The sequence below is a fragment of the Mesorhizobium sp. WSM4841 genome (assembly GCF_055811515.1).
Window position 1 is genome coordinate 57,672 of sequence record NZ_JBVVQC010000006.1, and the last position, 57,671, is coordinate 115,342.

At 61.1% G+C, this 57,671-nt stretch carries 43 protein-coding genes and 1 pseudogene (2 of these 44 cut by a window edge); 9 read left to right on the top strand and 35 right to left on the bottom strand.

The genetic code is table 11. The features are described 5' to 3' along the window. Window positions 1-1,037, bottom strand: partial view of a CgeB family protein gene (locus AC0L14_RS09295; RefSeq protein WP_473749251.1) — the 5' portion only. It extends 73 nt beyond the left edge of the window; 1,037 of the gene's 1,110 nt are visible here — the first part of the coding sequence; its start codon is at window positions 1,035-1,037; its stop codon lies beyond the left edge, outside the window. Beyond that, the gene (locus tag AC0L14_RS09300) at window positions 1,034-1,312 is read right to left on the bottom strand and encodes an NAD-dependent epimerase/dehydratase family protein (protein ID WP_473749252.1); all 279 of its coding nucleotides are present in this window, start codon (window positions 1,310-1,312) and stop codon (window positions 1,034-1,036) included. Before AC0L14_RS09300 ends, AC0L14_RS09295 begins: the two co-directional genes overlap by 4 nt. Before the next feature lie 290 nt (window positions 1,313-1,602). On the opposite strand from AC0L14_RS09300, the pseudogene AC0L14_RS09305 reads away from it, so the two are divergent. Beyond that, a pseudogene (locus AC0L14_RS09305) lies at window positions 1,603-1,912 on the top strand (hypothetical protein). Between the two features lie 164 nt (window positions 1,913-2,076). Here the strand turns inward: AC0L14_RS09305 and AC0L14_RS09310 are convergent. Both AC0L14_RS09310 and AC0L14_RS09315 read right to left on the bottom strand, forming a co-directional pair. Continuing rightward, on the bottom strand, window positions 2,077-2,673 hold the full coding sequence (locus tag AC0L14_RS09310) for a response regulator (RefSeq protein ID WP_473749254.1): 597 nt from the start codon (window positions 2,671-2,673) through the stop codon (window positions 2,077-2,079). Window position 2,674: 1 nt separating this feature from the next. After that, window positions 2,675-2,872, bottom strand: a complete 198-nt coding sequence (locus tag AC0L14_RS09315) for a hypothetical protein (RefSeq protein WP_473749256.1) — start codon at window positions 2,870-2,872, stop codon at window positions 2,675-2,677. A gap of 167 nt (window positions 2,873-3,039) precedes the next feature. On the opposite strand from AC0L14_RS09315, the gene AC0L14_RS09320 reads away from it, so the two are divergent. From AC0L14_RS09320 to AC0L14_RS09330, 3 genes are all read left to right on the top strand, one after another. Then, window positions 3,040-6,129 (top strand): CheR family methyltransferase, encoded by a 3,090-nt coding sequence (locus tag AC0L14_RS09320; protein ID WP_473749257.1) that lies wholly within the window; start codon window positions 3,040-3,042, stop codon window positions 6,127-6,129. Continuing rightward, on the top strand, window positions 6,126-6,485 hold the full coding sequence (locus tag AC0L14_RS09325; RefSeq protein WP_473485031.1) for a response regulator: 360 nt from the start codon (window positions 6,126-6,128) through the stop codon (window positions 6,483-6,485). Before AC0L14_RS09320 ends, AC0L14_RS09325 begins: the two co-directional genes overlap by 4 nt. 1,520 nt (window positions 6,486-8,005) lie before the next feature. Continuing rightward, a complete protein-coding gene (locus AC0L14_RS09330) occupies window positions 8,006-10,525 on the top strand; it encodes a caspase family protein (RefSeq protein ID WP_473749258.1) in 2,520 nt (839 codons plus the stop codon). Between the two features lie 395 nt (window positions 10,526-10,920). On the opposite strand, the gene AC0L14_RS09335 is transcribed toward AC0L14_RS09330, so the two are convergent. Next, complete coding sequence (locus tag AC0L14_RS09335) at window positions 10,921-11,559, bottom strand: DUF6931 family protein (RefSeq protein WP_473749259.1); 639 nt, start codon at window positions 11,557-11,559, stop codon at window positions 10,921-10,923. 132 nt (window positions 11,560-11,691) lie between these two features. Between AC0L14_RS09335 and AC0L14_RS09340 the strand changes: the two genes are divergently transcribed. Beyond that, window positions 11,692-12,222 carry an OmpA family protein gene (locus AC0L14_RS09340; RefSeq protein WP_473485039.1) on the top strand — a complete coding sequence of 177 codons (531 nt, stop codon included), beginning with the start codon at window positions 11,692-11,694 and terminating at the stop codon, window positions 12,220-12,222. A gap of 110 nt (window positions 12,223-12,332) precedes the next feature. Here the strand turns inward: AC0L14_RS09340 and AC0L14_RS09345 are convergent, their stop codons facing one another. From AC0L14_RS09345 to tagH (AC0L14_RS09375), 7 genes are all read right to left on the bottom strand, one after another. Then, window positions 12,333-14,666, bottom strand: coding sequence for a M23 family metallopeptidase (locus AC0L14_RS09345; protein WP_473749261.1), 2,334 nt, complete (start codon window positions 14,664-14,666; stop codon window positions 12,333-12,335). Then, entirely contained in the window at window positions 14,663-15,169 is a 507-nt protein-coding gene (locus tag AC0L14_RS09350; RefSeq protein ID WP_473749263.1) for a DUF1036 domain-containing protein, read from the bottom strand. The genes AC0L14_RS09345 and AC0L14_RS09350 overlap by 4 nt, the downstream gene beginning before the upstream one ends. An 11-nt stretch (window positions 15,170-15,180) precedes the next feature. Beyond that, complete coding sequence (locus tag AC0L14_RS09355) at window positions 15,181-17,760, bottom strand: serine/threonine-protein kinase (protein WP_473749264.1); 2,580 nt, start codon at window positions 17,758-17,760, stop codon at window positions 15,181-15,183. Beyond that, a complete protein-coding gene (locus AC0L14_RS09360; protein ID WP_473749265.1) occupies window positions 17,760-18,533 on the bottom strand; it encodes a PP2C family protein-serine/threonine phosphatase in 774 nt (257 codons plus the stop codon). Before AC0L14_RS09360 ends, AC0L14_RS09355 begins: the two co-directional genes overlap by 1 nt. Before the next feature lie 159 nt (window positions 18,534-18,692). Beyond that, on the bottom strand, window positions 18,693-22,256 hold the full coding sequence (gene tssM, locus AC0L14_RS09365) for a type VI secretion system membrane subunit TssM (RefSeq protein ID WP_473749266.1): 3,564 nt from the start codon (window positions 22,254-22,256) through the stop codon (window positions 18,693-18,695). A gap of 22 nt (window positions 22,257-22,278) precedes the next feature. Then, window positions 22,279-23,793: a type VI secretion system protein TssL, long form gene (gene tssL / locus AC0L14_RS09370; protein ID WP_473749372.1), complete on the bottom strand. Its 1,515-nt coding sequence runs from the start codon at window positions 23,791-23,793 to the stop codon at window positions 22,279-22,281. A 410-nt stretch (window positions 23,794-24,203) separates the two neighbouring features. After that, complete coding sequence (tagH, locus tag AC0L14_RS09375; protein WP_473526275.1) at window positions 24,204-25,262, bottom strand: type VI secretion system-associated FHA domain protein TagH; 1,059 nt, start codon at window positions 25,260-25,262, stop codon at window positions 24,204-24,206. Between the two features lie 198 nt (window positions 25,263-25,460). Between tagH (AC0L14_RS09375) and AC0L14_RS09380 the strand changes: the two genes are divergently transcribed. After that, window positions 25,461-27,788 (top strand): type VI secretion system Vgr family protein, encoded by a 2,328-nt coding sequence (locus AC0L14_RS09380; RefSeq protein WP_473749267.1) that lies wholly within the window; start codon window positions 25,461-25,463, stop codon window positions 27,786-27,788. A gap of 62 nt (window positions 27,789-27,850) precedes the next feature. Continuing rightward, window positions 27,851-28,909, top strand: coding sequence for a HEAT repeat domain-containing protein (locus tag AC0L14_RS09385; RefSeq protein ID WP_473526273.1), 1,059 nt, complete (start codon window positions 27,851-27,853; stop codon window positions 28,907-28,909). Between the two features lie 49 nt (window positions 28,910-28,958). On the opposite strand, the gene AC0L14_RS09390 is transcribed toward AC0L14_RS09385, so the two are convergent. From AC0L14_RS09390 to tssA, 21 genes are all read right to left on the bottom strand, one after another. Further along, window positions 28,959-30,191 (bottom strand): TIGR02270 family protein, encoded by a 1,233-nt coding sequence (locus AC0L14_RS09390; protein ID WP_473526272.1) that lies wholly within the window; start codon window positions 30,189-30,191, stop codon window positions 28,959-28,961. 8 nt (window positions 30,192-30,199) lie between these two features. Further along, window positions 30,200-30,652: a DUF6484 domain-containing protein gene (locus AC0L14_RS09395; RefSeq protein WP_287355561.1), complete on the bottom strand. Its 453-nt coding sequence runs from the start codon at window positions 30,650-30,652 to the stop codon at window positions 30,200-30,202. A 74-nt stretch (window positions 30,653-30,726) separates the two neighbouring features. Further along, the gene (locus tag AC0L14_RS09400) at window positions 30,727-31,659 is read right to left on the bottom strand and encodes a hypothetical protein (RefSeq protein ID WP_473749269.1); all 933 of its coding nucleotides are present in this window, start codon (window positions 31,657-31,659) and stop codon (window positions 30,727-30,729) included. 61 nt (window positions 31,660-31,720) lie between these two features. Next, window positions 31,721-32,155 (bottom strand): hypothetical protein, encoded by a 435-nt coding sequence (locus tag AC0L14_RS09405; RefSeq protein ID WP_473749271.1) that lies wholly within the window; start codon window positions 32,153-32,155, stop codon window positions 31,721-31,723. Between the two features lie 29 nt (window positions 32,156-32,184). Beyond that, complete coding sequence (locus AC0L14_RS09410) at window positions 32,185-32,697, bottom strand: hypothetical protein (RefSeq protein WP_473526269.1); 513 nt, start codon at window positions 32,695-32,697, stop codon at window positions 32,185-32,187. Next, a complete protein-coding gene (locus tag AC0L14_RS09415) occupies window positions 32,687-33,076 on the bottom strand; it encodes a PAAR-like domain-containing protein (RefSeq protein ID WP_065006582.1) in 390 nt (129 codons plus the stop codon). Before AC0L14_RS09415 ends, AC0L14_RS09410 begins: the two co-directional genes overlap by 11 nt. Beyond that, a complete protein-coding gene (locus AC0L14_RS09420; protein WP_473526268.1) occupies window positions 33,076-34,176 on the bottom strand; it encodes a beta-ketoacyl synthase N-terminal-like domain-containing protein in 1,101 nt (366 codons plus the stop codon). Before AC0L14_RS09420 ends, AC0L14_RS09415 begins: the two co-directional genes overlap by 1 nt. 10 nt (window positions 34,177-34,186) lie before the next feature. Then, window positions 34,187-35,206, bottom strand: coding sequence for a DUF2169 family type VI secretion system accessory protein (locus tag AC0L14_RS09425; protein ID WP_473526267.1), 1,020 nt, complete (start codon window positions 35,204-35,206; stop codon window positions 34,187-34,189). Window positions 35,207-35,312: 106 nt separating this feature from the next. Next, the gene (gene tagF / locus AC0L14_RS09430; protein ID WP_473749273.1) at window positions 35,313-35,846 is read right to left on the bottom strand and encodes a type VI secretion system-associated protein TagF; all 534 of its coding nucleotides are present in this window, start codon (window positions 35,844-35,846) and stop codon (window positions 35,313-35,315) included. After that, entirely contained in the window at window positions 35,843-39,379 is a 3,537-nt protein-coding gene (gene tssM, locus AC0L14_RS09435; protein WP_473526265.1) for a type VI secretion system membrane subunit TssM, read from the bottom strand. Before tssM (AC0L14_RS09435) ends, tagF begins: the two co-directional genes overlap by 4 nt. Window position 39,380: 1 nt before the next feature. After that, window positions 39,381-40,703 carry a type IVB secretion system protein IcmH/DotU gene (icmH, locus tag AC0L14_RS09440; protein ID WP_473526264.1) on the bottom strand — a complete coding sequence of 441 codons (1,323 nt, stop codon included), beginning with the start codon at window positions 40,701-40,703 and terminating at the stop codon, window positions 39,381-39,383. Window positions 40,704-40,707: 4 nt separating this feature from the next. Further along, on the bottom strand, window positions 40,708-42,042 hold the full coding sequence (tssK, locus tag AC0L14_RS09445) for a type VI secretion system baseplate subunit TssK (protein ID WP_023801305.1): 1,335 nt from the start codon (window positions 42,040-42,042) through the stop codon (window positions 40,708-40,710). A 39-nt stretch (window positions 42,043-42,081) separates the two neighbouring features. After that, window positions 42,082-42,534, bottom strand: a complete 453-nt coding sequence (gene tssJ, locus AC0L14_RS09450) for a type VI secretion system lipoprotein TssJ (protein ID WP_473526263.1) — start codon at window positions 42,532-42,534, stop codon at window positions 42,082-42,084. Between the two features lie 3 nt (window positions 42,535-42,537). After that, window positions 42,538-44,025: a type VI secretion system-associated FHA domain protein TagH gene (tagH, locus tag AC0L14_RS09455; protein WP_473526262.1), complete on the bottom strand. Its 1,488-nt coding sequence runs from the start codon at window positions 44,023-44,025 to the stop codon at window positions 42,538-42,540. Further along, complete coding sequence (tssG, locus tag AC0L14_RS09460) at window positions 44,022-45,089, bottom strand: type VI secretion system baseplate subunit TssG (RefSeq protein ID WP_473526261.1); 1,068 nt, start codon at window positions 45,087-45,089, stop codon at window positions 44,022-44,024. The genes tagH (AC0L14_RS09455) and tssG overlap by 4 nt, the downstream gene beginning before the upstream one ends. After that, on the bottom strand, window positions 45,053-46,927 hold the full coding sequence (tssF, locus tag AC0L14_RS09465; RefSeq protein ID WP_473526260.1) for a type VI secretion system baseplate subunit TssF: 1,875 nt from the start codon (window positions 46,925-46,927) through the stop codon (window positions 45,053-45,055). The genes tssG and tssF overlap by 37 nt, the downstream gene beginning before the upstream one ends. Window position 46,928: 1 nt before the next feature. Next, on the bottom strand, window positions 46,929-47,678 hold the full coding sequence (gene tssE / locus AC0L14_RS09470; protein ID WP_473526499.1) for a type VI secretion system baseplate subunit TssE: 750 nt from the start codon (window positions 47,676-47,678) through the stop codon (window positions 46,929-46,931). Beyond that, on the bottom strand, window positions 47,665-48,120 hold the full coding sequence (locus AC0L14_RS09475) for an Hcp family type VI secretion system effector (RefSeq protein WP_023801311.1): 456 nt from the start codon (window positions 48,118-48,120) through the stop codon (window positions 47,665-47,667). The genes tssE and AC0L14_RS09475 overlap by 14 nt, the downstream gene beginning before the upstream one ends. Window positions 48,121-48,168: 48 nt before the next feature. Continuing rightward, the gene (tssC, locus tag AC0L14_RS09480; protein ID WP_123149511.1) at window positions 48,169-49,674 is read right to left on the bottom strand and encodes a type VI secretion system contractile sheath large subunit; all 1,506 of its coding nucleotides are present in this window, start codon (window positions 49,672-49,674) and stop codon (window positions 48,169-48,171) included. A gap of 3 nt (window positions 49,675-49,677) precedes the next feature. Next, the gene (tssB, locus tag AC0L14_RS09485) at window positions 49,678-50,217 is read right to left on the bottom strand and encodes a type VI secretion system contractile sheath small subunit (protein ID WP_123149512.1); all 540 of its coding nucleotides are present in this window, start codon (window positions 50,215-50,217) and stop codon (window positions 49,678-49,680) included. Between the two features lie 6 nt (window positions 50,218-50,223). After that, entirely contained in the window at window positions 50,224-51,390 is a 1,167-nt protein-coding gene (gene tssA, locus AC0L14_RS09490) for a type VI secretion system protein TssA (protein ID WP_473526259.1), read from the bottom strand. Between the two features lie 333 nt (window positions 51,391-51,723). Between tssA and tssH the strand changes: the two genes are divergently transcribed. Next, entirely contained in the window at window positions 51,724-54,474 is a 2,751-nt protein-coding gene (gene tssH, locus AC0L14_RS09495; protein ID WP_473526258.1) for a type VI secretion system ATPase TssH, read from the top strand. 353 nt (window positions 54,475-54,827) lie between these two features. Here tssH and AC0L14_RS09500 read toward each other — a convergent pair whose 3' ends face one another. Then, window positions 54,828-56,273: a lipopolysaccharide biosynthesis protein gene (locus tag AC0L14_RS09500; protein WP_473749276.1), complete on the bottom strand. Its 1,446-nt coding sequence runs from the start codon at window positions 56,271-56,273 to the stop codon at window positions 54,828-54,830. 626 nt (window positions 56,274-56,899) lie between these two features. Next, window positions 56,900-57,109: a hypothetical protein gene (locus AC0L14_RS09505; protein ID WP_473526256.1), complete on the bottom strand. Its 210-nt coding sequence runs from the start codon at window positions 57,107-57,109 to the stop codon at window positions 56,900-56,902. A gap of 177 nt (window positions 57,110-57,286) precedes the next feature. Here AC0L14_RS09505 and AC0L14_RS09510 point away from each other — a divergent pair, with 177 nt between their 5' ends. Then, window positions 57,287-57,671: the beginning of a PIG-L deacetylase family protein gene (locus tag AC0L14_RS09510; protein WP_473749278.1), read on the top strand. Its footprint extends 440 nt past the window's final position; 385 of the gene's 825 nt are visible here — the first part of the coding sequence; the start codon lies at window positions 57,287-57,289; its stop codon lies off the right edge, out of view.

The window sequence follows — 57,671 nt, forward strand, 5'->3', positions numbered from 1 at the left end:
TCGCGGGCTCTCGCGGCGCTCGTATGTGCCGCCAGGATCGTTTCGCGCGCTCGCTTGGACATAGCCAGCCTGACGCGGTCGGATTGGCTGGACAGGATATCGATCACGACTTCGGCTTGGCCGGCCGTGTTGATCGTGGCTGTCGGAAAGAAGCTGTCCAGACCGGTCCAGCGATCGCTGATGATCGCCGTGCCACAGGCGGCCGCCTCGAAGAGGCGTACGCTGGGAGACCATCCAGCCGCTATCATGGAGTTGCGTGTGACGTTCAATGTGTAGCGCTGCCGGCTGTAGAAGGCGGCGTGGTCCGCTGGCGGCAAGTGCTCGATGCGATCGACATTGCCTGGCCAGACGGTCTCAGACGGGAATTGCGAGCCGGTCACGACGAAGCGACGGTCCGGCATGCGTCTTGCCGGTTCGAGCAGGAGAGCATCCAGTGTCGCCTGCCGGTCCGAGCTGTAGGTTCCGAGGTAGCCAAGATCCCAGCAGATCGGATCGGCCGTTCGGCGATGCCGCTCCGGGTCGACGGAACAGTAGAGCGGCTCGGCGCGCCGTGCACCGAAGTCCGCCGCCAAACGGGCGAGCGTCGGCCCGCCGGTGAACGAGAAATAGACGTCGAAATACGGAATCTGTCGTTGGCATATGTAGTCGCAATCATTCGCGGCGAGCTTTGCCAGCGTGACCGGCGTGTCGATGTCGTAGAAGCAGAACTGGCCAGTGCACAGGGACGCGACAATGTCGATGACGGCGCGCCCTTCCGGAACGAAGGACCCAACCACCACGACATCGGCCTGCTGCAGGCAGCCGGCATATGTCCGACGAAGATCGTTCGTCGTTTCGTAGTAGCGCAACGTGCAGAAATCCGGGTCGCGCAGATCGCGATGGTTTGCATACCACGGCACGTCGCGCTCGAGGAAGGTGACGCGATGGCCGAGTTCGTGCAGGCCCTTCAGCAGCCCGCGAAAGGTGGTGGCGTGGCCGTTTCCCCACGAAGAGGACAAAGACAGGCCAAGAAAGACGATATCCAGCCGCTTGGTCATTCCGCTGCCTCCACGGTGGGGCGCTCGAAATGACGCCTGAAGACAGCGTCGGCCACGGCTGCCCGCAATGCATAAGTGTGCTCCGCGAGAACACGCCGAAGCGCAGATGCGCCTTTGATCAGTTCGGCTCCTGCCGGCAGGCTGATCGCCTGGCTGCCGTGCACCTGTTCCAGCAGCGCATCGAGAATGCAGACAGCATAACCGTGTTCAACGAGTTCCTGGACGACGTGGCGGCCGATGAAACCGCACCCTTCTGTAACCAGTATGCGTTTCACGACAACTCCTTACGCAGATGGCCCGGCGCCCCGAACTGTTTGGCAAAAGGTTTGTTCCCTCTGCTTCAACAAAGATGGTTTTGGGGAGGCTGCAACCTGAGGTGAACGCATAGCGAACGAGCCTTGGGCCATGCGCTGGGACATTGCAGCTTCTTTGGGGTTAGGGCGCTCATCCGGCCCGTGGGCGGAAGGAGTGGATGGCAGCTGTGATCGAAGCGGTATCGCGTAGCAAGCCAGACCTGATCATGAGGCTCACACGCCTGCAAAGCCTGGATCAAAAGGAGGTTTCAATGTCTGAATCGAAGACAACCACCAATCATGACGAGATCCGCCAATGGGCCGAAGATCGTGGTGGCCGGCCTGCGGCTGTACGAACCAAGGGCGAGGGCGGCATCTTACGGATCGATTTTGGCGAGCCCGAGGAGAAGCTCGAACCCATTGAATGGGATAAGTTCTTCCGGATTTTCGACGAGAACGATCTGACTTTCCTTTACCAGGACGAAATAGGGGGCGGGGAAAAACAGCCGATTCAACAAAATCATCGACCGCAAACAGAGCGGCTGGAGGGGGGCTATGTCAGCGGTGTCGGCTGGCTCTTAAGGCGCGCCTCGCATTCTGACAGAGAACTTCACTCTAGCTCGCTGTTCTTGCTCGCTTTTTTGGAGGCATGCAATTGGAGATAAACCGGTTTTTCCAAACATTCCAGACTTGATGGAACAAATCGCCGGCTAGACGCTTCGGCGGGTCGCCGATCGGTCACAGCCTCAGTGCAACAGGCTGGTTCCGCCCGATCTGGCAATGTTTCGCATGATGCCGTTCAGCCAGTCTTCGGTCGATACGCCCGCCCGCCTCCTGTCGATTTCGCTGATGGCTCGCTCCAGCGTTCGCTCGACCAGCCGGTCGGAAGCACCCACGTCGCCCAAAAGCAGACGCGCCGCGAGCCTGAGCTTGGGCAGAAGTGAAAAGACATTGTCGGACAAGTTCACCGCACAGCCACCCGCCAAGGCCGGTCTTTCCGGAGGGAACAAGGCATCGAAGACGGCATAGCTATCCGACGATTTTCGAAGATTGCTGGCGTGGCGCAGACGTTCGGGAATGACGATGTCCTCGTCACCGCTGAAAAAGACGAAGGGCACGCCGCGGCGCATCAGTTCGTCTGCGATCGGAAACACCCGCCGGCCGTTGAGATTGACGTCGAGGATCGCGGCCTCAGCCGCCTCGGTATGCATAGACGCGTGTTCGACTGTCGCCGCAGGGCCGAGGATCACGGCGCCCATGTTGCCGAAATATCTTGCAAGATCGCCGGCCAATACCCAATCGTCTTCGACGATCAGGATGTGCACCCCTCGGAGATCGCGCACCTCACCGTCCTTCCTTCGAGCGAGATTTCCAATTATCCCGACGGGCTTGTTCAGAATGTTGCTGCAAGGCTGTCTGCAATCGTTTCGCCAAAACGAGCATGCGGGGCGGAATGGATTCGTTTCCCGCTAAACCCAGCAAATCCGAAGACTGCAACAACGCTTGTTTTGTCAGCTTCAGGTCAGGTGTGCGTTTTGACATTGGAGTTTCCGCAAGGATTTCAACGCTAACGCTGTCTGCACTGACTTGTTCCGGCCCTCTTGCGCGTTGTATGATGGCGTCGCGTTCAGCCCGGTCGTGGGTTTTGGGTCGATTGGCGGCCTTGTCGTCTAGGCTGTTCAACCGAAGGGCTTGCGGTGACATCCCAGATGAAGAGATTTCCCATTGTGGGTGTGGGCGCATCGGCAGGCGGCATTCCGGCTATGGAAGGTCTGTTCAAAGGCATCACCGGCCAGCCCGGCATGGCGTTTGTCATCGTCACCCATCTCAGTCCCGGGCGCGAAAGCCTGCTTCACGAGGTTGTCGGACGTTATACGCAGATGCCGGTTGTCGTCGCCGAGGACGGCACCACCGTCCTAGCCGACCACGTCTATGTGATGCCGCAGAACGTCGTTATCACCATTGAGAAAGGGGTGCTGCGCCTGCGGCAATCCAGCGTGCTCAGCCGTGAGCGCAAACCCATCGATATTTTCCTTAGCGCGCTGGCCGAGGATCAGGGCGAATATGCGGTAGGGGTGATTTTGTCGGGCGGCGATTCCGACGGCACGCTGGGCGCAAAGGCAATCAAGGAGCGTGGCGGACTGACGGTCGCCCAGGCCCCCGATGGCTACGGTCCGCGCAATCCGGACATGCCGAAAAGTGCGATCTCCAGCGGGCTGATCGATATTGCGGCTCCGGCGGAGGACATCGGTGCGAAGCTCGAGGGGTTCGCCCGCAGCTTCGGTATGCTGAACGGGGCTGCCGGAGACGGCGAGACGGCAGAGATGGGTCGGCTCCGCGACGAGATCTATGGAATTCTAAAGGGCCAATCCGGCCACGATTTCTCCGGCTACAAGACCAAGACATTCCTGCGTCGCGTAAAGCGGCGCATGCAGATCGCACAGCTCCAGTCGATTGCTGCCTATGTCGAATGGCTGAAGAAAGACCCTCGCGAGGTGATGGACCTCTTCCGCGATCTGCTGATCAACGTCACCGATTTCTTCCGTGATCCCGATGCGTTCAAGGTGCTCGAGGAGAAGATCGTACCGCAGCTGTTCGAGGGCAAGACCGCCAGCGACGCCGTCAGGATCTGGGTGCCTGCCTGCGCCACCGGCGAGGAGGTGTTCTCCATCGGCATGCTGTTGCGCGAACACATGGAGACGCTTTCGGTCATACCACGCGTCCAGATATTTGCGACTGACATCGATGAGCCGGCGCTTGCGGTGGCGCGCGCGGCGCGTTACCCGGCGGCATTGCTGCAGGGGGTTTCGCCCGAACGCAAGCAGCGTTTTTTCAGCAGCGACGGCGAGAGCTACGTGCTCACCAACGAGGTACGGGAGCTGTGCGTCTTTTCTCCTCACAGCGTCGACCGCGACCCGCCCTTTTCGCGCATGGACATGATTTCATGCCGCAACCTGCTGATCTATTTCGGCTCGAACATTCAGAACCGGGTCATTCCGATCTTCCATTATGCGCTGAAGCCGGGCGGTTATCTTTTCCTCGGCACGTCCGAAAGCATCGGCCAGCACGACAACCTCTTCGCCACCGTCGACAAGAAACAGCGCGTTTTTCAGGCGCGGGAACATGCCTCGCCACATATAAGGCTGCCTATGCCGATCGGCGACGGCGGTTCGGGTGCCTCCCTGCCCGAAGGCTCTGGTTCGAAGGGAGCCGCCAGCTACCCGCTTCGGCAGGCGGTCGAGGCACAGGTGCTGGAGCGCTTCGCGCCGCCGCATGTCGTTGTCAACGGCGATGGCGACGTCGTTTACTATTCGGCCCGGACCGGCAGATATCTGGAAGCGCCGCAAGGCATTCCGAGCCGGCAGGTGCTGACCTTGGCCCGCCGCGGGCTGAGGCTCGACCTGCGTGCAGCGTTGCGGGAAGCTGCCGCGACGCGCCGCAGCGTCGTGCGGGAAAATGTCGTTGTCGACGAGGACGACGAACAGGTCCAGCTGATCAAACTCACTGTCGAACCCTTGGCGGAACGCGGCAAGGGCGAACGGCTCTATCTTGTCCTGTTCGAACCATCGGGGCCGGTGCAGGCACGGTCGGATGGGCGTCGCGAAAACCGTGATGGCGAAGGCGCTGCCGACCTCGAACGAGAGCTGCGCGACACCCGCGAGAGGCTGCAATCGACGATTGAGGAGTACGAAACCGCGCTGGAAGAAGTGAAATCGTCAAACGAGGAACTCGTCTCCGTCAATGAGGAGGCGCAGTCGACCAACGAGGAGCTTGAGGCCTCGAAGGAGGAGATGCAGTCGCTCAACGAGGAGCTCAACACCATCAACTCGGAACTAACCAGCAAGATAGAAGAGCTCGATCACGCCAACAGTGATTTGCGCAATCTGTTCGAGAGCACCCAGATCGCTACCATTTTCCTCGACCGCAATCTGGTGGTGCGGACCTTTACCCCGGCGGCCTCGTCTTTCTTCAGCCTGCGTCCGTCTGACGTCGGCCGGCCACTGACCGAGCTTTCGAGCCAACTCGACTATCCCGAGCTGAAACAGCACATCGATGCGGTGTTCGAAACCGGAGAGACCCTGAACCATCATCTGGCGCGCGACGACCAGGGCCGGTTTTATATGGTTCGCATCAATCCGTATCGCGACAAGGACAACAGGATCCAGGGCGTCGTGGTCACACTGGTCGACGTCACCACCTTGGCCGAGGCGGAAGAGCAAAACCAGGTGCTCATTTCGGAACTGAACCACCGCGTCAAGAACATGCTGGCGGTCGTCGCCAGCATCGCCAACCGCACCCGTGAAAGATCGGAATCGAAGGAAGAGTTCGCCGAAGCGCTGATCGGCCGCCTACACGCCATGTCGCGGGCTTACGGTCTGCTGTCGAAGGAACGCTGGAAAGAAGCTTCGATCAACGAACTGCTGCATCAGGAACTCGAACCGTTCAGCATTGACCGGTTCGAACTTGACGGCGCTGAAGTGAAGCTTAACCCGCAACAGGGCCTTTCCCTTAGCATGGCCATTCATGAACTGGCGACCAACGCCGCCAAATATGGCGCGCTGTCGAAGCCGCAAGGCAGGGTGGCGCTGAAGTGGTCGGCAGATGGCGACGTTTTCAGGCTTGCCTGGCGCGAGAGAGGTGGGCCGCCAGTCAGAAAGCCCGAAATCAACGGCTTCGGGCTTTCCCTGTTGCAGGGCGAGATCGGCTACCGGCTTGGTGGAAACGTCGAGACCGCCTTCAATCGTGAAGGTCTTGAGGTCCAGGTCACATTTCCGATGATGCGCAAGGAGACGCCGTGAGCGACCCGCTGCGCGTTCTGGTGGTTGAGGATGAATGGCTCATCGCCGAGGACATCGCTGCTTGTCTGCGCGCTTCGGGACATCAGGTGATCGGCCCCGCCCCTTCGGTGGCGGCGGCCCTTGGCCTTATCGGCGAAAATCATGTCGACGTGGCGCTGCTGGATGTTCAACTGCATGGCGAAACGAGCCTGGCGATCGCAGAGGAATTACACACCCGCCACATTCCTTTTGCGTACCTGACCGGATTTGGGCCGCGCGATGTTCCACCCGCCTTCGCCAATTTCAAATTTGTTCGCAAGCCCGCAGATCAGGCTGCAATTGAGAATGCCTTGGACGAACTGGTCGGGGCGTCCTAGCTCGTTTCATCAGCCTCGTCATGGCGCGGCGCCTCGGCTTGTTCCGTCATTCGCCCAAAAGGCGTGCGGTCCAGGACGATGTGCTACCTCAATCTCGGTGGGACCGTTTCATCGGAAACGAACGCTGGCACTCATTGATCGCCGGCCGACACCTCGCCTGCGGCGGGTATCAAGAAGAATCCCAAAGAGAATACCGAGATGCCGGATCAGCAATACCAGCGATCCTTCGGGCAGAAATACAAACCGGGGAGCGCATCGGCGACGAGTTGGATAGCCTCATCCAACGCCGGGAACCAATCGCTGCTTCGGTTTTGCTGGTGATGTCGGACTTACGTTGGCTGCTGATCCCTGCCTGCCAACGCAGCGGCCTCTTCGTCCGTCACTGAAATCTCCCCTGCGGGTATAAGCCATTTCTGACATTTGCGTATGGAAACCACGCCATGCTCAGGCTCCAGGGAGGATAACCGGCCGATCCAATTGCTCCTCACCGATGCATCTTGATTGGCTCTCGCTGCGAGCCACTCCGCCCGCTCCCGCGGCAAGCCGATAAGGCAAGTGCCAGCGAAGTCCGCAGGCACATCCACGGTGGTATCGAACACGGCCCATGTGTTGGTCGGTTCCTGAACGGGCAAAAACCTCATAACAGCACCTGCTAATATATAGCACGAAGTTACGGACGGAGCATTGTTCCGACATCAACCAAACGAAGGAGAATTTTTCGTTTGCCACGCTGCGGGGCGCTGAGCCTCGCGAATTGATCCACACCTTCTGCATCGCGGCTGCGACGTCGCCGAAATAGGGTGGCAGATCTCGACGAGCGAACGCATCCAGGAGCCCGCCAAGCGGCGGCGCTTTTGCGTGTCAGCTATCCGCCTTCAGTGCTCCATCTCGCGGACAGTGTGGCCTCGGCGTATCCCTGAAGGAACTGTCAACCGGCCTTGGGAGCGCTGCTCGGAACAAGGAACCCACCCTTTAGCAACTCCAGGGCGTCGAGTGCCTCGTCATCCAGCAAATTTGTCAGAGCCACCCCGTCTGCGAAGACAACCCTATCGTCGTCTATGTCGTAGACCTCCCAAAGTCCTTCCTTGATTCTTCGAATGGCGTGCCGATGCTCCATAAGAAGACGCTAATTGAGTCTCGGAAATGGTGGGTAGGGAAAATCAGGGGTACACCGATATTAGTAGTGGAAAACCTGAGGCGCCCTGACGCGTGATGCGTGTGCGCAAGTCAAGGGTATGCCGGCCGCGCGTGGCCCGAGGGGACCGTATCGACCACGGGTCCAAATAGCCAGGTTGAGAAACCGTTCGACATCATTGCGGACACTCGGCCTCTGATGTAATTTAGGGTTTGATCAAGTGAGGAATATGCCGCTGTCGCGACGGCTTTTCTCTCTTTTCTGTCTCGGCAGATAGCATGCTCTCTAACGGACCTTGATACCGCAGCTGTGTTCTTGTGGTCGCTAGGTAACAGCGGTTAAGGGATTTGCCATGCTCCGACGTTGCGGATTCGTTGCAGCCTTGATGCTCGCAAGCTTCACGATTTTCGAGGCTTCTGCCGTCGAGCGAAGGGTTGCCTTTGTAATCGGCAACTCCGATTACCGGGAAATCTCGGCCCTCAAGAACCCGGCCAAAGATGTGGTGGACGTGTCCAACACGTTTCGAGCGGCTGGTTTTGATGTTTTTGTCGCGAGCAATCTTACAAAGCTGCAGTTTGAAGACCAGTTCCGCAACTATCTTGCCGCCGTGGACGGGGCGGATGTAGCTGTCGTCTACTATTCCGGTCACGGCTTTCAGATCGGCGGCGAAAATTTCCTGATCCCTGTCGATGCCTCGTTGAAAGATGCGGCGGACGTCGAGGTCCAGGCAATCAAGCTGAACGATGTGCTGCAGCAGATGCGTTCGAAATCGAAGATCCAGGTGATCATCCTCGACGCCTGCCGCAACAATCCATTCCCTCGCAAGGACTATTGGCTCAGGGACCAGCTTCTTACCGCCAGCGGCACCGGCCTTGCGCAAGTAAGAAGCTCGCTGAACACACTGATTGCTTTCGCCACCGAACCCGGCGCGGTTGCCTATGACGGCGCCGGCGACCTCAGCCCATTTTCATTCGCATTTTCTCGTCGGGCCTTGGCTCCGAACCAGGAGATTCGCACGGTCATGGCGGCCGTGCGCCGGGATGTAGTTGAGGCTACTAAGGGCCTGCAGGTTCCCTGGGAGAACTCTTCGCTGATCGACGAAGTCGTTCTGATGCGTCGCAGCAGCCGCCCCTCTCTACCGCCCGTGTTGGAGAAAGTCGTGTTGTCGGGGGTCGGGCCTGTCGATCTGAACCTCCCGGAACCGGTCGAGGTCGACGGCGGGACAATCACCGTCAGCATCGATAGACCGCCCGCCTTGGGACGCCTTATGCTGGACGGCAAGGTCGTCGAGCCGGGAGAACTGATCCAGGGCAAGGACCTGCCGCGTTTGCAGATGGATGTCCCCAAGGGAGTTGGCGAGCCAGAAGAGATGGATATGCTGGCCTACGCCGCACGCGACAGTTGGGGCGGCGAAGCCAAGGGCATGCTGGTGTTCCGGGTCAAGAGCGGCGAAGGAGCCCAGGGCGAGCAGGTGATGGCCTCACTCGAAGCCGAGCAGAAGCAGCAGGTGCTGCAGCGCGGCATTCATGTCACCGGTGCCGCCGAGGCGATCGAGAGCCGCGAGATCGACGTTCCGGTCGGCATCGGCGCGGTTGCTCTGAACCTGGATCTCCCGACAGACGATTCGGCGGTCAGCCTGAAAGTTGCGAACTATCCGGCAACGGGAACGCTCTCCCTGCCGGATCGAGCCCTGACGCCCGAATCGAGCTTGACGGTCGGTGAAGTCGAGGTGCTGCGCTATGAACCCCAGATCGGAGCCAGCACCCCGGTCGAGGTCGCCTTCGAAATTCGGGCGGACAGCGCAGTATCCAAACCCGCCAAAATGAAACTGTCGCCAAGCGTCGATCCATGCGACTTGGCTGCCGGCGAACCTCTCGACCTTCAAGGCGTCGTCCCCGGCCTGCTGCCAAATGAAATCGGCGCCGACGCGGTGAAGCTCTGCGAGGCTGCGGTGAAGGCGTATCCCGATGTCGCCCGCTTCCGCTATGAACTGGGTCGCGCGTTGCTTGCAGCCGGCAAGGTCGACCAGGCCAGGAAAGCCATCCAGCAGGCCGCCGACAGGGGACACGTGCGCGCTGTGTTCGAACTCGGCTACCTCTACGCGACCGGAACGGGCCTGGCTGTCGACCGCAAGCAGGCCAACACCTTCTACGCGGCTGCAGCCGACAAGGGTGATCCCTACGGGATGACGTCGTGGGGCCGTGCCTTGTTCAATGGCTACGGCGTCGAGCGCGACACCGGCAAGGGACTGGACCTGCTGCTCAAGGCGGCGGCGATGGGGCACACCTATGCCATGAACGATCTCGGCGCGATCTTCACCGAGGGCCGCAACGGCGTGCCCGCCGATCAGGCCCGCGCCGTTGCCTTCCTGGAGGCAGGCGTCCAGAGGCAGGACATGTATTCGATGAACCTGCTTGGTCGCAATTATCTCAGCGGCCGCGGCGTCGAGAAGGATCCGAAGGCTGCGCTGGCGCTGTTTCAGAAGGCCATTGACCTCGGCCAGCCTTATGCGCCGGGCAGTCTTGCGCGCATGTACCGTGATGGTGTTGGCGTGGAGCAGAACCTTGATGAAGCCCAACGTCTGTTCGAACTGGCAACCTCGCGCGGTGACCAGTCCGGCGCCTATGATCGCGCGGCTCTCGAGATGCAAAAGGGCGACAAGGCCGACCAGGCCGTCGCCGTGCGTTTCCTGGCATTCACAGTTGCGCTCGATCTTCGCAACGAACTGCCTGACGCCCGGGCGACGTTGGCGAAATTCGGGGCCAAGGCGAAAGCGGCGGCGTTGAAGCAACTGCGTGGGGAACTCAAGTCGAAGATTCCGTTGAGCGGTTCTGTCGACAAGCAACTGGTCAATGTGGCTAGGGCGGTCTGGGAACAAGCCAATCCGCGTCGAGATTTGTTCTGATCAACAAGGAGGCAATGGTGGGCAGAAATCTGAAGCAGGCAACAATCGGGATAACCCTGTCCGTCGCCTTGGCGGGGGTCATGGGCTGCACATCCTGGCCACCCCTTCAACCGACGCCGCTGGTGGCGACGCCCACGCCGGCGCCGAAGGTCGTTCGCAGAGCCGCGGCGCCGCGGAAGGTCGTCAACCCCGCTCCCAAACCGGTGGCCTCCAAGAAAGTCGTTAAACCGGTCGCGGACGAGCCTGCTGCCGCACCTCCCGTAATCATTCCTTCTTCGGGAGGCGGGACTGGCGGGAGTGGCGGGAGCAGCGGAGGAGGCGGCTGGGGCGGTTGACCGACGAACATTGAGCGGCAGCCGGAAAGTAGTGCAAGCAATCAGAATCCAGACCGCAGTCTAGTATGCATCCACTGATTGGCGCAGCGCCTCGATCTCCGCCATCTGAATGCCCATTTCGACAAACGCGGAAAGAACTGAAAAGCGGTCCTCCAGTGCAACGCGTGCCAATCCGGCCAGAACCCCCGCACTCACAGCGCGGGCGGCAGGCACTGGTTGCAAGGCCGATACCGCTGACGCCTCCATAGCCGAACCGTTGCCATGCCATCCTGCAGCCAGGGCAATCCAGGCGGCCGGCGTTGTTGGCGGCATTGCCTCAGCCTTGCTCACTTCTGGGCCAAAGTGAGGGCTATCCGGTTCGCTGACCCAGTCACGAACAAGCGCAAGCAACTCCTGATCCCTGCGGTCGAGCAGAACGGTGAGGTGGCCCAGGCATTCATGCGCCCACCACACTGCAGCCCGCTCGGGAAGCAGATAGGCACAGAACGTAATCGCCTCCTCGGGCACCCGCCCGGCAAGCAGGGCACGGCAAAATTCGATTGAAGGCTGTTCGGTCGGAAGCGCCACCATGTCCCTGGAAACAGCGGGGCAGGCCATGAAAAGATCCCGTGCCGTTTTGAATCGAAGCTCATTGGCCATGGCCGCCACGCTTTCCCAGGGAACAATCGACACTGAAGCCTTGGACAGGGCGCGGGTCAAGTCTCCAGTCCCTGGCAGATGCAACTGCCCTTCACCACCCGTATGCTTGACGTTTATTGACAGACAATCGATTCGGAATTTGGTATTGTCCGCAGTCGATGAAATCGGATGCTCAAGACAGGAGTAACCGTCATGCAGTTGGGCAGTTTAGCCTTCGTGTTTACGGTCGCGCTTTTTTCGACCCACGCTTTTGCTGATCCGCTTCAGAAATCAGAGGACATCGTGAAGTTTTTTGACGCGGCGAGCGAGTTCGGCCCGTCGCGTGGAATTTGCGTCGGCACCGAGGAAGAGTGCAACAGCAAGAACAAGCAAGCGCCTGCCGAAAAAACCAGCCTCGACATGCTGATCAATTTCGGCCTGGATTCTGCGGAGCTCGATGCGACTGCCCGCGCTGAACTGGACGAGTTCGCCAAGGCACTGAAGGACAGCCGACTGAGCACTCTGAACTTCGTTGTTGAGGGTCACACCGATGCAAGCGGCTCGGCTGATTACAACGAGGGACTGTCGGAACGAAGAGCGAGATCGGTAACAACCTTCCTGACATCTAACGGCATCGATCCTGCCCGCATCAAAGCGACAGGTTTGGGCGAAGCGAATCCGCGCAACCCCAATCCGTTCGATCCGGTAAACCGCCGGGTGGAAATGCGGATAAGGACCGAGTAGCTGGAGCGGGTACGCTGGACTAAGACCAGACCCGCGCGTCCTTTTCGACGCGAACCGAAGGTCAGCGCAGCAAACCAAACCGATTCCGATTTCCGGGGCCATGCGCTGGCTCAAAGCGCATTCTGAACGGAACTCACCATAGCCGTGATCGCCTGCTTGTATTTTTCGAACTCGGGCGATGTCTGCCGGACTTCCGTCGTTGTCGTTGTCCGTTGGCTCGCTTCAACCATCGCCGGGCTTAGCTTCCGACCCATTTTCCTTTCGGCCCAGCTTACGACATAGCTAGCGGACTTGCCGGTGAGAAACGGGTTGGCTTGAATGACGGCCGACCCGAGCACGGCGCTCAATTGCGCCGAACCCGGCGACGTCAACACTTGATGGGCGCCTTCCATTCCCAGGAAATGACAGAGATAAAGCCGGCCGGCTGTGATCTGGTGGCCGCGCGCCCGAAGATAGGCTTCGCCTTCGCGCGCCAGATTGCTGACCATCTCGCGCGAGATGGTGGCGTCATAACGCAGAGCAAGCAGGTCGGCGGTTGACAGCGTCCGCGCAAGTTCGGGGCGGTAGGTGTTCATCATCCTGATCCAGGTCTTCGTTATGAACTGACCGGCGCCGGTCGCCGAAGAAAGCGGGTTCTTGGCGCGGGCGCTGCCGCCACTTTCGACTTGAACGATACGGGAGGTCAGCGTTTCGACAGCGGAAGCGTCCGTTGCGATTGCCGTAACCGTACCCAGCGGATCGACCGCCTCGCCATTGCGATAGAGTTCAAAATGCAGGTGCGGCCCAGTCGAAAGACCGGTAGTGCCGATGTAACCAATAATATCGCCTGCCATCACCTTCGCGCCGACACCGCCGTTGGCCGCGAATTTCTGCATATGCGCATAGCGCGTTTCGCGCCCGTTTCCGTGCGAAATCTTCACCAGATTGCCGTAACCCCCTCCATCGCCTTGAAAAACGACTTCGCCGTCGAAGGCGGCTGCAATCGGCGTACCCAAAGGCGCCGCCCAATCCACACCCTTGTGAATGCGAACAGTCCCGAGGATTGGGTGCTTGCGTGGGCCGAAGGTGGACGTCATGACCCCGCTGACCGGGGTAACCATGCCGTTGGTGACTGTCAGCGAGCGAACCTGATCGTCGCCGCTAACGCATGCAAACTGGCCGTCGGTCTGCTGGAAGACGAAACAGTCGAGGCCTTTTTCGCTACCCTGGACGCCAACATACAGCACCCGTCCGGCCGTCTCTTCCTTGCCGCGTGGCCTTTGCGAATAGATCAGCACCAGACGCTGGTCTTCGCTGGCGAAGGCATCCAGATCCTGTCCTCGCGAAAGATACATGATCGCTTCTCCGATCACGCCGGTCGGGACTTTGTTGCGCGCTGCTGTCGAGTAGATTGCGTCGAGCAGCCGGTATTGCCTTTTGTGCGTGCCTTGCGGCTGTGCACCCGAATAGTTGAAAAGGTCTTCGCGGACCCAGGGGTCCACACCAGACACAAACACACCAGCGGCATTGCGCGTCAGCGTGCCGACAAATACGTTCTTGGCATAGATCGATACCTGCATGAGGGACATGGTTGTCGTCTCGCGCGTCGGCCTGAAGCCGCGCATGGCGACGACATAACCCGGCTCAAGGCTTTCCCGATTGAAAAGCGCCTTCAGGGCTTCGCCTGCCAGCTTGGCATCCTCGGCGGAGAAACGCGCATCCAGCACAACGCTGTCCAAGCTGCGGTCGTTGAGAATCTTTACGAACGTGTCCTCGGTAGCCTCGTATCGTTGATATTCGCTGGTGACATTTGCAACGCTGGTGTTGTTTTCGATCTGGGTTTTCCGGAATGCGGGAAGGGCTGCCTCGCCTGCATCGATTGTTTCGCCCCAACCTGCTTCGGCATCATCGGTGTCCACCAGCGGGTCCGAAGCAACCGGAGCCTCGTCTAGAACGGGCGGTGGCTGAACATCGTTTTGCAGATCATTGGAGGGCGCCGGCGCGGCCTGTCGCTGTGCCTGGAAGAATGCAAAATCTTCTTGCGTGGACGGTATCGTTGTCATGAATTTTTCGCTGGCGCTAAGCATCACGTCAGACAGAATTTCGATCTGGGGAGAAACTCCAGCCTGATCGAGTTCTGCAGGGCGCGGGATCACTTGGCTTTTTGTCGCTGCGCCGGTGTCGGGCGCAAGGGTGATCCACATCGGGTCGCCTGCGAGATCGATGATGGCAGGCACATAGACCGATGCATCGGCTGGCACATCGTCGGTTCCCTCGACGGCGTGCAACTCCTCATCTTCGTCGCCAAACGACCAATAGTCCGCGGTGAGATAGAAGCCGGCAGCGATGGACAACAGGACAACCACAGCAAGACCGGCAAGGAGTCTGCGCCAGAGCCTGCGTCTGCGCAGGGCGGCGCGCGCCTGCTTTTTCAACCTGAAGCTTGTGTCGATACTGTGCGTCACGGATTGCTTCCGGTCAGGAAAAAGGTCCACCGCGCCTGTTCAAGCGTATCGACTTCGAGAAATCGTGCGGCGATATGGCCGCGCTGCCAGCATTCATCGATGCCGCGTATCGAAAATCGGCGCCGGTCGATGCACATTTCGGTCGACCCGGTCAGGGTTGCATGGCCAAAAACGTCCGTCGCATAGATGTAAATATAGCGGTTGGTGAGTTCCTCGCGGATCACGTTCACGCACTGATTTGCGCCGATGGTCCACCAGCCATCGGTCTGATCCGCATTGTCGACCTTTTGGCCGACAGCGAGATTGACGACGTCGAGCGTCTGATTGCAGACGGTGAATTCGGCGCGCGCTTCGTGGGACGACAGGAGAGCCAGCAACATCGCGCCCGACGTGACCGTAAGTCTGATACGGCCTCTCAGGGTAAGCAGGCCGCGAAGCCAGTCACGCTGATTTTTGGGCGGGACAGCGGTCGGGAAGGAAAAACGCGAGCGGCGGCGGTCCATCGGCGTCCATGCTACCCGCCGAGCCGGAAGTACTTTGCAGTCGCGGAGAACTCAGATCGGGTGGTCGCGATCTCTTCGAGAATCCTGGGCAACAGCAGCGCGGCTGGTGTCGGCGCGGAGAACGCCGCAGCCTGAATATCCTGTGGACCCGTGATCACCATTATGATCTGCGGCACGACCTTGCCGGCCGCCTTGTCGGCTGCGCCGAGATCGATCGGAAAGTTGAACGTGGCCTTGCCGGCTTGCGCCAAGATACGACCGTCGAGGTTGAATGCCATGCCCCTGTGGTCGATCAGCAGCACGCTGGAAATCAGGCCGCCACGCGTCACCAGCGTGCCTCCGATCGGCGAACCGCTCGGCACCGTCGTTCGATCGAGAACAAGCTGCGGCTTGTCAGTCGCCGTCTGGTCCACAAAGCGCAGAAAGTTGGTGACTTCGCATTGAGCCGGTTCAATCAGGCGGACGCTGATGTCCGGTTCGACATGGAATCTTGCCTGGAAATCGGACAACATTCGTTCGAAAGGCTGGACCTCTGTGCCCAATCCTTCGATTGCGACGGCGGTCTCGGTTGCCGACGTCAACGTCGCATAAAAACAGTCGCCGCCGTTGAAGTCGCGCACCCAGAAGACCCGTTGCGCAGCCTTGTCGAGGGCAATTGCCGGCGGCAGCTCTAGTTCCGGTTTCGGCACGTTCAAGGTGATGGCGGGTCCGTCCGGCTGTTTGCCTGCCGCCGGTTCGTCCTGTTGCCCCTTTGCGCTCGCGTCGTCCGCCTGGCCTGCAGCGGGGTCGGGCACCTGGGTGGTGGCCTGCTGGCTGGCCGGCTGCTCGGGCTTCTCCATCACGTCGGGCTGGACCGCCGGGGGCGGTGAGACTTTGTCGGCCGGCGCCACCGGCGCGACCTGGACGCGCGGCGGAACAGCTTGCTGGCCGTCGCTGGTCACGCTATCCGGCTGAATTGCCGGCGGTGGTTGTGCCTGGGCTGCCGCCGGCTCCGAGGTTTCTTCGGATGCCGCTGGCTCCGGGGTTTCTTCGGATGCCGCTGGCTCCGGGGTTTCTTCGGATGCCGCTGGCTCCGACGCTTCCTCGGTTGGTGAGAGGACTTCGGCGGGCCGTGCCGGCTCCAACTTTTGCGCCTCGGCATCTACCTGATCTTCAGCTGGAGACAGCGCCTCGGCTGGCGCCGGCTCCGGGGTTTCCTCGCTTGGTGAGAGGACTTCGGCGGGCCGTGTCGGCTCCAGCTTTTGATCCGCTGCGGCAGCTGCCTGCTTTTCAGCTGAAGGCGCAGCGGCCTCTGTTTGTGACCGCTCAGGCGGAACTGCCTTTGCCGGCTCATCGCTCGGCGAATTTGCAACACTGTCCGTCGGGGCCGGCTTTGATGCTTCCGGTGCCGAGAGCTTTGTCTCACTGCCGGTCGGCGTGGAAGGCGTCATCAAGCCGCTCAGATAAATGCCTGCACCTGACGCGACAGCTAAGGTCGCCAAGGCAGCGATCGCGATCGAGCGGCTCTTGGCGGGCTTTCCAGGGACCTTTGGCAAAACCGCTCGAGGACCGGCAACTGGCGAAGGCCTTGGTTCGGACAGAAGCGCCGGCCGGACATGCGGAACGAAGCGCTGTTCACCGGGAGCCGCCGGAGGCTGACTTGGGAGCTTGGGGCCAGGCGCGGTCCCCCCCGCTCGCGGCAAACCCGTCCGGTCGCGCGGCGTGATCGACGTTGGCGGCTTTGTCTCCTCATCCGTATCGTCACGTGTCACCCTGGCGATGTCCGCCATGCTGATCGGCCGGTCTTGTGGATCCGGCTGCAGCATGGCTTCAACAATTCCACGAAAATCGGCGTCGATGTCGGATAGATCCGGAACGGTTCGGCGTTTTTCCACGATCTCGAACTGGGAGCCGCCCATGTCGATCGGCTTCCCGCGCAGAGCAGCGGCCAGCACCAACCCCAGGCTGTAGATGTCGGATTGCTCGCTGACCTCGCCGCTGTACAGCCCGAGCTGTTCGGGAGAAACGTAGTTGTACTTCCCCGCGAATTTTCCGCCGATCAGCGTCTCTCCGCCGACGGTCGCCGACCGCGCGATGCCAAAATCGATGATCTTTGCGCGTTCGACCCGGCCTCCCGGCAGGATGATGTTATCCGGAGAGAGGTCGCGGTGTATTGCCCCCGCCTGGTGCACGGCGCTCAGGCCGGAAGCCAGGCGATGGCAGAGCTTGCGCACGTCTTCCGTCGGCATCGGGCCACGTCGCATGATATCGAACAGCGACTGGCCGTCGACGAATTCCATGGCAAGATAGGGGCGACCGATGCCGGGGTCGATCGTGAAGACGTGATAACGCACGACGGCGTCGTGCGACAGGTGATTGAGGATCGACGCTTCCTTGCGGAACAGCGACAGGATCGTCTGATCGCGGGCGAACTCGGGCAAGACGATCTTGATCGCGACATGGTCGCCGGTCTGGATGTTGTGGCCCCGGTAGACTTCGCCCATGCCACCGAATGCAATCCGCTCGTCCAGTTCATAGATGCCACTGAGTTGCGTGCCTACGGCTGTGTTGGCCACGTTAGGCGATATTCGCGTCTTGTCGTCGGCGCTCATCAGCCCAAACCTTCCGCTCTGGAAGGATCAAGACGGGCCCCATTGCGCCCGTCTCCGATCTTCACGACCACGATCGTGACATTGTCTGTTCCCCCGCGCGCCAGCACCGTTTGTAGCAGGTTTTCGCATGCCGCCTGAGGCGTCGCCGACACCGCCGCCGCCTCGATCTCGGCATCTGTGACATGCGCTGTCAGCCCGTCGGTGCTCAACACAAATATGTCGCCCGGCATGATTTCGCCTTGCTGGAAGTCAATGACGATCTCGTCGCTGACACCGACCGCATGCGTGATAACGTTGCGGCGCGGCCAGGTGAGCGCTTCGGCTGCGCTGATCATGCCCTTGTCGAGAAGTTCCTGAACTTCGGTATGGTCCTTCGAAATCTGGGAGATCGAGGCGTTGCGGATCAGATAGACGCGACTGTCGCCCGCCCACAGGCAGGCAAACCGCCCATCCATCGCCAGCAGGGCGGCGACAGTGGAGCCAATGGTTACTCCGCGTGATTCCGATATCCTGCGGATTTCGGCATTGGCTCGGCTCAGCCGGTCCTCGAAGCGCGCGCGAAGATCCGGTGCAGAGCTTGCAATGCCGATCGTTGCCAGATGATCGACAATACTGGCCGAAGCGACTTCCCCGGCATCATGTCCACCCATTCCGTCGGCCACCACCCACAGGCCAGTTTCCGGCTCGACCAGGTAGCTGTCTTCATTGAGCTCACGGACACAGCCTCTGTGGCTAACGCCGAAGCTTTCAAAGGGAAGGGCGACATTGTTCACTTTGCCACCAAGCGCTTCTCAAGCGTCCTCTGCGCCGCACTGTCAGGCGCTCGCGCGCGCCAGTTTGCCACAGGCTCGAATATTAAAGTATCGAAATCAACGTCCGCGCATCTGTTGCCGATGGACAGCCTCACCGTATTGGAACATGCAAAGGTCATCTTAAAACGCCTTTGGACAGCTGAACCCGGAAAGCGCAGGAAGGAAGAGAGGGTTGGGGTCCGAATTGGTCTGGACCGTATAGGCGACATCGCGTCCGCCGATCACGAAGCGGGCTTCCGTGTTGCCGCCGGTGCTGGTGATATCAGCCTTGTCCAGCAGGCGCTTCAGTGCCCACGGACCGTCGAACTTGATCGCGGACTCACGGCCCGGCATTTCCGGAATGAGGCTCAGGCTCGCGGACGCGGAAGCCATGCCGCTCGGCCAGGTCACCGTGCTTGGCGCGTTGCCCGCCTGGCTGCTTTGGACAATCTGGCCATCGACGTCGAGTTCCGCCGTATCGGCATCGCCATGCAGTGAAAACGGCGTAAAGGTGACACTGACCGACGGCACCGAACCACCTGAAGGAAAGAAGGCGTTGCGGATTTCCGCGGCCAGCTGGAAGTTTTTCAAAGTCGACTTCGACAGGTCGCGCCCGAAACGCGCATCCTGTTTCCAGTTCCAGTCCTGGCCGGTCATGTCGATCAGCGATGCGAGATTCTGAGCGAAGAACCGGTCCATCAGTCCGCCTGGAGCGAACAGTTTCGCGAAATCCGCCATCGCAATATCCTCCGAGCCGTCGCTGGCGAAAGGATAACGGCCCTCGACCATCTCCTCGCAGGCGCGTGTGACCGTCTGGTCGAGCATCTGGTTCAAATTCGTTAGCGAGGTTTCCGCGACGTTGCCGTCAAGCTCGTCGGCGGTCGCGGTGACCATTCGGGCGAGTTGCTTGGGCAGACGCGAGACATTGGCGCGAAGGGTGGATATCTGCAGCTGCAGATTCATGTTGACGCGTTCCGTTTGCGAAGGGACATCGGCCGCCAATTGCAGGCTTTGGTAGATGTCGCGGAAATTCTGTGTCAACGCATCGATTGGGCGGCGTCCGGCGGGACCGTTCACCAAAGCCTGGAATGATCTGAATTGCGCTTCGACGTTCGCCCCCGGATTCTGGTTTTGCGCGCCAGCGAACCCTGTACCGGCCCGGCTTTGCGATTTGCCGCCGGCGGCTTGAAGGCCGATGCGGGCCAATCCCCTGGCGACATCTGCAGCGTTCTGCTGCTGGTTTTGAAGCATGTCGGCTTCGGCCTCGGAGCCGAAGTCCTTGCCGGAACCAGCTTCTCGCGTCAGAGCTGTTTCATCGGCGATCGCCGTAAAAAGCTGGTCGATTGGCGAGGTTGGTGACGCGGCAGCGGACAGCGCGATATAATACGGCTTGTCCTTCAGCATCGCCTTGAACTTCAACTTGTCGAGAACGCCGTTCCACGCCGCGGCGAACTCCCTCCCATAGCGATCGACAAGTTCGGGACCGAGTTTAAGCAGTTCCTGGTCGATGCCACCTTGCTCGCCGCCGCCGCCGAGAACCCACTGGTCATCGACAAGCATCTGCGCAATGCGCGAGAGTTGTCCGAGATAGAAGTTGTTGAAGCCGCTATAGGTGTAGATACCGGGTACGCGAAGGCCTGACAGATCGCCACCATCGACACGCTCGAACAACAGCTGCGCTTCCGGGCCGCCTTTCACGGCGACGGAAAAATTGTCCAGCGCTGCCGCGTATACCGCCGACTTGACCAAGGCGGAGGCACGATCGGCAAGGCTCATTCGTCCGAGCGAGCGTTGAGCGGCTTCGACAAGTGGCTGGTTGAGTTCGAAAACCGGATCGTAGGCGTCGTCCAACGCAAGCATCGCCCGCAGATGTTTTTCGAGTTGCGCCCGTCCCTCGCGGTTGTTTTCGCCCGGATACCGGTTCTGCTCCCAATCCTGCCTCATCCAGGACACGATCAGATCGTCGTCGACCTTCGGCGCCTTGCCACCAAGCATCAGGTAGATCTTCAGCGGTTCGTAAAGCGCGGCGGGATCAGCCATCTTGGCCTGGATCGTCCGTTCGGCCTGAAGCAGCAGGCGCGAACGGAACAAGCGCTCCAGCGCTTGCCGGTAAGCTGTTTTTGATGCCGAAAGAAGTCTTTCCCGCTGACTGAGCCCGAACGTCGCCTCGATCGGGGTCGGCAAGTCACTGGTGTCGAACCCGGCCGGCAGCTCGCGCAACTGGTCGAGCGGGCCAATGACGTTTTCGAGGTCGACATCGGCGACCGTCGGGGTTTTGAGGAGCGGGTCCGCCGTCTCGCGATAGCGGCTTACAGCTTGCGTCGTAGAAGCGATCAGCGACTTGTTGGCCGTAAAGCTCAGGGCCAAGGTGCCCAGAGCCGCGGCAGCGATCAATGTGATCAAGCCAAGGCCGCCATATCTGGCGATCGCTGCACGTCTTTCAGCCGATTTGTCGTATGAAACCCAGCCGGATTCCGCGAAAATGACGCCGGTCAGAAGATCGTGCAAGAAGAAGCTTTTGCCAGTGCCGGAAAGATGGGCGCGAGAAGCGCTGCCGAAACTGCGACCGATTGCGCCCAGCACCTGGTCGATCGGCGTGCCCTCCTGCGTGCCCGATGAAAAATAGAGTCCACGCAGGCTGACGTTCACCTGGCTGCGGGCCGGATCGAATACGCTTGCGATGAAACTGGCAATACGGCCCTTCAGCGCGCCAAACTGTGCTGGAAAGCCAAAGATGGATATACGAGCGACCGGATCGGTCTCTTCCTGCAGGCGGTCGGCCATCTCCTCCGCCAGGCGTTTTTCCAATGCGTCGAATTCGGCCGGTGCCTCACCGACCATGTTCTTGTTGCGATCGGCAGTCTGGAATGTCGCGCCCCATACTTTGCGGCGGCGCTGCTCGTCGAAACCGCCAAAATAATCCATGAAACCGGCGACAAGGTCGGCCTTGGTGAAGAGCAGGTACACCGGGAACTGGATTTTCAGCGTTTCGTGGATTTCGCGCAGACGGCTGCGTATTTCAATGACATGGACGTCAAGCTGCCGATCATCGAGGCTGATGAGATCGGCAAGGCTGATGGCCAGGATAACCCCGTTTATCGGTTGCCTGGTGCGGTATCTCTTAAGCAGCGACAAGAAGGCGAGCCAGCTCTTCTTGTCGCTCTGCGCGTTGGAATCCTGCGTCGTGTAGCGTCCGGCGGTGTCGATCAGCACCGCCTGGTCGGTGAACCACCAGTCGCAGGATCGTGTGCCGCCAATGCCGGCGACCGGCTGGGCGTCCCCTGAACCAGCAAGCGGAAAATTCAGACCGGAATTGACCAACGCCGTTGTTTTGCCGGCACCAGGCGGGCCGATGACGACGTACCAGGGCACGTCGTAGAGGAAATTGCGCCTGCCGCTCGACCGCTTGAGCGCAGCGATGGCCTCACTCATACGAGCCTCGAGCACCTGCGAGTCGTCATCTTTGTCGCCATTATGGGCGACTATCGCCTCGAGCGCCTTTTGTGCCTTTCGCTTTCGCCAGAGGCGCAATCCATAGAACAGCGTCACGATCGCAACGATCATGCCGATGATCGCCACGCGGAGCCAGACGGGTGCCAGCGGGCGGGTATCGGCAAAGCGGATCAATGGTCCGGCAAACCAGACGGCTGCCGCGAAACCGGCCAACGCGATCGCGCTGAATATCCGCAGCAGCCAACGCGTCATAGGCGCTTCCAAATGGCCGTGCTCACAGCGTTTCCTCCTTGGGGATCATCAGGTCGACACGGCGATTCTGGGCGCGGCCTTCCGGCGTCGCATTGTCGGCGATCGGTTCGTCTTCGCCCTTGCCGTCGACCGTGATCCGGGAAGGCTTGCTGAACCGCGGCGCCATCATCGCTTCGACAGCCTTCGCCCGGGCGATGGAAAGGTCGAAATTGGATTTGAACGCGCTCGATTTTCGCGGCTTCACATTGTCTGTGTGGCCGACGATCATGATCGGTCCGGGCTCCGGTTCCAGCGCGGCGGCGATGTCCGCGGCGATCGGTCCAAACTCCGGTTTTATCTCGGCCCTTCCGGACTGGAACAGCAGGACATTGTTGATCTCCACGACGATGAACTTGCCCTGCGTGCCGACGGTCAGCCCGCCGCGCGCGATAGTCTTGGCCAGTGCGGCATGGATGCGATCGATCTGAGAGGGGGTAGTGGCGACAGGCGGAGCGACTTTCACCGGCGCAGCCGACGGCACCACGCTGGCGCGTTCTATGGCGATCGGCGTCGACGGATCGAGCGCCAGCAACCTGCCGGCAAGGGCCTCGCCCTCGTTGGTGATGAAGACCCGCAATGCGAAGAATGCCGCCGTCAACAGCGCCGACGCTGCGGCCGCAACCACCCAGAGCGGCAACCGGGTCGACGACTGTGCGCTTGACACCGCCATGCTTTGCCAGTGGGGCGAGATGTCTTCGTCGGCGCGCGCCCTGAAGTAGCGAAGCGTCTCGTAGACGTCGCGTCGAACGCGTTCGAGATTGTTGTCCTCGCGCGTAAGGCCCCGGTACTGGCCTTCGAACCCCAGCGACAGGCAGGCATGCATCAATTCAAGCAAGTCGTAGTGTGCCTCCGGCGCGGCCAGTACCTTGTTCAGCGCTTCGTAGAAGCCCGAGCCGGTGGGCACAGCGTGAAAGAACCGCAACAGCATGCTGTGCTGCGCCCAGGCGTCTCTCTTCGGCCAAGGCAGGTTGCCGATGAGGTCGTCAGCGGTTTCGCAGAGAGCAAATTTTGCGATCCGTGCATCTTCTTCGGGAACACCGGCTTTCTCCATTGTCCGGTCGAATTTTTCGATCGCCTCGGCAATATGTTCCGCCAGTTGTTCCGCCTGTCTTTCGACAGGCATAAGCCTGAGCTGGCCAAACAGCATCAGCAAAGGAGCGGCCGCAGCGAGGATCTGATTTGCTGCGGAATATCTGACACTGTCCGTGGCATTCAGCAGGATTTCCTGCTGAATGCCCGGCGCCGCCGCAAGGGGGCCGTTTCCCGTCGCTGCACCGGGATCTGCACCCTGATAGATCACGGTTCCGGATGTCCAGCCCGGCGGTGCATGCCGATCGACACCCGGATCGAAAATCGTTGAATCCTTAACCCGCGAGGGACCGGGCTGCCCGCTGTTAGGAACAGGCCGCTGAGGAGCCGGCGCTGATTTTTCAGCGCGGCGCGGTGCGCGAATGACGGTCTTGCCCGCTGGGCCAAAAGGATCGTCCTTCGAGCTCATGTCCAAACGTCCGTCCATGCCCGGTTGCTGCGTGTGCGCCACAGCTGGGCAAAGCGGTCCCTGGTCAGGCGCAGGAACTGCAGGCGCTGCTGGCGAGGGCAGTGTCTGGAGGAAGGTCGGCTATATCTTTCTATCCCGCCGTAACATGACATGTGCCGCAGACCCCCAGGTCAATCAGCCTTACCCGCTGGCGAACTGTCGTAAATGATCGTAAGCTTAGAAACGGTCGATTGGAACCAGATGCAGCGCTGCGAAAGGATTTTTCTTCGCCAACTACAGCGCCGCATCTTTGGGCTCGCAAAGGACGCTCTAATACTTTCCACCTGGCGCGTGATCCGTACCGCGGCCGAAGGTCAGCGCAGCAAACCAATCCGATTTCCGGGGCATGGGCCAGGTTCAATCTCCCCGGCTTATTTTTGCTTGTCGGCTTTGGCATAGGCTTCGCTGAAATAGGCCAGGAATATGTCCAGCATTCCGTTTTCGTGTGCTTCCTCCATGGTTCGCCATTTGGCGACAAAGGCGTCCCAAGCCAGGCTCTTCTTCGAAGTGAATGACGTGGGTGGGAGTTTTTTGCCGATCGCCTCGGGAGACAGGTCGTCAAGCAGCCGGGAGAGCGCAGCTTGCATGGCTGCATAGGTGGCAAATTCGTGCGTCTTGAGATCGCGGAATGCGTCTTCGACACTGTGCCTGGCATCAAGGTAGCCGGCTCTGCGCCGTGCGAACATGATTTCGAGGATGTCGTCGGTTCCCGGGACGAATTTCAAGGGGTTGTTATCCGCGGAGCTTATCATCGTCCGGTGTGTGCTCTTGGCCAGTATTTTCGCAGCCGCACGTGCCTTCAGCAGCAAGGCCAGTTCCTCGACAACTGTTCGAAGCACTGTGCCGATTTCGGCAGCAACTTCATGCGGATCACGCGATTGAAGCAATTCCGGCGAGATGCCGGCTCCGATCGCGATTTCCCGCAGCACCTCGTCTCTCGTCGAAGGGAGAGGCGCGGGCGGCGAAGGCGTCGACGCCGGTGCTCGCTGCCCGGGCCGTTGCTCCACCGGCTCGAAGAAAGGCTCGCCTCCGAAGTCCAGAGGCCGACCGGTTGCGACCGGCATTTCTCGTTGCGTCGAACCGTGCCTGCTTTGAGGATGACCCATCGTGGCGCGCTCGTCATCGATCGATACCAAGATGACGTAGCGGCCGATCAGCAGCCGGTCTCCATGGTCAAGCCGATGCGGGCCGGCCATGCGATGGGTCGATCCGTTGATGAAGGTCCCATTGCGCGAGACGTCGTGCAGCCAGAACGCGCCTGCCTCGTATCGAACATCGCAATGTCGGCCGGAGATGAACTTGTCGGGGTCGGGCAAGGTCCAGTCACAGGCCTCGCGGCCGATTTCGAAGCTGCGATCACGAGTTGAGTAGCCGGTCGACATACCGGCGGGCAGCGAGACGACATTGTTGATCTGCAGCCTGATGAACATTCAAAATCGCCGTCGATCCTGTCGGGAAACTCACCCAGGACACCCCATTATACCAGCAATTTGTGAGCGGCGGCACAGAAGCGTTCAAGTCGATAATTCCAAAGGCGACTAGGCTGCAGCCGCCAAGCGTCCCCTTTGGTCGCCGGAAGACATGTGCTAGGCTGAAGCAGAAACGAGCGGCGGGAGGGGGCACGACCCATGCCGAACGAACGTGCCACGGTTGTGCAGACGCCGGTTGGCGCTGACCTGTTGACCTTCACGCATCTTATCGGGCGCGATGAGATCAGCCGTTGTTTGGCCTATACGGTCGGGTTCGTGAGCAACAGCCCCGAGATCGATCCCCTGAAGATGCTGGGCGGTGCTGTTTCGGTCGAAGGTGAATCCGATCCGAAACGCTGGTTCAGCGGCCTTGTGTCCGAGTTTCGGCTGACCCGGATCGAGGACCGTCTGGCTTACTACGAAGCCGTCGTCAGGCCATGGCTTTGGTTTCTCGGCAATACCACCGACTGCCGCATTTTCCAGAACATGAGCGTCATCGAAATCGTCGAGGAGGTTTTCTCGAAATACAGCACGGCAAAATTCGAGAAGCGCCTGCAAGGGTCTTATCCGCCGCGCGAATACTGCGTCCAGTACGATGAGACCGATCTCGATTTCGTGCAGCGGCTGCTCGAGCACGAAGGCATCCTGTATTTCTTCGAGCATGACGAGGGCAATCACACGCTTGTGCTCGCAGACGCAATGAACAAGCTCAAGCCGGCGCCGGGCTATGAAAAGGTGCCTTATCACTTTGAAGGGCAGGGCTCCCGTCGCGATGTCGAATACATCACCGAATGGATTCCGGGCAGCTCCGTGCGGCCAGGTGCCTATGTCCATACCGACTATGATTTCAAGAAGCCGGGCGCTGACCTGATGGCCAAATCCGCCCAGCCGTTCAGTCACAAGCTGGCGGCGGGCGAGAATTACCGCCAGCCCGGCGCGCATCTCGACGTCGGTCGCGGCGACAGCCTGGCCGCGATCCGGCGCGAGGAAATCCAAGCCGTGCACCAGCGCATCGCTGCAGTCGGCACGGTGCGCGGCCTGTATTCCGGCTGCACGTTCAAGCTGGACGGCTTCCCAAGAGAAGACCAGAACCAGGAGTATCTGGTGGTCAGCGCCGAATACAGGCTGTTCGATCCGGGCTACAGAGCCCTTGCCGACGTCGAAAGCGAGAACTTCAAGGTGATCCTCGGCGTGGCGCCGACTGCCTTGCCCTATCGTCCTCCGCGGGTGACGACACGGCCGATCATGCGCGGTCCGCAGACGGCGACGGTGGTCGGTCCGTCCGGCGAGGAAATATTCACCGACAAATATGCACGGGTGAAGGTCCAGTTCCACTGGGACCGTCTCGGCAAGAAGGACCAGAACAGCTCCTGCTTCGTGCGGGTGTCACAGACCTGGGCCGGCAGCGGCTGGGGCTTCATCCAGATACCGCGCATCGGCCAGGAGGTGATCGTCGACTTCATCGAAGGCGACCCGGATCTGCCGATCATCACCGGCCGCGTCTACAACGCCTCGCAGATGCCGCCATACGGACTGCCGGGCAACGCCACGCAATCCGGCTGGAAATCCGACTCTTCGAAAGGCGGCGGCGGCTACAACGAGCTGATGTTCGAGGACAAGGCCGGCTCCGAACTGGTCAATTTCCAGGCGCAGAAGGACCACAACCTTCTGATCAAGAACGACCGCACCAAGCTGGTACAGCACGACCAGTCCGACCGCATCGACCACGACGCCAAGCACTCCGTCGGCCACAACCTCGACGAGGACGTCGGCAACAACAAGACGGTCAAGGTCGGCGTCGACCAGACCACGGATATCGGCAATAACGACACCGAGACGGTGGGGGTCAATCGCTCGCTGACCGTGGGCTCGAACGAGACGATCGGTATTGGGGCGAACTCGACGGAGACGATTGGCGCCAATCATACGCAGACTGTGGCGCTCGTCCAGACGGTGACAGTTGGCGCGGCGCGTGTGGATTCCGTCGGAGCGGCGGAACAGCGCAGTGTCGGCGGATTGCAGAGCAACACGATCGGGGCGACGCGGTCGGTCAGTGTTGGGACAAGCCAGAGCCACAGCATCGGCGCCTCGGATACATGGAAGATCGGCGCAAGCCAGAATATCAGCATCGCTGCGGACCAGAATAAGAAGGTCGGCGGTGGCCAAAATTTTGAAATCGGTAAAGGCCGCAAGTTGAAGATCGGCGCGGACGACGCGACCGACGTCGGCGGCGGGCACACCCTGAAGGTCGGCAAAGCTAGTGCCGTGGATGTTGCCAATGACGGCAGTTTCAAGATCGGCAAGAACTTTGCGATCGACGCCGGGGATTCGATTTCGCTGACGTGTGGCAGCGCCTCGATCACCATGAAGAAGGATGGAAATATCATCATCAAGGGCAAAGATATTACCGTCAACGGATCCGGGAAGATCAATATCAAGGCATCGAGCGACATCACCATGAAGGGTTCCAAAATCCACGAAAACTAGCGGAAGCCTTGTTTTCATTGATGGCGGGGTAGCGCCTTAACAACATCGTGTATCGTGAAAGAATGGCTGCTTTTGCCCGAATGATCATCCTAGAGAATATTGTAGGGCAGCATGCTGAGCAGGCGGCGTCGTTGTGGGCACAAAGGGACAGTTTAGCCCTTGACGATCCTCCAGATTTGGACGCCATAGCGGCCATAGACGATAGATTGGAAATAAGTCTCGATGGCATAAGGGTCGCAAGCCGGGCGGCTTGGCCCTGTGTCCTCGCCCTCCATCAGGCGTCGCCTGGCAAGGGCGAACTCTTCGTCGTGTCTTGGACGGCTCTCGAGTTCGAGAGCGCCGATCATGTCGCGCAAGCAGTTGAAATTGGTCGCACCGCGATCGACGGCCCAGGTGGCCTGCTCGGCGCGCTGGCATGGCATACGCCTCGCCTAATTGCGCCATGGGTGCGAGCGTGGATTAATGACGCGCGTGATCCGTTCAAGCGGTTCCTGGGCGTGTCGGCCTGCTTCGAACACCGCGTCGATCCAAAACAGATGCTATCGTTGCGACTGCGCGATCCCGACACGTCAGTACGTGCGGCGAGCCTTCGGCTGGTCGCGAAGCTCGGTCGCGCCGATCTGACGGGCGAAGTCAGGAATGCGGGTTCCGATGAGGACCAGCAGGTACGTTTCTGGGCTGCCTGGGCTTTGAGCGAACTTGGCTCAGGCGACCTCGCTGAACTGAGGAGGGTAGCAGTGCAAGGCGACGACAACGCGCTGAGCGCGCTTCGAGCTGCGGTGAAGGCGATGCCGATGAAGGAAGCGCGAAGCTGGATAGGCTCGCTGTATACGTCACCGCAGAGCGCCTCCCTCGGGGTGAGAGCGGCTGGCATGCTGGGCGATCGATCGATCCTGCCGTGGTTGATTGAACGGATGGGCAATCCCGCTCTTGCCGTGACCGCGGGCGCGTCGTTTCTGGAACTGTTTCCCGAGGCGCGGCAGGAGAGCGATCTCTTCACGACTGACCCCGGCGCGGCGGGGCTTCGCTTCGAGGAATATTTTGGTGATCAGGCCGTAAGTGTCCCGCTTGCCGGCAAGGTCCTGGAATGGGGACAGCGCCAAGGACACATCAAAAATTGAGCGGGGGGCGCCAGGCGGGCCGCTCGGATCACAGAACCACTGCCGAGTCTCAACCAGTTGGCGCGAGCCGGTTGAGCGAACGTGCCGAGCTGTTGGCCAGCGGGGCATCCGGCGCACTTAACGCTAACTCAAGAGCAGCGCATCGCCTCTGACGCAGCGTTCCGTTTGCAAAGATCTCCGCCAGACTCGCCGCCGCCAGAGGCTTGCCCTGCAGATATCTTTTACCCTGACTGAAGTCCGTCTGGTTGCGCCGCCACCATTCGCGAATCTTGCGGACATCGGGCCAGACCAGATCCTGGTCGCGAGCGAAATAGTCGGCTGGTGACGCATTCTCGAAATCCACGTCGGCCGGCGGCTTGATATTCATCCCTTCGCGCTCGATTGACATTCCGGTTATGGTCTCAAAACTTTCGCCGGCCAGCCGTGCGAGCTTCGGGTCGCGCATGCGTGTGGTCAGCCACGGCACGAAGATGGGGTCCCCCAGGATGCCCGACCCGGCAGCAATCAGACGTTCCTTCGAACGATCCCCACGCAGACTAAGCAGCCATTGCACGGCGCTTTGGTGATCCGCGGCGCGCAACAGAAGTTGCACGCCCTTCCAACCAATCCCGTCGACGCTGGCGTGCCTCCGCAAGATTTCCAGTGCCTCATGCCTGTCTCCCAGCAGCACGCAGGACCATGCGGCCCAAAATCGACAAGTTTCGTGTGGGTCATTTAGGGCCGCCTTAATGTCGGAGAGCAGATCGACGCGCCCAACTTCCCCGGCCAGGCGCAAGGCTCTGGCGCGCACCGCGAGGGTATCGTTCAGCAACTCTGAAAGGCGCATCGCGGGGTCGATCCGCCGGACCGAACACGCGGCCAAACCGAGTAGGCGCCGGATGGGGCGCGGATCCTCCAAAAGGGAGCGTACCCATTCCTGAATTCGATACGGCTCGACCCAACCCAGGGCCGATACGGTAGCTCGGAATAAATCTGGAGATGCCTCGGCGAGATTCAGAACGTAGCCAATCCTGTTCTCGGACAGGCTCTCGAAGGCAAGGACGGCAGCCACGAAAGTCTCGCCCGGCTCCTGATACTGGTCGAAGGCCCTCTCGGCTACCTGCCAGCCCCACTCGCCCGAAACACGAAGACCGTCGATATGTGCCTCCAGCCGGTCGTCCAGTCTGCTCAAATTCTTGAGGTACTGATCGGGAGCGTCGACCGCCCTTTCACGCTGCAGCCAAAGGAAGGCCGCGTCTTCGGCATGTTGCTCGACGATATGCTCGATAACGCGGCGCGACATCCGAGGCCCTAGTTAAGCTGGATCGAGCCACCTTTGATCTTGTTGGGGCCAGAGGAGCGGCTGAGAATATAGGTGCCGCGCAGAATGATCTTGCCGGTACGGGTCAGCGTTATGCTGGCCTTGCCGCAGCGAAGCACGATCTCACGTTCGGCGGAAAGATCCAGGCGCTCCCCGTCCAGGGTCACGGCGACATCCTCGGCGGCAACCGGCTTCGGACGCAGCAGGCGGCCCAGAATGACGGCGCGGTCGGGATCGCCACCGTCGAACATCACGACCACGTCGGTCCCGAAATCCGACGCCTCGAGCATGGTTGCAGCGCGGGCAGCAACCATCCTGCTCTCGATTCCGTCCGGTACGGAGACGATCGGCTCGCCTGACTTGTTGCGTCCTATGAAGGTGCCGATGACAAGGCCATCGCTGAGACCGCTGCCTACGCGCGCGAAATCGGGGCGATCGTTCACAGGTGCTTACCTTGTGACTAGCTTGATGTCTTTGGCGCATGATAGCCGTGATCTGAATGCGGCGCAATTCGTCGCTATGCTATGGGGAGAACTCCAGGCGCACTGACCTGCACCCGTAGGATGTAATTCCTCATGGTGCTATACAAAACTTGCAACGTATACTCAGGGAATTTCCAGGTTGCGTCTCCTGTGAATTCCTCGTCGTAATGCTTGATCGGCTCTGCTGTGATCTTTCGAAATACAACTTCAGGCGAATCGTCGAAGTGCAATCCATTCGGAAGCGTGCCGGGCCAACGCGCCCCGTCGGCTTCGTATTCTCGATAGAACAGCACATGGGTCAGCGCCAGATCGCGCCCCCCCTCCATGTACCGGAAGTGGAGGAAAAGACCCAAGTGTTTATCGAATCTTCCAACCAAGCCGCCATCGTCGACTTCCAGATTTTGCTCCAATCGCAGAGGCGAAAACATAAGCCGAAGTCCGGGATCGGACAACTTCTTGCCAAGCGCGGCCATGATATTTGGGGTTGACGGTATCAGACCTGCATCGTCGTAGTCGGCAGGCATTGGCGGCGGTCGAAGTTGACAAGAAACGAAACCTATATTCGTGCCGCCATTTGCATAACCAATGATGAGCTGAAACTGTGGAAGCTCCCACGTGTCCCTGGTGTAGGAACGCCGGGTGCTCTCGTAGGCGGCCAACCTGTCTCGCGCCGAAATCCTGCTGTCCGAAGCCACGAGGCCGGCAGGCAAAGATCCTTGGTACGGGCCGACATCATAGCGCTCGCAGTAAAAGTAGATCTGAGTGAACAGCATCGGCTCGTTCTTGGGATCCTCTATTTCCTGCCCGAGCAGGTGCGCTCTCGCCTCGAATCCCAGTTCCACCCCAAGCTTCTTGTTCAGAAGCCAATCCTGAGCATTCAGGACAGAGCCGTCGTTCTCGTCGAGCACGACTTCCGGCTGCCGCAAAATGGCCAGCCGCGACATCAAGGCCTGAACCTCGGTATCCATTGACGATCTCCCAAGAAGGCTTACAGCTCCGCTGAAGTCCATGCCAGGCCGTATCCGTCCCCTATTTCGGTTCTTCCATGCTTAAGGTAACCTTCATGAGAGCGTCACCATCGATTTTGTAGCGAGCCTTCAGAAGAAGTTTGTTGGACACTCTCCATTGGTCCCAAGCTTCCTCCTGCTCGACCGGAGTTCCAAATCTTTCCCTCAGGCTCGGCCGAGTTGCATCTTTTGGGATATCATAAGGAGACGGCCAGGGTTCCCTTTTCACATGCATGGTCACACTGGTGAGCACGCATGTGCCGGCGCCCCCCGGAACATCCTTGAAGAGCTCAACATCCTCAAATTGAAGGGTCATTCCATCTACATCGACGGAGAGGTAGATCTCATCCCTCGGCATAACCACACCTTTTGTGACACCTGACCGTTTCAAATTTTCCTTTAAATCCGGATCGTTATTCGTCCTTCCAAACAGGTCTACCCATTTCTGATAATCCATTACTGCCTCCATACTGGCTTGATCGATGGTCAGCCCTCGCACTCCTTGACCGCCTCTTTTATCATTCCTTCGAAATCAAACTCTTTAAGTTCCTTGACCGCCGCAGCATATGCGGGTCCGCACTCGGTGTCGTCCAACGCTGCTTGTATTGCGTCGGTGTCTCGTTCTATGGCATCTTTCATGCTTTGCTTGGTTTCCGCGTCCGGCTTCATCAGCGGTTTGTTTAAATTCCCGCATGTTTCACTGTCCGCCCGGTGAACTTTGCGTGGGATTACGATAGCCTTGCCCCTGCTTTCCACTTTGTCCTTTACGCACTTTGCAACGTCTGGGTCGAAAGGGCCGAAGCGTTTTACGGCGCGTGCATATAAAGTTCCCTTCGCCGGAACGTGGTCGCGCTCCCATACCCGCGACCCGTCTGCTCGACTCGCCTTGCCGCTGTTACAAAGACTTCCATAGCTGCCAACCTCGCCGCATTTGTGCATCGGCTTGTTGTCCGGACCCTGCTTATTACCGGTCGAGGTGGCGGAGTTCTTAGCTCCCATTGTTCGTCATCTGATCGCCGAGCAGTTGGATGTTCTTGCCTTCTGCCTTCACGTCCATCGAGCCGGGCGCGACGAACTCGGTCTTTCCCTGTGTAGCCGACGACACCACGCCGCCGCCGGTGCCCTGGCTCGCCACATCAGGCGACGGCGCGCTCATGTAGTAGCTTCCCTTGATGGCTATCTTCTTCCCTTCAATCTTGACCGTCGAGGTGGCATCCGACAGCCTGTCGGCGGAGCGTCCGAAATTCGGCAGCGGAACGGGCACGAACGGAGCCGGCGGTCCCGGCATCTTGCACACATTGGGCACGTCCGCCGGCGCCATGTCTATGCTGCCCTCGGTCACCGGCGTCTTGGGCGGGTTGACTCCAACGGAAACCATCAGGCAGGCTTTCTTGGCGGGTTGGCAGAAAAGTCCAGCAGCGTCACCGCGCGCTGGCCGCCTTCGGAACTGGCCCAGAGCGCCGCTCGCGAACCGTGGCTGTAGCCCTTGCTGGCGGCGGCGTGAGCCAGCGCCGCGAACAGTGGACCTGACGCTGCGCCGACATCGCCCCAGCAGTCAGCTGGATGCAGATAGTGGGTTGCCTCATCTGAAAGATGCTGAACTCGCAGGATTGTGTAGACCAACTCCTCGCTGCGGTAGCGCTGTCCATTGAGATCGCAGTAGGTGTCGGTGATCTTGCGCCGATCTGTGCCAATGACCGGCTCGAGTCCGAGGAAGGCGGAGCTCAGCCCTTCGCCCACGCAAACCCCGTCCTCGCCGTGTCGCTTGATGGTGATCCGCTCGGGCGCGGTGCTGACTGCGCTCAGCTGCGCCAGGGCCTCCAGGCCCAGTTCTGATATCAGATTGCGGCGTGCCAGCAGGCACGCGCCCGCTCCCTCTCCCGGGAAGAAGCCGTCTCGGTTCACCTCGGATTTGAGTTGCCCCGTTTCATCCATCCATTCCAGCGTTTGATAGTCGTGATAGGAATCCACGCCTGCCACCACCGCCAGATCCGTCTTGCCTTCATCGATCGCCTTGGCGGCCATACCGAACGCAAACATTCCGGCAGCATGTCCGTTGGCCAGGCATTGCACGCGCAGGTTCGCCGGGCCGAATCGTCCCATTACGGCACGACCGAGCACTTCGGCGATGCCGTCCGGTAACCCGGGCCGCGGCTCCGGCGCACAGATGATCAGGAGCGTTCTCAGGCCGTTGGCCGACAGCGCCGCGGCCTGCGGCAGTTGCAGCAGCGTCGACAACAGCAGTTCCTTCATGCGCTCCGCCAGCGGCACCTCGGGGCCGATGACCGCATCCTGCGCCAGGCGCATGGGCTCGCCATTGCGGTCGACGAAGAACGGATGCTCGGAAATTGCTGAGATCCCCGCCCGCACCGCTGCGGCAGCGCTTTCGGGACGCAGACCAACCGGAGTCCGCGCTGAAAGGCCGGCCAGCCAGACTGGCGTCCGAGGGAGATAGGCTGCGACGCTTGGCGTAGGCATCGTCATTCCATCACATCAGCTTTTTCAGGCGGACAGAGGTTTGATCGAGATAGTCGATGTCCTTATTGCATATGAGCGAGCTTTGCCAAACCATAATCACGCGCGAAGTATCCGGCTCTAGGATCACGGTCGCCAACGTGCCTTTGGTGTGAATCGTCTCGCGTTTGATGCGCGTTGAGAAGCCGAAAACTAGGCGCGGAAGATGGAAGCGTATCGGGCCGTTCGGCGAGAGATTGATGAGCTGCACCGGCTCGCCGCCCCGCAGATAGCCGGCGACCTGTTGATCCTGCGGGGCGCAGCAATAGTAGTGGGAATCGAGATCATTCGCCCAGAGCGGGAAGCGCGTCTTCTGCCAGATCTCGTCATAAGTGCCGGCGAGTTCCCGGCGCGGCGACCAATGACAGGCCACCGCGTTGAAGCCGGCCGGCGCGGGGCGGCTAGCGACGGATGAAATCAGGTTTGCCGGATACTCGATATTGGGGAGCGGCCGTCCGAGACAGCCATTCGGGTTGGAGATGAAGCCCCGCCCGACCGGATTCCTCGCCTCCAGGCGATGATCCTTCGGATTGCTGGCAGTGCGATCCCAGCCGCCGAATGCCGCTTCATACCGGATCGGCATCTTGAGAAACGGGTCGGGGCTCGCGATGACACGTCGTCCGGCAAGGTTCACCGTCCACCAGCGATTGCCGAATACGCTCAGGCGCTTTTGAACCGGACCAACCTGGAATCCTACATCGAGCTCTGTGATCGGTTTGCCGTTCGGTGACCAAGCGGTACCGTTGACGAGCACGTCCGTGCAGGGCTTCACCCCGAAAAAATCGGCTTCATAGATCAGGCTTTTCTCGTAGTCGCCGTCGAGGGGCTGTCCCTGTATGAACGGCGGCACCTGGTTCTCCGAGGGCCGCGTGCTTCCGTCGGCCAGTATGTCCAAGGTAGCTTTCACGCAGACCAGCCAGATCTTGTTCGCGGCCTTGTCCTGAACCCAGCTCCCCATCGCTGGAAACCCGGTGCTGTTGCTGACTTCCCACATGGCGGCGGCGGACCCTCAGGCGGAAAATCGTTGGCTTAGGATGTTCTCGGAATGCCGGAGCATCCGGCGGGTTCACTCAGGGAATAATGTTCGGTATTTGATCCGGTCATATCAGCCCAGTCTTCCATCTTCCTGAGAACACTTGCTCCAGCGTCGCCTGCGGCGACAGCGGATCAACGTCGAAAATGTCGGAGTATGCAGTCCACATCACCATATCGCCGATCACCTCTTCGCCCGGCTCGACAGGCGGCACCGGCAGCACGCTTAGAGCGCCATCCAGTTCGTCGGACGTCAGCTCGCCCTGCTGGGCGGCAGCGGCAGCCTCTTCGATCCCGGCAAACCACGCCTCAGCGCGAGCCAGTTGAATGAACGCATCAGGAAGCAGCGCGACGACGCTCAAAGGGAACTGCCTGCCGACCCTGTCGGCGCTCTGCAGAATAATGCCCGCCGAGGCGCCGAAAGAAGCCGGACCAGCCAGGAAGCGTAGCGCGGTGGTGCGCGGCCAGGTTTCCGAGCCGATCAGCGGCACGATGTGCTGCGCCAGCCAGCGGTCCCAGATGCGCACAAAATCCCCCGGCAGCCGCCGCGTGACGAAATCGCCGGTGGCAGGCATTTTGCCGTAAAAGCCGGGCAGGATCATATCTGCGGCGGACATGAGAATTTCTTGAACATTTGCAAATTGTAGGGGTTCTCGACGCTTGCCGCCTTGAGCTCGAAATCGGCGTACATGCCTTGCGTGCCCAGTCGCAGGCTGTAGACATCCGTCAGCGAGGTGCCGGTGAAGCGGCCGCTGCGCAGCAGCCTCAGCCACGCCCAGCTGCCGGTTTCGTTCAACATGACTTCGGGCGAGCCGTCGATCGGCTGGAAGGCGAGCGAGATGACGCCGGTGCCGTCCTTGCCGGGCCAGGTCATCGGCTGCGGCCGCGTCGCGTTGTTGTAGTAGACGAGGTTCTGGCCATCGAGATTGAGCGTCACGCGCGTCACGTTGGGCGACAGGTCCGTCGGCTGCAGCGTGAAGCTCATCACCGGCCCGGTACCGCCTGGAAACAGATCGTCGCGAATCCGCCTGGCTTGTTCGAACGCCGCCAGGGCCGCCGCGTCGAGGCCGAAATCGGCGCGCCATTTCCATGGCTGGCTGGCGGTGTCGACATAGCTGATCAAATGGTCGTTGATGAAGGTGTCGATCATCCCGGCCGGCCCGAACAGGCGGGCGAAATCGCGGACATTGACGTCGACCGCGCTTTCGGGGCTGAACGGATAGCGGTCGTTCAGCGCCGCCTGGCAGAACGGCAGGATGTCGGCGCGCCAGATGGCGTTGAGCTCCGAGGTGACCGCCTTCTGTGTCAGGCCGCTGGTGTCGCCGGCGATGCCGCCGAGCCAGTCGTCGACCGGATCGGGCAGGATCTGCGCTTGCCTGGCGACCGCTCCGGTCAGTTCGGCCAGCCCACCCTGTTTCTTGATGGCGTCCTGCGGGTCGGGATTGGCCGTGACCGTCTGCAGCACGTTCGAAAGTGCGGTCAGCGCCACCACCGCGGCATCGAGTGCCGGCGGCTGGCCGTCGACCTCGGCGATCGCCCCCTTGAGCGGCTTGAAGTGTTCGGCCACCAGATTGCCGGTAAGGTCCACCTCGTTGGCGGATCCTGCGCGCGGCAGCAGTTTTGCCCCTGTCTTCACGATCTTTCCCAGCTTCCCCAGCTTGCCGAGCAGTTTCGAGGTGCCCTTGGCTGCTGCCTTGTTGTCGGCCGGCGCTTCATCGGACCGGGTCAGCTCGGTCTCCTGGACGACGGCCGTAAGCAGGCGCTTCAGCGCCGAGTCGGCACTCGAAAGGTCCTTTAGGTTCTCGCTGGCGACATTCAGGTCGGCCAATGGCGCGAGCCTGATATCGCGCAGGATGCTGTCCCATTGCGCGATGTAGTCTTCGTAATAGAGTTTTAGAATATCCTCCGACAGCGCCGAGACCGAGGTTTCGGAATTTTCCGAGCAGCCTCCGGCAAACACCGCCCGATCGAGTGCGGCCTGGGCGGCAACATCCTCGACCCGGTCGAGAATGGCATCGTGGAAGCCGGAATAGGTGAACGCGCCCGAAATGCCGACGCGCAGCGTCTTGTCGGAACGCCGTGCAAAAACCTTGGCGCCGTTGGGACCGGCGAAATTCGCCGGGATCCATTCCTTGAGTCCGGCCACCGCCGGGTCGGCCAGCAACTGCCTGTAGGCGCGCGCCGGCAGCGAAATCGTGCAAACCGTTTTCAGCGCCTCGGCAACCAGCGCCTGATCCGCTGATATGTAGCTGTCGTCGACCGCCATGCGGCGGATCGCGGCAAGCTGGTGCTCTTCCGCGTCGGCGGTCGGAAACGGCGCCGCCGGTGCGAATTCCGGCAAGTCGTTGACCCACCAGCTCTGGACGTAGTCGGCGTCCATCTGCGACAGGCCAGTCATCATGCGATAGGTTTTTAGCGCCCCCAGCATGAAATCCGGATCGCGGATCTGCCGCCACATGGTCGCCTCGAGCAGAGCGACCATGTGCGGCTCGAGGACGTTGCGCAAAGCGTGCTCGTAAGTGTCGGCCTGCGCCCGCAGCAGCTCTGCCGACGCCGATGGCCCCAGCAGATCCTGGGCACTGCTCGGCGGTGCGGTACGGGCATTTGCGACCTCGGCCATCGCATTGAGCGCGCTGTCGATGGCGGGCTGCTCCACCGATGCCGGGCTCGCGGCTGCTGTGGTCAGCGGCGCCTGCAGCGCTTCGAACTGGCCCGCCTGCGCTGCGATCGCATTGCGGTTGTCATAGTAGGACCAGGTGAACATCGCACCGGCCAACAGGGCGGCGGCGGCACAGGCGGCCGCGGCGCCACGCCAGATCCAGGCGCGGCGGCGCTGCGCCAGCGGATCGAACGTCCCCAGGCCGGCTTCCCTAAAAATGACCTCGGTCAGCAGGTTCTTCAGGAAAAAGCTGCGTTTTTCAACACGCGGCGCCGGCATCGCCCGCCGCGGCGGAAGACCGAAGGATGACGACAGCGCCGCGGTCAGCCGGTCGATGGGCGCCCCTTCCTGGGTCGCCGACGTCAGATAGAGGCCGCGCAGCCAGGCGGCTTCCTCGTAGCGGCTTTCGCCGAACATCGCCTCGACCAGCACCTGGATCGGCTCGGACAGGCTTGTGAGCTGGGCGGGAAACCTGAAAATCTCGGCGCGGGCGGCGAGTTTGTCCTCGTCCTCCAGGCGCGGCACCAGCCGCCGCTCGAGTTGCGTCGCAAGGGTGGCGATTTCCCGTTCTATGGTCTTTGCGTCGACACGCGCATCCAGCGCGAAGGTCGTCCCCCACACCTGCTCGCGCGAGGCCGTCGACAGGCCGCCGAAGAAAGCCTCGAATCCCTTGATCAGATCGGCCTTGGTCAGCATCAGGTAGACTGGAAGGCGGATTTCGAGCCGGTCGTTGAGCTCTGCCAGGCGACGGCGGATCTTGCGGCCATGAGCCTTGATGGCTTCGTCGCCCTCTGAAAGCGCATCGATCGACAGCGCGACGATCACGCCGTTGAGCGCCCGGCGGCCGCGATGCTTTTTCAAGAGGTCGAGGAAGCCCAGCCATTCCGCCGCATCGACGTCCGGCTGGCTCTCCTGCTGCACGTAGCGGCCCGCCGTGTCGATCAGAACTGCATTCTCGGAGAAAAACCAGTCGCAGTTGCGGGTGCCGCCAACCCCCTGCAGATCGTCGGTGAGGTCGATCGGAAAGTTCAGGCCGGACTGGCGCAAGGCCGTGGTCTTGCCGGTGGCCGGCGGCCCGACGATCACGTACCACGGCATCTCACGCAGGAACTTGCGTCCGCCCAGCTTGCGGCGCTTCAATTCGACCATCACCTCGGCGAACTTGGCGCCGACGGCAGCGACGTTCTCTTCGCCGGGGCTCAGCGGTTTTTCCACCACAGGCGCAGCGATTTCGGCGACGAACATGCGGTTGGCTCGGATCGCCCGGCGCTGCGCGACGATCAGCCAGATCAGCCAGAAGATGACCAGCAGCGCAATGATGACGATGCGGACATTTTCCGAGGCGAAGGGTTCGTAAGCACCGACCCTGACGATCGGGCCGAACACCCAGATAACCAGGGAAAGCAGTGCGATGCCGATCAGCGTCCACAGCCAGCGCGATGTCAGAACCGCCCAGAGGAAGCGCAGGATGAACATCTCACAGCCTCTTTTCGACCAGCACCTCGACGCGGCGGTTCAAGGCCCGTCCCGCGCGGGTGCTGTCGTCGGCCACTGGATCGGTAGCTGCACGTCCTTCGAAGCGAATGCGGTCCTGCGGCACACCGTTCTGGACCAGCATCTCGGTAATGGTTGCCGCGCGCGCTTCCGACAGCCGCTGGTTGGTGGAAAGCGGATTGGACCGTTGCAAAGGAATACTGTCGGTATGGCCGACCACGGTAATGTTTCCGATCAGTTCCTGATTGGCGAGGATCACTTTGGCGATTGAACCGATCAGCGGTTCGAAGCCTTCCGTCAGTGTTGGCCGCGACGACTGGAACAGTTCGGGGTTGGAGGCCTGAATGATCAGCCTGGCCAGCGAAACACTCTCGGTGCCGCTGAGCGCGGCCCTGAGATTCGCCGGCGCTCCGGCCTGAAACTCCGGCACCAGCGCGAAATCCACTGCCTCCGGCGGCGGCGCGTCGACCTGTGGCGATGTCCGGCTGATATCGCCGCGCGCCGGCGGCGGCAAAGCACGAACCAGCGTCGAAAGCTCGACCGCCTGACTGCTCAGTCCCATCGACAGCCCGAGATAGATTGCCGTGGCGAGAACTGCCGCGCCGAGCCCCATCACCCAGATCGGCACGATGAAACGCTGCGGCTCGTCGGATGCGATCACGCCTTTCCAGTTCGGCGACAGCGGCGCGCCGTCGGCGTCGGCATCGCGCAGAAAGCGCGCCGCAGCAACGCGAACGGCATTGAGCGAGCGGTCGCCCGACCGGCCTGGAACACGATATTTGCCGCGGAAACCGAGCGCCAGGCAATGATATTGCAGTTCGAGCAATTCGCGATCCCGGTTCGGATGCCGCTCCAGTTCGTCGAGACGGGTGAAGAACTGCGTGCCGGCATCGACATCGCCTCGCAGCATCACCACAAGAGGCTGACGCGGCCATGCGCTGGCGCCGCCCCATGGCGTGTTCAGGGCGAGATCGTCGAGCAATGCCGCCACCACCCAGGCTGCCTGGTCGGCGCGCTCCAGAGAGGACCCCGCCGCCATTGCCGCGTCACGTGCCCGAACCAGCTCATCGAGCAACCGGGTGCGCAGCGCTTCCGGGTTTTCCGGCGGCAGCGCGCTTTCAAGCTCGGGCGCGAACTCGAGCAGCGGCGCGAATGCGTTGACCAGCGTGTTCGGATGCGTACGCGAGCGTTTGATTGGCACGCCCGACAACAGTGGCGTCATCGGTCGCGGCATCGGCGCGCCGGTCAGTCGTATGCGAGTGCGTTCGCGATCCTCCGACAGTCCGAAAGGATCATCCCGGCTCATCATCTCACCTGTTTACCGAATAGCAGTCGACCTGCGGCTCGCTCGGCAGCACACCCGACACGCCGATGACGAAGCCGGGGGCATCGAGCAGCGAGGCCCAGTGCTCGCTTTTCTGATCCAGTTCAAGGCACAGCCGATCGCCATCGTAGGGGATTTCGCGCGGCTGGGAATGAAGCGGCTTCAGTGGAATGCCGGGTAGACGGGATTTCCACAGGCCCTCGAACTGATCGGCCGAACCGACGGTCGCCTGGTTGACGAAAATCTTGCGCAACGCATCTTCCGACAGCTCGGAGCCGACCCGGATGACGATCCGGCTGGCCACCAGCAGCTTCGGGTTGTCGATGCGGATTTTCCAGACATTGGTCGAATGCCGCATCACCGGCAGTGCGCGTGATTTAGGCTCGATGTAGCGCAGGCTCAGGATGAGCGACCGCAAGGCGTCGGCCAGCGCCGAATAGGCGGGGCCGGGCGCCATGTGATCGTAGGCGGGCAACTCGCTCAGCCGTCGCGCGCTCGAGCCATAGGTCGCCATTGAACCGGCAAGACCGGCAAGCTCCAGGTAAAGCTCGGCCGGGTGGAAAACATCCTGCGCCAGCATGTGGGCCAGCCGCGGACGCGCCGCATTGGCGAGATTGAGCATCAGCAGGTCTTCGACGCTGCGCCCTGGCCCGCCCATGACCATTTTGCCATGCGCCTCGGCGATCTGGTCGAGGCCGGTGACAACTTCCAGAAGCAGCTGCCGGTACCAGGCCACCGCTCCGGTAACCAGTGTCGGCGGCAGGAACGTCTCGTCCAGCGAGACGCCGCCGTCGGCTCTAACCCCTTTGATGTCGGCTATCGGCAGGGCGGTGTAGCCGCCAACCGATTTTCCCGGTGCAATCAGCAGCGCCTGCGGGCGGGCGATTTCGATTTCTTCAGGATCCGAACCGCCCTGGACGGCGTCGCGCACCGAAACGATCCGCCCATGATAGCGTGCGCCTGTCGATGCGGCGTGCGCCGGATCGAAGCCGACACCGCCGGCAGGCTCGAGCGGCAGGGCGACCAGCACCGGTCCCGCACCCGTATCGGCGGTGACCGGCAGCGGTCGTGGCGCGTCCATCAGGTCCGGGATGGAGAACGGGGTTCCATCCGGAAAGATGCCGCGTGCCGACAGGATCGAGACCTGGCCGGCATCGAGCATTGCCTGGTCCAGCGTCAGCTGCTGAAAGCCGAACGTATGCAACTGCCCGGCCTGCAACGCGCCGCGCACCGTCGCCTCGAAAAAGCGATCCTGCTGCTGAAAATGCTGGGTCCGGAGAAACAGGCCTTCGGACCACAGCACCCTGTTTGCATCGCTCATGCCGCTACTTCCTGCATCGAGCACCCCTTGCCTTGGCCGCTAGGCGGAAATGCCGCCGCTGCCAAGCGTGACGTTGACGGTTACTTTTGACCCCGGCGACACCGACTTGGTTGTACGCCAGGTCCGGCCGCCAGGCTCGCGAACGAGGGCAACGAAGCCCAGCGCAGCCGCGTCCGGCTCGACCGTGATGGTTTTGGATGCGGTTTTTCCAGGTCCGATGGAGATCTGGTCGGATCCAATGAGATCGCCTGCGAGTGCGGAGCCGGCATCCCCCTGCAGCGCGAAATAATCGGCCGAATTGAACTTACCGGTGCTGCGCAGCCGCATCACCAGGACCGTCACCGGCCGGTCGCCGCCGCCTGGTCCCGGGTTCATGCCGGCCGCGCCGGTCAGGTTGACGGTCACCGCGGATGGTTTTGGCGGACCGCTCTGGCAAGCAGCAAGCAGCCCGGTTGCGCCCAGGGCAACGATGAATTCGCGGCGATCGATCATATTTCACTCCTCCTCATATGCATCCCGAAAATCAGCGCCGATTTCGCCCAAAAAACTCGATTCCGCACTCTGGGCGATGTCACGATGGCGTTTCTGGTAAAGCTCCCACAGTTTTGCGCGGCGCCCGCCCGAAAGCAGTGTGCCGATCGCGGAACTCGATTTGAGCTCTTTCTCGATCTCGGCCGGGTCGAAACGGTCAATCATTCGCCGCAAGGCGGACTGCACGCCTCGCCAGGCGCGCACATGATGTTGCGCGAGATCGCGGACCGCGTCGGCGATTGCCGCTTCGCCGGCCAGAAATCCGGGGCTGCGCTCCGCGATAAGGGTGACGATGGCGTCGTCGACCGTCGGCAGAAATTTTAGCGGATTGACTTCAGAGGCCCCAACCACCGTCTGGGCGACGCGCGCGTTTCCTTTTTCCTCGGCCCGCTTGCGCAGCAGCTGCATCAGGCCTTCCATCATGAGCCGATACTCGCGACCGAACTTCTCCATTTCCGCGACGCTGTCGCGTCCGGGAAACTCGGCTTCCTCGATGCCCATGCCTCGCAGGAACGCGGTGCGAAGCGCCGTGTTCGCCTGTTGCGCTGCTGCCAGGAAGGGAGCGGGTCTGGGAGCAAGGCCGGGACGTGGCGGAGGAGGGATCTCTGCCGCCTGGCCAGGCAAATCCCAGGGATTGGCCGATTGCGGCCTTCCGGCAACGTGTTTGCGTTGACCGGCCGAGCCGGCGCCGTTCCTCCAATCGGGCGACGCGGCCGGCCCGAAATCGAAATCGTCATCGAATTGGGATGACCTTCCTGGAGCGGGCTGGCCTGGAGCGGGCTGGCCTGCAACGGGCTCGCTTGCACCGGAAGGTGTCGGATCGAGGCTGAAGGGATCTGCGGGGCCTGACCCACCACGTGGTTCGGAATAGCTAGGGCCATTCGGTGTGGGCGTTGATACCGGGTCGAGACTGAACGGGTCGTCGAAGGCAGGCGAACTGCGCTGGTTGGCGCGCTCGAACGCTCCTGGAATCGGCTGCTCGAACGGGTTCGGCAGATCGGCGGGGCGCGGTCGTCGCGGCTCTTCCTCGACCGCGGCTGAAAAGAAATCATCGCGGCCGATGCTTACCGGCGCTCGTGATGCCTGTGGCGACGGTTCCGCGAACGATTGGCTGGCTGCCGGTGCTTGAGCGGCCGACGTCTGCAGATCGACGCATACGATGTAGTCGCCCAGCCTCAGCCGCATGCCGTTTTGAAGACGGACCGAGGTGCCAGCGCCGAGCGGGCTGTCGGAGTCGTTTATGAACAAGCCGCTGCTTGATGTGTCGGTGACGAAATATCCATCCCGCCCGCCGGTGATCCTGCAATGGGCGCGCGAAACGAACATGTCGGGATCATCGATCTGCCAGCCCGCGTCCGCGCTACGGCCGATCACCAGTTCACCCTCGTCCAGCCGGGTCTGCCGTACCGCCTGGGTGCGTGGTCCGTGCTCCAGCGTCAGCAGCAGACTCATGCCGCGACCTCCGCCATTTCCGGCCGCCATCCGACAATTGTCCGCAGCCGCATGTCGTCAGCATCGCCCCTTTCAGCGGGCCGCGCAAGCCAGGTGGTTCGGCCGAGCTGTACCGCTCCAATACGGGGCGGCGGCACCGCTTCACGCGCGAGCACGATCCGCAGATCGACGTCGAGCGATTCCCCGACCATGTCGCGAACCGCCTGCTTGAACATCTTCAGACGTTGACCGCCCGGCAGGAACGTCTTGAACTCCTCATACCCGAGCGGGCCGACGCGGAGTTCGATCCTGCTTTGGCGGCTGAAAACGCGCGGGCCGATCGTCGCCCCGCGACCCAGCACCGCGTAAGCTTGCGCGAGGCGGGTCTGGAGCGTCGCCGGTATGGACATCCAGGCGGCAACGAACTCCTTGATCTGGACCGGCACCTTGAACGCTTCCGCCAGGAACAGCGTCAGCCGCTCCGGACCGTCGACCTGGCTGGCGAGCGACGCCGCCTGGCGAAGCTTCACGGCGTCCAGATCGGGATTGTGGGTGCCGGGAAGTCCGATTCCCGCCATGGCTTCAAGCATGGCTCTTACCCGGCCGCCGACTGCACGTTCGACCTGTACCGCCGGATGCGCGTCGGCCCAGGCCCGATAGTACAGGGCGATCATGCGGTGCTGGAGAATATTGACGAAGTCCACGAACGTCGTGTCGCTGGTCTGCCGTGCGTCAGCGCCGGTGAACCAGCGCTGCGACAGACGATCGAGCACCCAACGTGTCAAATGAAGCGGCATCGGGCCTTCCGGTCCCATCAGCCCGAGATTTGCAACCGTAACCCGGGCCGGCGTCTTGTCCTTCGCCTGGCGGAACGCAACCACGTCCTTGGTGGAAAAGCTAAGACGCACATGCTGCCCGAGCCTTGCCGGCTCGCGATCCGCGTGGCCGGAATAGCCGAACAGCCCGCCCCTGCGTTCGAGCCGGCGCAACAGTTCGAAAAAATCGAATGTATCATCCAGCTCTTCGACCCGGTCCAGGTCGAATTTGTCTAGATCAGGTAGCGATTGCCGGGCGTCATCGGCCATGGCACATCCTCCTGCTTCTGCAGCAGCCGCGTGCGGGTCCGCACAAAGCCGTTTATTCCGGCGTGACGGGCAAACAACCGTGCAAGCAAGGCTGAAAGCAGCAATGTGCTTTGCCCAGCCAGGACCGACTGGTCCACATGCAGCGTCACTTCCGTGCCCCGTCCGAAGCACATCGGCCCATCGATCTGCAGCCGTTCGATGACGGACCGCGAGTCGATGCGAACGATCGAGTGCACATTGCGGGCGAGGCTCGGATCTCCCCGGTCGGCATAAAGATCGAGCAGCGCATGCAGGGGATCGATACCGCGGCCTTCCTTGGCAAGGCTGAGAAAGTTGAGCGCCAACTGCGCCACCAGCCGCCAGGCGAGATTGTCGGCTCGGGATTCGCCTTCGGCGCCCGCGGGCAGCGCGGCCGGGATAGCCGGCTGGGGCGAGCGCAACGCACCGAGAAGCCGGACCATTTCGACCGGATCGCCTGTCTCCAGCGTCAAGGTGGGGTTGTCGTCGAGGATCGGCAGGTCGCGGTTGGTGCAAAGCGCCATGATGTCGACACGCTTCAGCGGCCGGTTCGCCGGGCTTCCGGCCGGCCGTGAAACCGATAGGAAAACGTCGTCGCCGGTGTATGAGGTGCGGGTCAACCCGTCGCGTCGTTCATCTTCGGTGGCCCGGCGCGGGCGCCGTTCGGTGGAATAGACCCAGCCACTGCCGCGGTTTTGCCCCAGGCTGAAGAGCTCCGGAATTTCGGCATCGGTCCCCTCGGTGTCGGCGTCCTCGACGCGGGTCACCCGATAGATTTCGAAGTCCCGCGCCCGCGTGCGGTCGGCATGCAGCACTTGCCGCGTTCTGCGCGGATCAAGCTCGATGACGTTGCAGTCGCGCTCGAAGAGGTTGATGATCGGCGTCGCAAAAAGTTCGAAATCCGCCGGCGTCACATCGGCAAGTTCAGGCACCGGACGCCGGAACATGAAGATGATCTCGAGCCCGGCGTCGCATCTGCGCACGACCGATTGCAGTCCTGAAACCCGCACGTAGTGAAAGCGCTCGGGCATCATGAAATATTCGCGCAGCAGACGGTACCCTTCGAATGTCGGACGGGTTCGAGGCATCAACGCCTCGTCGTCGCTGATGCCGACCATTTCGGGGCCTGGCAAAGGCGCTAGCGGATTGGCCTTGCCCTCGGCGCGTGCACCAACGGCCGAGCAGGCGCCGAAAATCGCGTCGAACAGCAATGGCGCTTTGGTGCGCCCGGCAAAATAGAAATCAAGTCGGTCAAGCGCCAGTTCGTCGAGCTTGCCTTTTCCGGCCCGACCCAGCGTGATACGCAGCGCCGCCTCGCCGCCAACGCCGCCGATCGGTGTTATGCCGGCCGCTGCCAACCCGCTGCGATCCTGGAAATAGCTGACCGACGTAATCGTTATCGGCCACAGCGTCGTTTCCTGCGCGGTGGTGAATGTGCAGCGCGTCGACAGCCCGGGTTGCAGACTGGACACCAGACGCGTGTTCCGCTTGACGACATGGCCGGCAATCATCGACTGGACCTGCTGGCCGGGTTTCAGCACTGCCATCGCCGTTGCCGGCGCCGGCGTAACCAGATCGGGATAGAGGACATCCAGGACGCTGCGTGAAAACCGCGAACGCTCGGCATCGACTTTCAACCGGGTGCGCGCAGCGAGGAAAGCGACGCCGTCAAGCAGCCGCTCGACATAGGGATCCGGGCAGGGCACGGTATCAAGCGAAAGATTGCGCGCCACCGCCGGATGCATGTCGGCAAATTCCGCCGCGAGTCCGCGGATATGGGTCAGTTCCTCCTCGTAATATTCTACGAAGACCCGATCCATCTCAGCTGTCCCTGAATTCGGTCCGCGCCAGGCCGTTATCGAGATTGATTGTGGTGCGCAGGCGCATGCGTTCCGGCGTCGGCGTCATGATCAGCACGGCGTCTATCTCGATCTTCAGGCCGACACTTTTGTCGCCAAGGGTCACCGTTACCTTTGTTGCGCTTTCCTTGAGACGGGGCTCGAAGGTGGCAAGGACCGAGCGGATCTCGCGCGCCAGGGTCTCGCGATCAAAGTCGCGGGACGAACGGCCCGAAAAGGAAGGCACGCCGTAGTTGACCACACTTCGGCGCACCTCCGGAAAATCGGCCAGCGACGGCGGATTGTCTGCGGCCTGTTCGCTTTCGAAATCGGAAAGAAGCGGAACAGCTTCAAAACGCTCGGTGTTGAACAAGGCCTCGATGTCGCGCCGCACTGCCTCCCTGAGGACGCGGGCCGATACGACCACGCCACGGCTTTCGATCTCCGCGCGGTGTTGGGTCTGCAAGACCAGGCGGTGCAGACGCCGCTTCTGATCGGACGTCAGCTCCGCGTCGGCATCGATAAGCCGCGTGCTCCCCGCAAGGAGCGTATCCAGCCGGTCCGCGCCAAGTTCGTCCTGCAAGGTCTGGCGCAGCCCGTCGATCTCGGAGGTCACGCCCGGCAGGTCATTGACGAGGCGGTCCCAAAGAGAGGGCTGGACCGCCTCGCGCTTCGCTCGCGAACTGCCGGTAAGCTTGTCCGCGCCGGGCCGCCGGGCCTCACTTGCCGACATAGACATCCATTTCGATTTCGTCATCCTTGTCATAGACGAACTTGATCTTCTTGTAGGCGAAGCTGACCTCCTCCTCGATCAGGTCTTCCTCGTCCTCAGCCTGCGACATGTCGTATTCCATGATCGAGGCGTCGGTCAGGGTGACGACCAGATAGTCGCTGGTCTCCCCATCGATGGTCCGGCGGGCGGAGAACACGACTTCGTCCAGCGCCTTGTTGTCGAACAACGCCTTTTTCAGATAGGGTGAGGACTTGTCATAGTGCTTGGTGAACTTGATCATCCCCAGGGACACACGACCGCGGCGTGAAAGCGAATTCGGATCGTACGGCGCGATTATCTTGTAATCGACCCCATGGACTTCGATTTCATCCTCGTGGCCGTCTCGAACGCTTGGACCTTTGATATCCGGAACCTTTAGAAAACCATCAATTTTCACTGGCATTGTCTTTCTCCACCGCTTTTAAACAGAACAAGGTGTGGTTGCTGCGAATCAAGTCTTCACGGACGGTAGTTCCGACACCAGCCTGAGCGAGGCATTGATGCCTTCCAGCTGGTAGTGCGGACGCAGATAGAAGCGGGCATTGTAATAGCCCGGCCGCCCCTCCACGCTGTCGACCTGGACCTCGGCCGCGGCAAGCGGGCGCTTGGCGCGCGCCTTGTCGTCGGCGAAGGCCGGGTTGGCCAGCACGTAGCGGTTGATCCACTCGGTCAACCAGATCTGCATGTCGGAGCGTTCCTTGAACGATCCGATCTTGTCGCGCGCAATGGCCTTGAGGTAGTGCGCAAAGCGTGAAACCGGGAAAAGATAGGGCAGGTTGGCGCTCAGTCGTTCATTTGACTGGGCGTCGGGATCGACCAGCCGGCCGGCGCGGGTCTCGTCGTCCTGCAGCGAATGCGCACCGATAAAGGCTGCGAGATCGGTGTTCTTGCGGTGCAGGATAGGCATCAGGCCGAGCTTGGCCAATTCCGCCTCGCGCCGGTCGTCGATGGCAACTTCCGTCGGGCATTTCATCGCGATCGATCCGTCGTCGGTGGGGAAGGAGTGCACCGGCAGGTTGATGACTGTGCCGCCGTTCTCGACGCCGCGGATCTGCGTGCCCCAGCCATAGAGCTTGTGACTGCGGTTTATGTTGACGCCCATCGGGAAGGCCGCGTTCATCCAGACATATTTGTTGTGATCGGCCTGCACCTCTTCCTCGAAAGTGAAGCCCTTCACCGGAACGGTTTCCGAGCCATACGGCAGTCGCGCCAGAACACGTGGCATGGTCAGGCCGATGTAGCGCGCGTCCTCGCTCTCGCGCAGCGATTGCCACGAGGCATAGGCCGGGTTCGAGACGATCATCTGAAGGTCCTGCGGGTTCGGCAGTTCCTGCCAGCTGTCCATGCGGAACAGCCGCGGGTCGGCGGCCGCGATGAACGGCGTGTGCGCGGAGGCACAGATGCCCGAGATGTTGCGCAACAGGCCGACGTCACGCGGATGGTTCGAGAATTCGTAGGCGCCGATCAGGCAGCCGATCGGCTCGCCACCCAGCATCGAATACTCGTCCGTATAGACCTTCTTGAAGATCGGGCTTTGATCCCACATCTGGCCTTCGTAGTCTTCAAGCGTGTCGGCAAGCTGAACCTTGGAAATGTTCATCACCCGGATCTTCAGCTTCTGATCCGTCTCGGTGTTGTTGACGAGATACCACAGGCCGCGCCATGTGCCTTCCATTTCGCGCACTTCCGGCGCATGCAGAATCTCGTTCACCTGGGTAGTCAGCATCTTGTCGATGCCTGATATCAGCGACTTGATCGACTTGATCGCGTTGGACGAGATGGTCGTGGTATCGGAGCGGGACTGCGCCGCGAGCGCAAGATTGCGCACGAGTTGCTGCAGCTTCTCGCTGTCGTCCTTCTTGACCTTGAAATCCTTCTCGAGGAGCCCGCTGAATTCTCCGAGGTCGATGGCTTCCGCCTCAGCGGCAACGGCTGCGGTTTTTTGTTGTTCGGCCATGATTTACTCCTGAACCTTGTCGTCGTCGGATAATGCCTGGTTGGCGATCTTGCCGAGAAGCGGCTCGTTGTTCAGAAGTTGCGCTATGCGCTTTTCGGCGTCGACACGGCCGTCCATGAAGCCGAGCAGTTCCTCGAGCTGACGACGCATCTTGAGGATTTCGGCCAATTGTGGAACTTGCTCGGCGATCTTGTCCGGCGCGAAATCACCCATTTTGGTGAAGGTGAGGTCAAGCGCCAGTTCCTCGTCCCGTTCGGCGCCTTCAGCCTGGGGTAGTGTATTCTTCACTCGGGCTTTGACGCGTGGCCCGAGTGCCTCCATGAACTTGGGGAAGCGGTTGGCGTCGGTCTCGACAAAGGCGCGGTCCAGCACCGATTTCGACGCTTCCCTAGTCTGTGAGGCGCCGGAGAGGTCGGCCATCACACCCATGACAAACGGCAGTTCGATCGTCGTCGGGCTGCCGTAGGTCTCCACGTCATAGGCAATCTGCACGCGCGGTGCGCGATTTCGTTCGATGACCTTCGCTTTGCTTTCGGCTGCCATGGCTTGTTACCTTTCATCCTTCTGGGCCGTCTTCTTGGCATCGGGAACGCCGGCAAGAAGCCGGAATTCCTTCAGCCCCGACGGGGCGAGATCTTCCATCAGTTCAACAAAATCCATATGCACCATCCGGCGCACGCGGCGAGCGAGGTGCGGGATCGGGCTCGACGGTTCGGTGCGGTCATAGAAGGCGACGACGAGGTCGAGGCATTTGACGACGTCGTCGCGCGAGGAAATCCGGTCGGGTAGGCTGCTGGCGGGCTCCGCGTAGCTTGCCACACTTGCCATAGGATCGGCTCCATGACCGTTTCGAGCAGGCGTTGCCGGTTCCGCAGGCGCCGAAACTGGCTTCGCGGCGCCATTCGCGGTGGCCCCGGCGGCCGAGTTTCGTTCGAGGGTCGTCAGTACACGCTGCAGAAACCGTTTCAATTCCGGAGCGGTGGCGCCACCTTCGACGCGAGCGTTGAGGGCGGCCTCGACCGCATCGAGAGCCGCGATCGCGGCGCGGGCGTCGGCGATGAGCGACGTCATCTCCGCGCCGGCCTGATCGATCTGTGTCGCGCATGCGCTGCGCACCCGGTTCAACAGTTGGCTGTGCGCGCTCGCCAGCGCTGCCTTTTCGGCCGCGTTCAGCCCCGAGGCAGCCTCAAGCAGCATGACGCGCTCTTCGAGGGAACCCTTCTCCAGGTCCTCGCCGAGGACCGGCCCGATGGCGCGCGGCGCGAAAAACGTCATTTTCCGCAGGTCCTTGAGCAGGCCATCCTGGCTGTTCTGAAGGTCAGTCAGCGCATTGATGCGGCGCAGGGCGGCGTCGCGTGGCGTGGCACCGGACCGCAGGGCCGGATGCATGGTTTCCCAATGCTGATCGAAGGTTTGCACGATGAGGGTCAGGCCGTGAGTCAGCCCGGCAAGCCGATGCTCGTTGGCCAGAGCACGCGTGACGATGACGAGGAGGCGCAGGTCTCGGCCGTGCGTACGCAGCTCTTCGGCCTTGGCGAGCACCGCGGGCCAGTCGATCGGAACATCGACTTCCGACTTGTCGTTGCCTTGATACTCGACCTTTTTTTGTTGTTCCGTGAGGCGCTCCAGCTCATGAAAGGCTGGATCGTTGCGCAAGTCTTCCCCTGACGGATTTTCACCGTCCAGCGGATTCAGCCAGAGTGCGAGATCGATCACACCATCCCCCAGCGAGCGGCTCTTGGGCCGTGCCTGACCCAACGTTACCACACCGCGACACTTTACCACAATTTAGTTGTTGCTCAATCTTAATGGAAGCTTGCAAGCCGGTGCCTGAGCTCGAAATCGCTGGTGCGATTGTCGAACCTTTTATGTGAAGGCATCGCGAACAGGCGAGGCGTTCCATGGCTGCTGTAGCCGATGTCGCCGGCTTCTGCCGGGACGGAAGAAGTCGATTGAATCGAACACCCGGACGCCCGCTCATAAACGCTCTTTGTCAAGTCGCTGCTTATGTGGCAGTTTGTTGGCTGGCAGATTGGAGGGGCAAGTTCGATGGAACAGCGCCGGTCGTCGCAGAGCTTTAAACGCAAGGAACTGGTCGCCAAACTCAATCCTGTCTGTTTGCGCGCCTTCAAGGCTGCGGCCGACACCGCCAAACTGCGCGGCAATCCCTATGTCGAGCTCGTCCACTTCGTCGAACAACTGGTGCTTTCCGAGCGCTCGGATGTGCAACAAATACTGGCAGACGCCGGGGTGGATGCGAGCCGGCTCACGGCCGATATGACCCACGCAGTCGACAAGCTGCCTTACGGCGCCACTTCAATCGAGGAATTTTCCGATCACATCTTTCACTCCATCCAGGAAGCCTGGAGCCTGGCGGGGCTGGAATTCAGCGTCGAGGAAGTCCGCAGTGCGCATATTCTGCTCGCCTGCCTGAAGACGCCGGTGCTGGAAGGGCTGCTGTCAAAGATAAGCGGCGAATTCGACAAGATCGATGCACAGGCCGTCATTGCGCGGTTCGCAGATGTCATGGAGGGTTCACTCGAAGCTGGCGCCTCGACTGCGGTCCCCGCCTCCGAAACACCGCGGCGGGCTGCGGGCGGGGATTCGGCGCTGGCGAAGTATGCAACTGACCTGACCCAGCGCGCCCTCGACGGCAAGATCGATCCGGTCGTCGGGCGCGATCCTGAGATCAGGCAGATCGTCGATATCCTGATGCGACGCCGGCAAAACAACCCGATCCTGACCGGCGAGGCCGGGGTCGGCAAAACCGCGGTCGTCGAGGGCTTTGCCTTGCGCATTGCTGAGGGCGACGTGCCGCCGACGCTGCAGGGCGTCAGCGTGCGTATGCTCGATGTCGGCCTGATGCAGGCGGGCGCAAGCGTAAAGGGCGAATTCGAAAAACGGCTGAAGGCGGTCATTGACGAGGTGCAATCCTCAGAAACGCCGGTCATCCTCTTCATCGACGAAGCGCACACCTTGATCGGCGCCGGCGGCGCGGCAGGAACCGGTGATGCGGCCAATCTGCTGAAGCCGGCGCTGGCGCGCGGTGAGCTTCGCACGATCGCAGCAACGACCTGGGCCGAATACAAGCAGCACATCGAGAAGGACCCGGCACTTACCCGTCGCTTCCAGGTCGTCAAGATAGATGAGCCGTCGGAAGCGGTGGCCGTTCTGATGCTGCGCGGTGTCGCCGGTGTCCTCGAGCAGCATCACAAGGTGCAGATACTCGATGAGGCGATCGAGGCGGCGGTCAGCCTGTCCCACCGCTACATCCCGGCGCGGCAGCTGCCCGATAAGGCCGTGAGCCTTCTCGACACCGCCTGCGCCCGTGTCGCCATTTCGCAGCATGCCACTCCTGCCGAGGTGGAGGACATTATGCGCCGCCGCCAAGCGCTGGAGGTCGAGCGCGCCATCATCGGCCGTGAGGCAGCGATCGGCATCGGCGTGGCCGACCGGCAGGCTCGGGTCGAAACCGGGCTTGCCGAGACCGAACTCACGCTTGCTGCCGCGCAGCAACGTTGGGATCGGGAAAAGGCGCTGGTTGGCGAAATACTCGAATTGCGCGCCAGGCTGCGCGGCGAGGGTGTGCCGCTCGATGCCGTGAAGCCTCCGGAGGCGGTCGCCGAAACCGCAGGCGCCGAGATATCTGAGATCAAAGCGCCCGAAACCGATGCGGATGCAACGGCCACTGCCGATCCTTCTCCACCCGATCCGGCTGCCGATCTCGCGCGGCTGCGGGAACTGATGGCCGAACTCGCAGAAGCGCAGGGCGAGACGCCGCTGATCCTGCCGTCGGTCGACCGCAACGCCGTGGCTGCCGTGGTGCAGGACTGGACCGGCATCCCGACTGGCCGGATGCTGTCGAGCCAGACCGAAAAGGCGCTGCGGCTCGCCGCCACTCTGTCCGAACGCGTGGTCGGTCAGGATCACGCCATGGAAATGATTGCCAAGCGCGTGCAGACCAGCCGGGCCGGGCTCGGCGCGCCCGAAAAACCAGTGGGGGTTTTTCTGCTCTGCGGTCCCTCGGGCGTCGGCAAGACCGAAACCGCGCTGGCCCTGGCCGAGACGCTCTACGGCGGCGAGCAGAACCTCATTTCGATCAATATGTCCGAGTTCCAGGAGGCGCACACGGTCTCTACCTTGAAGGGCGCGCCACCCGGATATGTCGGCTACGGCAAGGGCGGCATCCTGACCGAGGCGGTCCGGCGCAAGCCCTATTCGGTGATCCTGCTTGACGAGGTCGAGAAGGCGCACCCGGACGTGCATGAAATCTTCTTCCAGGTCTTCGACAAGGGGATGATGGACGACAGTGAAGGCCGGCGGATCGACTTCAAAAACACGCTGATCCTGCTCACCTCGAACGTTGGCTCCGAAGTCATCATGGACCGGACCAGCAGCGGCACGGTGCGGGCGGGGCTCGACGATCTCGACACCGCATTGCGCGCCCCGCTGCTGAAGGTTTTCCCAGCGGCCTTCCTCGGCCGGGTGGTGACCATCCCTTACTACCCGCTCTCGGACATGATGATCGAAGCGATCACCCGCCATCAGTTCGCCAAGATCGCCCGCCGGCTGCGCTTAAGCAACGATGCCGAGTTGGTGATCGGTGACGGTGTCATGGATCTGGTCAAGGCCCGCTGCACCGAGATCGAATCCGGCGGCCGAATGATCGACGCCATTTTGACAAACACGCTTCTGCCGGAATTGAGCCGCGGCGTGCTGAACCGGTCGCTCGAGGGCGAAAAGATGACGAAAGTGACTGTCGGAGCCTCCGAAGGAGGATTCACCTATTCCTTCGAATAGCCCAGGAGCAGTTCTATAGCTCCAGTGCTTGGCACCGGAGCCGTAGGACCGCCTGGGGTGGAGGGGGCCATTTACTGAGCCGTCTCAAAACGCTGTCGCGAACCTTGTCTCACGCATAGACGCGGTTGCGGTTTGGGAAAGCGGTTCGATCTCGCAAACCCTTGCTGCAGCAGCGCGGGATGCCCAAGGTCTTCTCCCATTTCCCGTTGCCCTTTCCCGGCACACTAGGCCGCCCAGCGAAGTCGCAGGCATTCCGTGCTCTGGCCAAAGCGGGCCCAAGATGCATCAAAGAGGATGGAGGGCAGTATCGGTACCTCGAAATCCCGCATCTACAGGCCGCGCCCGACACCAAACTAGCCGCGAAGCCTGAGGAACAAGTCTCGCGCATTGAACAGGTCAGAGCGCACCAGCATGAAGAGAGCCGTACCATAGACAGAGGCTCCAAGGACAATTGCGCCAATAAGGAGTGTCTCCTGGGCGGCGTGCTCAGGCGCGCTGCGTAGCCACGCGCTGATGGCGCCGAACATCAGGAGGGCGGCGAGAGCCAGTCGTGGGAAGATCTCAAGGGGTCTCAGCACGTCGATACGCGCGATGCGCTGAGCGTAGAAGAGGAAGATGGGTAGGAGGACCAGGCTGCAGGCTACGAGCGCCACCATTGTCATCTCGAGGCTGATCTGCGCAGTGACGGACAACAGCATCGTTGCGACAACAGAGTAAGCTATGTTCAACTTCAGGATCAACCTGGAGTGACCCATTGCAAGGATCGTAAACGCACAGAGGCTGTCAATCGTGCGTTGCAGGCCCAGCAGCATGAGAATCTGAACAGCGACGACCCCGCTGGCCCATTGCGGGCCGAAGATAAAGGGGACCGCGATCGGTGCGATCGCGGCAAATCCGACGAATGCAGGAAATCCCGCTATCCCGGCCATGCGGACGGTCGTGTTGAAGAAACGGTCGATCTTTTCGGGTTGATCTTGAATCCGTGCCACGGTGGGCATTGTGACAGCCATCAGCGGACTGAGGAATACTTGCACCAGAAGGTCGAGCGGACGACGGGCGAGAGCATAGACTCCGACCGCATAGGGGCCGAGGAACGTACCGAGTAGGACCTTTGGAATTTCCTCGTTCAAAAAACTCCAAAAAGTCTGGACGATAAGCGGGCCGCCAAATCCTAACAGGTCACGAACCTTTGCATAGGAGAAGGTCAGACCGGGCCGCCAAGAACTGCCAAGGAGAAGGACAGCGGTTTCCACAGCCGCTTTTGCAAGGTGCATCCAAATCATGCTCCATACGCCGAAACCGGCTATTGCCAAGACGATGCCGAGTGTGCCGCCGACGACGGTGCCGGCAAGTGTACGCAACGCGAACAAGCGGAACTCGAGTTGGCGCTTCAACACAGCCGCAGGTACCGACGAGAGAGCCTGAATTACGACGACCACGCTGCTCCAGCGGATGAGATCTTCGAGAATGGGCTGTCCGAACGCTGCAGCAATCAAACCGGCAGACGTCCAGATGAGCCCGCTAATCACCGCGCCGGTCGCGGTGAGAAGCCAGAAGGCCGAGTCAAAGTGTGAGGACTCGATTTTAGGATGTTGGATGAGTGCCTCCGGTATTCCGATCGTGACCGGAACAGCAAGAATGACGGGTACAACCATGGAGAGGGCGGCGAGGCCGAATGCTTCAGGTCCGAGATGCCTGGCCAATACGACAAAAACGGCAAACATGGCTGCTTGCCGACCCCATGTTTCGACTGCTGCCCAGGCTGCGCCGCTGACAATCTTCGCGCCGATCGATGTCATTGCACGTCTCTTGGCCCGTTGCCAGACAGGCCTGCGACTTTCGATCGCGCAGCCAAGGCTTTCCGTCTTCGTCTCACGGCTGCGCCGCTAGCGATCTGGCCTGGTCTATGTGAATAAAAAGGAGAGCCGTCGACCTCTCTCCGGCTATCGTTTGTCGAGCTGGAACCTCGCGAACGCAGAGTCGTCGCGGGACACGGACAGCGTTTAGCGCGCTTGCTCGTCATTCTATTCCACCACCCACAAGCACCCATGGCTGAGGATACTGTGGTTGGAGAGGAAGGGTGGCTGCATCCAGTTCTTATTGGTCATAGGCAGCTCCTCTGGAGATCCTCTTTTTAGCGCAATCAAATTAGGCGGTGTTACGGCTCATATCCTGATGTCATCGCGGCGGGCGCGTTGCTGGGATTGGAATTCGTTCGAGTGCATCGTGCCAAACCTTACGCCGGAGCGTGGGAACGTAAACGTCCCCAAACGGCGTATGTCTGTTTGGTGCAGCCTGGTTACCGATTGACCATCCCGCGTTCCACACGCCCACCCGCGCGGGCGATCAAGAAGCGGGCTTAGCAGCTGTCTCGGTCCGCTCGGCGATGACCTTTCCAGGCTATATCCCTGCTCGACCATCTCTTTCAGCGCACGCCAGTCACGCAGCGTGGCGTTTCACATCCCTGGGTTGCGGCGTGGACCGTCAAGCTGTCGTTCAAGGGAATGTAATCGCTGAACCGGCGCTTGATGTACTCGCCCTTGTATCCGAGAGCGATGGCAAAGTCGCGATGGCCGTAGCGGTGGTAGTGCATCATGATGTGCCACAGGATCGGCATCGGACCGATCTCGACCATCGGCTTGGGCGGCTCTCTGTTTCCTCGGCCGGCCGTGTCCCCAATCCCCCCGCGGGTATACCCACGTTCATAAAGCCTTCCCCACCAGCAAACACGGGTCTCGAACGCCCGTGAGTTCTGTTACCATGGGCGATCGGCGTTCAACGACGCGAGCGAACGGATGATGGAAGCGCAACGATGTGGACCTTTAGGCGGACCTTCAGCACCATGCTTGATAGTCAATTGCGACTGCGACTTAGGCCGTTTGAGATAGGCGACTGGTCAGCGTCGGCTGTCATTGTTGCGCCGCATCCGGATGACGAGACGCTGGGTTGCGGTGGCGTTGCGGCCAAAAAGATTGCCTCGGGCGCCCAGGTCCGTTTTGTTTTCGTCACCGATGGCGCCGCGTCTCATCGCCACCTTATGCATCCTGAAACCTTGCGGGCGACACGCGAGGCCGAAGCCATAGAAGCAGTTCATCGTCTGGGCGCATCATCCGAAAGTGTTACATTCTTACGCCTTCCAGACGGGGCGGCCAATCATCACGTTCATGAGATAACAGATGCGGTCGTGTCGATGCTCA

What these genes read in the sequence shown, in the direction of transcription:
- AC0L14_RS09425 (WP_473526267.1), bottom strand. Translation starts at nt 35,206, where the DNA reads ATGTGGGAAGTCAGCAACAGCACCGGGTTTCCAGCGATGGGGAGCTGG.
- tagF (WP_473749273.1), bottom strand. Translation starts at nt 35,846, where the DNA reads ATGATCCTGCCCGGCTTTTACGGCAAAATGCCTGCCACCGGCGATTTC.
- AC0L14_RS09350 (WP_473749263.1), bottom strand. Translation starts at nt 15,169, where the DNA reads ATGGACCGCCGCCGCTCGCGTTTTTCCTTCCCGACCGCTGTCCCGCCC.
- AC0L14_RS09315 (WP_473749256.1), bottom strand. Translation starts at nt 2,872, where the DNA reads ATGTCAAAACGCACACCTGACCTGAAGCTGACAAAACAAGCGTTGTTG.
- tssB (WP_123149512.1), bottom strand. Translation starts at nt 50,217, where the DNA reads ATGGCAGCCGAAAGCAAAGCGAAGGTCATCGAACGAAATCGCGCACCG.
- tssE (WP_473526499.1), bottom strand. Translation starts at nt 47,678, where the DNA reads ATGTCGGCAAGTGAGGCCCGGCGGCCCGGCGCGGACAAGCTTACCGGC.
- tssJ (WP_473526263.1), bottom strand. Translation starts at nt 42,534, where the DNA reads ATGATCGATCGCCGCGAATTCATCGTTGCCCTGGGCGCAACCGGGCTG.
- tssG (WP_473526261.1), bottom strand. Translation starts at nt 45,089, where the DNA reads ATGGCCGATGACGCCCGGCAATCGCTACCTGATCTAGACAAATTCGAC.
- AC0L14_RS09340 (WP_473485039.1), top strand. Translation starts at nt 11,692, where the DNA reads ATGCAGTTGGGCAGTTTAGCCTTCGTGTTTACGGTCGCGCTTTTTTCG.
- AC0L14_RS09500 (WP_473749276.1), bottom strand. Translation starts at nt 56,273, where the DNA reads ATGACATCGATCGGCGCGAAGATTGTCAGCGGCGCAGCCTGGGCAGCA.
- tagH (WP_473526262.1), bottom strand. Translation starts at nt 44,025, where the DNA reads ATGAGTCTGCTGCTGACGCTGGAGCACGGACCACGCACCCAGGCGGTA.
- AC0L14_RS09410 (WP_473526269.1), bottom strand. Translation starts at nt 32,697, where the DNA reads ATGGGAGCTAAGAACTCCGCCACCTCGACCGGTAATAAGCAGGGTCCG.
- tssF (WP_473526260.1), bottom strand. Translation starts at nt 46,927, where the DNA reads ATGGATCGGGTCTTCGTAGAATATTACGAGGAGGAACTGACCCATATC.
- AC0L14_RS09415 (WP_065006582.1), bottom strand. Translation starts at nt 33,076, where the DNA reads ATGGTTTCCGTTGGAGTCAACCCGCCCAAGACGCCGGTGACCGAGGGC.
- tssH (WP_473526258.1), top strand. Translation starts at nt 51,724, where the DNA reads ATGGAACAGCGCCGGTCGTCGCAGAGCTTTAAACGCAAGGAACTGGTC.
- AC0L14_RS09330 (WP_473749258.1), top strand. Translation starts at nt 8,006, where the DNA reads ATGCTCGCAAGCTTCACGATTTTCGAGGCTTCTGCCGTCGAGCGAAGG.
- tssM (WP_473526265.1), bottom strand. Translation starts at nt 39,379, where the DNA reads ATGTTCATCCTGCGCTTCCTCTGGGCGGTTCTGACATCGCGCTGGCTG.
- tssK (WP_023801305.1), bottom strand. Translation starts at nt 42,042, where the DNA reads ATGAGCGATGCAAACAGGGTGCTGTGGTCCGAAGGCCTGTTTCTCCGG.
- tssM (WP_473749266.1), bottom strand. Translation starts at nt 22,256, where the DNA reads ATGACGCGTTGGCTGCTGCGGATATTCAGCGCGATCGCGTTGGCCGGT.
- AC0L14_RS09385 (WP_473526273.1), top strand. Translation starts at nt 27,851, where the DNA reads ATGGCTGCTTTTGCCCGAATGATCATCCTAGAGAATATTGTAGGGCAG.
- icmH (WP_473526264.1), bottom strand. Translation starts at nt 40,703, where the DNA reads ATGAGCCGGGATGATCCTTTCGGACTGTCGGAGGATCGCGAACGCACT.
- AC0L14_RS09420 (WP_473526268.1), bottom strand. Translation starts at nt 34,176, where the DNA reads ATGCCTACGCCAAGCGTCGCAGCCTATCTCCCTCGGACGCCAGTCTGG.
- AC0L14_RS09475 (WP_023801311.1), bottom strand. Translation starts at nt 48,120, where the DNA reads ATGCCAGTGAAAATTGATGGTTTTCTAAAGGTTCCGGATATCAAAGGT.
- AC0L14_RS09400 (WP_473749269.1), bottom strand. Translation starts at nt 31,659, where the DNA reads ATGGATACCGAGGTTCAGGCCTTGATGTCGCGGCTGGCCATTTTGCGG.
- tssL (WP_473749372.1), bottom strand. Translation starts at nt 23,793, where the DNA reads ATGAGCTCGAAGGACGATCCTTTTGGCCCAGCGGGCAAGACCGTCATT.
- tagH (WP_473526275.1), bottom strand. Translation starts at nt 25,262, where the DNA reads ATGTTCATCAGGCTGCAGATCAACAATGTCGTCTCGCTGCCCGCCGGT.
- AC0L14_RS09355 (WP_473749264.1), bottom strand. Translation starts at nt 17,760, where the DNA reads ATGAGCGCCGACGACAAGACGCGAATATCGCCTAACGTGGCCAACACA.
- tssC (WP_123149511.1), bottom strand. Translation starts at nt 49,674, where the DNA reads ATGGCCGAACAACAAAAAACCGCAGCCGTTGCCGCTGAGGCGGAAGCC.
- AC0L14_RS09390 (WP_473526272.1), bottom strand. Translation starts at nt 30,191, where the DNA reads ATGTCGCGCCGCGTTATCGAGCATATCGTCGAGCAACATGCCGAAGAC.
- AC0L14_RS09505 (WP_473526256.1), bottom strand. Translation starts at nt 57,109, where the DNA reads ATGGTCGAGATCGGTCCGATGCCGATCCTGTGGCACATCATGATGCAC.
- AC0L14_RS09320 (WP_473749257.1), top strand. Translation starts at nt 3,040, where the DNA reads ATGAAGAGATTTCCCATTGTGGGTGTGGGCGCATCGGCAGGCGGCATT.
- AC0L14_RS09380 (WP_473749267.1), top strand. Translation starts at nt 25,461, where the DNA reads ATGCCGAACGAACGTGCCACGGTTGTGCAGACGCCGGTTGGCGCTGAC.
- AC0L14_RS09405 (WP_473749271.1), bottom strand. Translation starts at nt 32,155, where the DNA reads ATGGATTATCAGAAATGGGTAGACCTGTTTGGAAGGACGAATAACGAT.